The 57318-nt window shown below is 65.3% G+C and carries 50 protein-coding genes and 2 riboswitches (1 of these 52 only partly in view); of the genes, 24 read left to right on the top strand and 26 right to left on the bottom strand.

The annotated features are described in order from the left end of the window. The 5 genes from P3T18_RS33660 to P3T18_RS33640 all read left to right on the top strand — a co-directional run. A protein-coding gene (locus P3T18_RS33660; RefSeq protein WP_429304450.1) for a xanthine dehydrogenase family protein molybdopterin-binding subunit crosses the window boundary here: on the top strand, window positions 1-1775 show its 3' portion. 1054 nt of this gene lie to the left of the window's left edge; the window shows 1775 of its 2829 coding nt (coding positions 1055-2829); its start codon lies off the left edge, out of view; it ends in the stop codon at window positions 1773-1775. Then, window positions 1772-2491 (top strand): (2Fe-2S)-binding protein, encoded by a 720-nt coding sequence (locus tag P3T18_RS33655; protein WP_429304301.1) that lies wholly within the window; start codon window positions 1772-1774, stop codon window positions 2489-2491. The genes P3T18_RS33660 and P3T18_RS33655 overlap by 4 nt, the downstream gene beginning before the upstream one ends. Next, window positions 2488-3789, top strand: a complete 1302-nt coding sequence (locus P3T18_RS33650; RefSeq protein WP_429304300.1) for a c-type cytochrome — start codon at window positions 2488-2490, stop codon at window positions 3787-3789. Before P3T18_RS33655 ends, P3T18_RS33650 begins: the two co-directional genes overlap by 4 nt. 304 nt (window positions 3790-4093) lie before the next feature. Continuing rightward, window positions 4094-4510 (top strand): hypothetical protein, encoded by a 417-nt coding sequence (locus tag P3T18_RS33645; protein ID WP_429304299.1) that lies wholly within the window; start codon window positions 4094-4096, stop codon window positions 4508-4510. A gap of 494 nt (window positions 4511-5004) precedes the next feature. After that, window positions 5005-5991, top strand: a complete 987-nt coding sequence (locus tag P3T18_RS33640) for a peptidoglycan DD-metalloendopeptidase family protein (RefSeq protein WP_429304298.1) — start codon at window positions 5005-5007, stop codon at window positions 5989-5991. Between the two features lie 43 nt (window positions 5992-6034). Here P3T18_RS33640 and P3T18_RS33635 read toward each other — a convergent pair whose 3' ends face one another. Together P3T18_RS33635 and P3T18_RS33630 are read right to left on the bottom strand one after the other, a co-directional pair. Then, window positions 6035-6862 (bottom strand): alpha/beta fold hydrolase, encoded by an 828-nt coding sequence (locus P3T18_RS33635; protein ID WP_429304449.1) that lies wholly within the window; start codon window positions 6860-6862, stop codon window positions 6035-6037. A gap of 52 nt (window positions 6863-6914) precedes the next feature. Continuing rightward, the gene (locus tag P3T18_RS33630) at window positions 6915-7313 is read right to left on the bottom strand and encodes a hypothetical protein (RefSeq protein WP_429304297.1); all 399 of its coding nucleotides are present in this window, start codon (window positions 7311-7313) and stop codon (window positions 6915-6917) included. A gap of 425 nt (window positions 7314-7738) precedes the next feature. Between P3T18_RS33630 and P3T18_RS33625 the strand changes: the two genes are divergently transcribed. From P3T18_RS33625 to P3T18_RS33615, 3 genes are read left to right on the top strand one after another with little or no spacing between them, the layout of a single operon-like run. Further along, window positions 7739-8194 (top strand): (2Fe-2S)-binding protein, encoded by a 456-nt coding sequence (locus P3T18_RS33625; RefSeq protein ID WP_429304296.1) that lies wholly within the window; start codon window positions 7739-7741, stop codon window positions 8192-8194. A gap of 1 nt (window position 8195) precedes the next feature. After that, a complete protein-coding gene (locus P3T18_RS33620) occupies window positions 8196-10418 on the top strand; it encodes a molybdopterin cofactor-binding domain-containing protein (RefSeq protein ID WP_429304295.1) in 2223 nt (740 codons plus the stop codon). A gap of 12 nt (window positions 10419-10430) precedes the next feature. Then, on the top strand, window positions 10431-11711 hold the full coding sequence (locus tag P3T18_RS33615) for a c-type cytochrome (RefSeq protein WP_429304294.1): 1281 nt from the start codon (window positions 10431-10433) through the stop codon (window positions 11709-11711). Between the two features lie 213 nt (window positions 11712-11924). Here P3T18_RS33615 and P3T18_RS33610 read toward each other — a convergent pair whose 3' ends face one another. The 7 genes from P3T18_RS33610 to P3T18_RS33580 form a co-directional block, all read right to left on the bottom strand. Next, window positions 11925-12581: an amino acid ABC transporter permease gene (locus P3T18_RS33610; RefSeq protein WP_429304293.1), complete on the bottom strand. Its 657-nt coding sequence runs from the start codon at window positions 12579-12581 to the stop codon at window positions 11925-11927. A gap of 2 nt (window positions 12582-12583) precedes the next feature. Further along, on the bottom strand, window positions 12584-13330 hold the full coding sequence (locus P3T18_RS33605; RefSeq protein WP_429304292.1) for an amino acid ABC transporter permease: 747 nt from the start codon (window positions 13328-13330) through the stop codon (window positions 12584-12586). Between the two features lie 89 nt (window positions 13331-13419). Further along, window positions 13420-14271 carry a transporter substrate-binding domain-containing protein gene (locus P3T18_RS33600; RefSeq protein WP_429304291.1) on the bottom strand — a complete coding sequence of 284 codons (852 nt, stop codon included), beginning with the start codon at window positions 14269-14271 and terminating at the stop codon, window positions 13420-13422. Window positions 14272-14473: 202 nt separating this feature from the next. Then, the gene (locus tag P3T18_RS33595; RefSeq protein ID WP_429304290.1) at window positions 14474-15559 is read right to left on the bottom strand and encodes an ABC transporter ATP-binding protein; all 1086 of its coding nucleotides are present in this window, start codon (window positions 15557-15559) and stop codon (window positions 14474-14476) included. 73 nt (window positions 15560-15632) lie between these two features. Next, window positions 15633-16550 carry an ABC transporter permease gene (locus P3T18_RS33590; protein ID WP_429304289.1) on the bottom strand — a complete coding sequence of 306 codons (918 nt, stop codon included), beginning with the start codon at window positions 16548-16550 and terminating at the stop codon, window positions 15633-15635. Beyond that, entirely contained in the window at window positions 16547-17509 is a 963-nt protein-coding gene (locus tag P3T18_RS33585; RefSeq protein WP_429304288.1) for an ABC transporter permease, read from the bottom strand. Before P3T18_RS33585 ends, P3T18_RS33590 begins: the two co-directional genes overlap by 4 nt. Then, entirely contained in the window at window positions 17506-18600 is a 1095-nt protein-coding gene (locus P3T18_RS33580; protein WP_429304287.1) for an ABC transporter substrate-binding protein, read from the bottom strand. Before P3T18_RS33580 ends, P3T18_RS33585 begins: the two co-directional genes overlap by 4 nt. Before the next feature lie 537 nt (window positions 18601-19137). Between P3T18_RS33580 and P3T18_RS33575 the strand changes: the two genes are divergently transcribed. Next, window positions 19138-20031, top strand: coding sequence for a LysR substrate-binding domain-containing protein (locus tag P3T18_RS33575; protein ID WP_429304286.1), 894 nt, complete (start codon window positions 19138-19140; stop codon window positions 20029-20031). Window positions 20032-20055: 24 nt separating this feature from the next. On the opposite strand, the gene P3T18_RS33570 is transcribed toward P3T18_RS33575, so the two are convergent. Together P3T18_RS33570 and P3T18_RS33565 are read right to left on the bottom strand one after the other, a co-directional pair. Continuing rightward, the gene (locus P3T18_RS33570) at window positions 20056-21138 is read right to left on the bottom strand and encodes a calcium:proton antiporter (RefSeq protein WP_429304285.1); all 1083 of its coding nucleotides are present in this window, start codon (window positions 21136-21138) and stop codon (window positions 20056-20058) included. A gap of 411 nt (window positions 21139-21549) precedes the next feature. Next, window positions 21550-21906, bottom strand: coding sequence for a BON domain-containing protein (locus P3T18_RS33565; RefSeq protein WP_429304284.1), 357 nt, complete (start codon window positions 21904-21906; stop codon window positions 21550-21552). A gap of 340 nt (window positions 21907-22246) precedes the next feature. Between P3T18_RS33565 and P3T18_RS33560 the strand changes: the two genes are divergently transcribed. Both P3T18_RS33560 and P3T18_RS33555 read left to right on the top strand, forming a co-directional pair. Then, window positions 22247-22891 (top strand): DNA-3-methyladenine glycosylase, encoded by a 645-nt coding sequence (locus tag P3T18_RS33560; protein WP_429304283.1) that lies wholly within the window; start codon window positions 22247-22249, stop codon window positions 22889-22891. Between the two features lie 274 nt (window positions 22892-23165). Continuing rightward, on the top strand, window positions 23166-23513 hold the full coding sequence (locus tag P3T18_RS33555; protein ID WP_429304282.1) for a DUF4148 domain-containing protein: 348 nt from the start codon (window positions 23166-23168) through the stop codon (window positions 23511-23513). A gap of 334 nt (window positions 23514-23847) precedes the next feature. Here the strand turns inward: P3T18_RS33555 and P3T18_RS33550 are convergent, their stop codons facing one another. After that, window positions 23848-24291 (bottom strand): CBS domain-containing protein, encoded by a 444-nt coding sequence (locus P3T18_RS33550; RefSeq protein WP_429304281.1) that lies wholly within the window; start codon window positions 24289-24291, stop codon window positions 23848-23850. Between the two features lie 270 nt (window positions 24292-24561). On the opposite strand from P3T18_RS33550, the gene ribA reads away from it, so the two are divergent. Further along, complete coding sequence (gene ribA, locus P3T18_RS33545) at window positions 24562-25212, top strand: GTP cyclohydrolase II (protein WP_429304280.1); 651 nt, start codon at window positions 24562-24564, stop codon at window positions 25210-25212. A 259-nt stretch (window positions 25213-25471) separates the two neighbouring features. Here ribA and P3T18_RS33540 read toward each other — a convergent pair whose 3' ends face one another. After that, window positions 25472-26362 (bottom strand): NAD(P)H-binding protein, encoded by an 891-nt coding sequence (locus P3T18_RS33540; protein WP_429304279.1) that lies wholly within the window; start codon window positions 26360-26362, stop codon window positions 25472-25474. Between the two features lie 234 nt (window positions 26363-26596). Here P3T18_RS33540 and P3T18_RS33535 point away from each other — a divergent pair, with 234 nt between their 5' ends. Beyond that, window positions 26597-27493: a helix-turn-helix domain-containing protein gene (locus P3T18_RS33535; RefSeq protein ID WP_429304278.1), complete on the top strand. Its 897-nt coding sequence runs from the start codon at window positions 26597-26599 to the stop codon at window positions 27491-27493. 27 nt (window positions 27494-27520) lie between these two features. On the opposite strand, the gene P3T18_RS33530 is transcribed toward P3T18_RS33535, so the two are convergent. The 3 genes from P3T18_RS33530 to P3T18_RS33520 all read right to left on the bottom strand — a co-directional run bounded on the left by P3T18_RS33530 (window position 27521) and on the right by P3T18_RS33520 (window position 29843). After that, complete coding sequence (locus tag P3T18_RS33530) at window positions 27521-28354, bottom strand: anti-sigma factor family protein (RefSeq protein ID WP_429304277.1); 834 nt, start codon at window positions 28352-28354, stop codon at window positions 27521-27523. Next, window positions 28351-28869 carry a sigma-70 family RNA polymerase sigma factor gene (locus P3T18_RS33525; protein WP_429304276.1) on the bottom strand — a complete coding sequence of 173 codons (519 nt, stop codon included), beginning with the start codon at window positions 28867-28869 and terminating at the stop codon, window positions 28351-28353. Before P3T18_RS33525 ends, P3T18_RS33530 begins: the two co-directional genes overlap by 4 nt. 248 nt (window positions 28870-29117) lie before the next feature. Beyond that, window positions 29118-29843, bottom strand: coding sequence for an anti-sigma factor family protein (locus P3T18_RS33520; protein ID WP_429304275.1), 726 nt, complete (start codon window positions 29841-29843; stop codon window positions 29118-29120). 230 nt (window positions 29844-30073) lie between these two features. Here P3T18_RS33520 and P3T18_RS33515 point away from each other — a divergent pair, with 230 nt between their 5' ends. Continuing rightward, window positions 30074-30343 carry a DUF4148 domain-containing protein gene (locus P3T18_RS33515; protein ID WP_429304274.1) on the top strand — a complete coding sequence of 90 codons (270 nt, stop codon included), beginning with the start codon at window positions 30074-30076 and terminating at the stop codon, window positions 30341-30343. Between the two features lie 109 nt (window positions 30344-30452). Here the strand turns inward: P3T18_RS33515 and P3T18_RS33510 are convergent, their stop codons facing one another. Further along, window positions 30453-32960: a GcvT family protein gene (locus P3T18_RS33510; RefSeq protein ID WP_429304273.1), complete on the bottom strand. Its 2508-nt coding sequence runs from the start codon at window positions 32958-32960 to the stop codon at window positions 30453-30455. 187 nt (window positions 32961-33147) lie between these two features. Here P3T18_RS33510 and P3T18_RS33505 point away from each other — a divergent pair, with 187 nt between their 5' ends. Then, the gene (locus P3T18_RS33505) at window positions 33148-33936 is read left to right on the top strand and encodes a DeoR/GlpR family DNA-binding transcription regulator (RefSeq protein WP_429304272.1); all 789 of its coding nucleotides are present in this window, start codon (window positions 33148-33150) and stop codon (window positions 33934-33936) included. 114 nt (window positions 33937-34050) lie between these two features. Further along, window positions 34051-37554 carry an SNF2-related protein gene (locus P3T18_RS33500; protein WP_429304271.1) on the top strand — a complete coding sequence of 1168 codons (3504 nt, stop codon included), beginning with the start codon at window positions 34051-34053 and terminating at the stop codon, window positions 37552-37554. Window positions 37555-37572: 18 nt separating this feature from the next. On the opposite strand, the gene P3T18_RS33495 is transcribed toward P3T18_RS33500, so the two are convergent. Next, the gene (locus P3T18_RS33495) at window positions 37573-37908 is read right to left on the bottom strand and encodes a type II toxin-antitoxin system HicB family antitoxin (protein WP_429304270.1); all 336 of its coding nucleotides are present in this window, start codon (window positions 37906-37908) and stop codon (window positions 37573-37575) included. Continuing rightward, on the bottom strand, window positions 37908-38270 hold the full coding sequence (locus tag P3T18_RS33490) for a type II toxin-antitoxin system HicA family toxin (protein ID WP_429304269.1): 363 nt from the start codon (window positions 38268-38270) through the stop codon (window positions 37908-37910). Before P3T18_RS33490 ends, P3T18_RS33495 begins: the two co-directional genes overlap by 1 nt. A 691-nt stretch (window positions 38271-38961) precedes the next feature. Here P3T18_RS33490 and P3T18_RS33485 point away from each other — a divergent pair. From P3T18_RS33485 to P3T18_RS33470, 4 genes are all read left to right on the top strand, one after another. Next, on the top strand, window positions 38962-39699 hold the full coding sequence (locus P3T18_RS33485; protein ID WP_429304268.1) for a response regulator transcription factor: 738 nt from the start codon (window positions 38962-38964) through the stop codon (window positions 39697-39699). Then, window positions 39696-41165, top strand: a complete 1470-nt coding sequence (locus P3T18_RS33480; protein ID WP_429304267.1) for a FecR domain-containing protein — start codon at window positions 39696-39698, stop codon at window positions 41163-41165. The genes P3T18_RS33485 and P3T18_RS33480 overlap by 4 nt, the downstream gene beginning before the upstream one ends. 32 nt (window positions 41166-41197) lie before the next feature. Then, window positions 41198-43714, top strand: coding sequence for a CHASE2 domain-containing protein (locus P3T18_RS33475; RefSeq protein ID WP_429304266.1), 2517 nt, complete (start codon window positions 41198-41200; stop codon window positions 43712-43714). 64 nt (window positions 43715-43778) lie between these two features. Continuing rightward, window positions 43779-44381, top strand: coding sequence for a DUF4136 domain-containing protein (locus P3T18_RS33470; protein ID WP_429304265.1), 603 nt, complete (start codon window positions 43779-43781; stop codon window positions 44379-44381). Window positions 44382-44424: 43 nt separating this feature from the next. Here P3T18_RS33470 and bluB read toward each other — a convergent pair whose 3' ends face one another. From bluB to cobA, 5 genes are read right to left on the bottom strand one after another with little or no spacing between them, the layout of a single operon-like run. Continuing rightward, window positions 44425-45081: a 5,6-dimethylbenzimidazole synthase gene (gene bluB, locus P3T18_RS33465; RefSeq protein WP_429304264.1), complete on the bottom strand. Its 657-nt coding sequence runs from the start codon at window positions 45079-45081 to the stop codon at window positions 44425-44427. Continuing rightward, on the bottom strand, window positions 45065-46402 hold the full coding sequence (locus P3T18_RS33460; RefSeq protein ID WP_429304263.1) for a cobyrinate a,c-diamide synthase: 1338 nt from the start codon (window positions 46400-46402) through the stop codon (window positions 45065-45067). The genes bluB and P3T18_RS33460 overlap by 17 nt, the downstream gene beginning before the upstream one ends. A 3-nt stretch (window positions 46403-46405) precedes the next feature. After that, window positions 46406-47008, bottom strand: coding sequence for a cob(I)yrinic acid a,c-diamide adenosyltransferase (gene cobO / locus P3T18_RS33455; RefSeq protein ID WP_429304262.1), 603 nt, complete (start codon window positions 47006-47008; stop codon window positions 46406-46408). Continuing rightward, window positions 47005-47439, bottom strand: a complete 435-nt coding sequence (locus tag P3T18_RS33450) for a cobalamin biosynthesis protein (RefSeq protein ID WP_429304261.1) — start codon at window positions 47437-47439, stop codon at window positions 47005-47007. Before P3T18_RS33450 ends, cobO begins: the two co-directional genes overlap by 4 nt. Then, a complete protein-coding gene (gene cobA / locus P3T18_RS33445; protein ID WP_429304448.1) occupies window positions 47436-48191 on the bottom strand; it encodes a uroporphyrinogen-III C-methyltransferase in 756 nt (251 codons plus the stop codon). The genes P3T18_RS33450 and cobA overlap by 4 nt, the downstream gene beginning before the upstream one ends. A 241-nt stretch (window positions 48192-48432) precedes the next feature. Next, a riboswitch (cobalamin riboswitch) is annotated at window positions 48433-48674 on the bottom strand. A 91-nt stretch (window positions 48675-48765) separates the two neighbouring features. After that, a riboswitch (cobalamin riboswitch) is annotated at window positions 48766-49046 on the top strand. Window positions 49047-49249: 203 nt separating this feature from the next. On the opposite strand from cobA, the gene cobW reads away from it, so the two are divergent. Genes cobW through P3T18_RS33425 form a run of 4 tightly spaced genes read left to right on the top strand, consistent with a single transcriptional unit; the run spans window position 49250 to window position 55911 of the window. After that, window positions 49250-50362: a cobalamin biosynthesis protein CobW gene (gene cobW / locus P3T18_RS33440; RefSeq protein ID WP_429304260.1), complete on the top strand. Its 1113-nt coding sequence runs from the start codon at window positions 49250-49252 to the stop codon at window positions 50360-50362. Window positions 50363-50366: 4 nt separating this feature from the next. After that, a complete protein-coding gene (cobN, locus tag P3T18_RS33435; RefSeq protein WP_429304259.1) occupies window positions 50367-54167 on the top strand; it encodes a cobaltochelatase subunit CobN in 3801 nt (1266 codons plus the stop codon). Beyond that, window positions 54164-55234: an ATP-binding protein gene (locus P3T18_RS33430; RefSeq protein ID WP_429304258.1), complete on the top strand. Its 1071-nt coding sequence runs from the start codon at window positions 54164-54166 to the stop codon at window positions 55232-55234. Before cobN ends, P3T18_RS33430 begins: the two co-directional genes overlap by 4 nt. Further along, window positions 55231-55911 carry a vWA domain-containing protein gene (locus P3T18_RS33425; protein ID WP_429304447.1) on the top strand — a complete coding sequence of 227 codons (681 nt, stop codon included), beginning with the start codon at window positions 55231-55233 and terminating at the stop codon, window positions 55909-55911. Before P3T18_RS33430 ends, P3T18_RS33425 begins: the two co-directional genes overlap by 4 nt. 42 nt (window positions 55912-55953) lie before the next feature. On the opposite strand, the gene P3T18_RS33420 is transcribed toward P3T18_RS33425, so the two are convergent. Together P3T18_RS33420 and P3T18_RS33415 are read right to left on the bottom strand one after the other, a co-directional pair. Continuing rightward, the gene (locus P3T18_RS33420) at window positions 55954-56910 is read right to left on the bottom strand and encodes a flagellar brake protein (RefSeq protein WP_429304257.1); all 957 of its coding nucleotides are present in this window, start codon (window positions 56908-56910) and stop codon (window positions 55954-55956) included. A gap of 60 nt (window positions 56911-56970) precedes the next feature. Continuing rightward, window positions 56971-57318 (bottom strand): hypothetical protein (locus P3T18_RS33415; protein WP_429304256.1); only part of this gene is annotated, 348 nt, incomplete at its 5' end.

The raw sequence follows: 57318 nt of genomic DNA, 5'->3' as shown, positions 1-57318 counted from the left end.
TGTACTCGGACGGCCGTCCGGTGCGACTCGCCAACGATCGCTACGAGCAGTTCCAGACCTCGCTCAAGCGCCACGCGTTCAAGATGAATTACCGTATCGCCGTGGACAAAAACACGGGTCTGCTGCAGTCGTTCAAGGCGGAAATGGAAGCGAACGGCGGCGGCCGCTGCAACTTTTCGCCGTCGGTGGCGATGGTCGGCGCGACCGCGGCACAGTCGATCTACTACTTCCCGAAGAACGATCTGTCGGCGGTGGCGGTTGCGTCGCGCGCGATCGACGCAGGCTCGGCGCGCGGCTACGGCACGCTGCAAAGCATGGCCGCGACCGAGATGATGATCGACGAAATCGCCGCGCAACTGAAGATCGATCCGATCGACTTTCGCCTGAAAAACGCGCTGCGTTCGGGCATGAAGAACACGCAGGGTGCGGTGCCCGCCGGCGCGATTCGCGTCGACGATGTGCTGCAGAAAGCGAAGCGGCATCCGCTGTGGCTGAACCGCGCGAAACGCAAGGCCGAGTTCGAAGCCGCGCATCCGGGCAAGCGCTACGGCGTCGGTTTTGCATGCGTGCAGAAAGACTTCGGCACGGGCGCGGAAACCTCGTTCGCGAAGGTCGAGTTCACGGCCGACGGCAAGATCAGCTTGCAGCACACGGCCGCCGAAATCGGCACCGGCATGTCGACCTCGCAGGCCGTTGCCGTGGCGAAGTGGCTCGGCAAGCCCGCGACCGACGTCCACGTGGCGATCACCGACTGGCCCGATCTGCCGGTCGTGACGAGCGGCGATCCGTACATGATGTCGCAGGCCGACCAGGACAGGCTGGCCGCGAATCCGCGCTGGTCGCCGGGCTATGCGTCGCCGTCGAGCGCGACGAATTCGGCGTTCTATTTCACGCACAGCACGCGTGAAGCGGCGCGCGTGGTGTTCGCGCACGGTCTGTGGCCGGCGGCCATGTCGATCTGGAGCCAGGGCACGGGCGGCGGTCAGGCCGCGCCGCTGGTGGTGCGTATCGAAGACGCGCGCTGGGTCGACGGCAAGCTTTCCGCGGCCGGACTCGAAGCGCTGCCGTTCGAACAGCTCGCGAAGAAGGCGCACGAACTCGGTCTGGTGATCGGCGCGACCGTGCACGTCTTCAACCGCTGGCAATGGACGCAGGCCGACTTCGAGATCGACGGCAGTGTCGAGCGTTTGCCGCTCGACGGTCTGGCCGTGCGTTACGGCGACAACGCAGCCGCCGACAAAAAGAAGCTGCAGACCACGCCGAACCAGTACCGCGTGCTCGATCGCCAGCGCGTGTTCATTCCGCCGGTTCAGCGCAACAACGCGGCGGTCACGTATTACAGCGCGGTCGGCACGCTGGTCGAACTGTCGGTGCACGAGGCGAGCGGCAAGGTCGAATTGCTCACGCATCACTCCATCATGGAATGCGGCAACCAGATTTCGCCGCAACTCGTGTCCGGCCAGTTGCAGGGCGGCCTTGCCATGGGTATCGGCCACGCGTTGCACGAATATCTGCCGCTTTACGAAGACGGCCCCGGCAACGGCACCTGGAACTTCAACCGCTACCACCTGCCGCGCGCCACCGACGTCGCCGTCTGGACCCAGACCGGCGAAGTGCTGCCGCCGCTCACCGAAACCGACCCGCCCAAGGGCATTGCCGAAGTGGTGATGATCCCCGTGGTCGGCGCGATCGTGAACGGCATCGCGCACGCGACCGGCCATCGTTTCACGGATCTGCCGGTCACCCCGCAACGTATTCAGGAGGTGCTCGCATGACGCGCCCAAATCAGACTTCCGCCAACGCCGAAGCCGCGCTTGTTGCCAGCACGACCGCAAGCGCGACCGCTACGCAGGCCGCTTCCAGCACGAGCGCGGCGGCGGCCGCCGTCGAGCGTCCGTTGACGCACTTTCGCACCTTGCCGGTCACCATCAAGGTGAACGGCGAACTGGTCGGCCCGACCGAGGTGCCGGCCGGCATGATGATGATCGACTATCTGCACGAGTACCTGCATCTGACCGGTTCGCGGCTCGGCTGCGGTCAGGGCATCTGCCATGCGTGCGTGGTGATCGTCGACAAACCCGACGGCACCAGCGAAGAAGTGCGGACGTGCATTACCGGCGCGAACTTCTTCCACGGCAAAACCATTCGCACGATCGAAGGACATGCGCAACGCAACGAAGCGGGCGAGGTCGTGGCGCTGTCGCCGATCCAGCAGAAGTTTCTCGAGCACTTCAGCTTTCAGTGCGGCTACTGCACACCCGGCTTCGTCAACGCGGCCACGGTGCTGATCGAGCGCTTGCATCGTCAACCGGTTGCGTATGCGAAGGTCGAGGAAACGATCACCGAAGCGCTCAACGATCACATCTGCCGCTGCACGGGTTACGTGCGCTATTACGAGGCCGTGCGGGAAGTCGTTCTGAGCACGCCGGGTCTCGTCAAGGACGCGCCGAAAGACGCGCTGAAGAACGCTGCCGCGAGGAGCGCCGCATGACGGGCCGCTCGATGAACCTGCGACGCGTGCTACTGCTCGGCGCCGTCGCCGCGCTGGGTGCGCTCGGCGCGTGCAGCCGGCACGACGACACGGCCACCGCCATGGCGGCAGCAGCGGCGCTCGGGCCGCAGTCCACCGCGGCCGATCCGCTCGCGCGCGGCCGTTATCTCGTCAAGGCCGCCGACTGCGCCGCCTGTCACACCACCGCGGACGGCGCACCGTTCGCGGGCGGCGTGAAGCTCGCTTCGCCGTTCGGCACCTTCTACGGCACCAACATTACGCCGGACAAGCAGCACGGCATCGGCAACTGGAGCGCGGACGATCTCTACAAGGCGTTGCACGATGGCGTCACGCCGGAGAAAAACCTGTATCCGGCCATGCCGTACACGTCGTACCGTCAGCTGTCGCGCGCCGACAGCGATGCGATCTACGCGTATCTGATGGCACAGAAGCCGGCGGCGGTGGCGAATCGCGAGCCCGAGTTGTCGTTCCCGTTCAACATGCGTTTCAGCGTGCGCTTCTGGAACTGGATGTTCCTTCAGGATGCGTTGCCGGATGCGTCGAATGTGCAATCGCCGGCCACGGCGGCGCAATGGAATCGTGGCCGCTATCTGGTGAATGCGCTCGGCCACTGCGCGGAATGTCATACGCCGCGCGGCAAGTTCGGTCAGCTCGACGGCGCCAGGGCGTTGAACGGCTCGGCGCTCGGCCGCGTCGCGGCGCCGGACATCACGCCGCACGGACTCGCGTCGCGCGGCTGGAACGCCGCCGATCTGCAGACGTTCTTCGCAACCGGTATCGCGCCGCAAGGCTCGGCCTTCGGCGAAATGTATCCGGTGGTGCATCTGAGCAGCCAGTACATGAGCCGCGACGACCTCGCTGCGATGTCGACGTATCTGCTCGGCGATCCGCCGCCGCCATCTCAAGCGCAAGCGCAAAAGCCGGCGCTCGACACGGCCTCCGCCGATGCCGCGCAACTGGAAGCCGGGCGCAATCTGTATCTCGCGGTCTGCGCGGGTTGCCACAGTGCAGGCGGCGAGGGCAAGCCGCACGTCGCGGTGCCGATGAGCGGCAACTCGACCGTACGTCAGGGCGACCCGCACAACCTGATCGTGGCCATGCTCGACGGTATCGGCGCGCAGGATTTCCCTGGCCTCGAACGGATGCAGGAGATGCCCGGCTTCGCCTCGCAACTGAGCGACACCGAACTCGCGCAACTCGCCAACTATCTGCGCGCGACGTGGGGCGCTCAGCCGGCCGACGTGACGCCGGACACGGTGAAAGCGCTGCGGCAATGACAGCCAGGTGAACGAGGTACTGGCGCAAGTTGCTCGCCGTAGTTTGCTCGCCTCATCATGCAAAAAGCCGGCACCGTCGAGGTGCCGGTTTTTTTATGCGCGGACGCTCGATGCAGCTCGACGAGCGACGCTCACAGAGTCTCATGCACGCGCGCTTCGCATGCCGACGCACGATGTCCCCACGCTTCATGCACCCACTGAACTCTCGCGCAAAGGTCTGCTCAAACGGTCTCGCGACGCCGTCGCTGGCGACGAACGTCGTGTCTGCCAATAGACCCGATCGATTTCCCTCCAGGGAGCTTTCATGAGTAATCGCGCGACGCTAATTCTTCCGCATCACAGCTACGTTCACTCGCTGGGCGCGCCGCTGGCCTGCGTGCAAGGCACCATCAGCAAGGTATTTGCAAGCCCGGAAAATCACAACGGCGCCAATCATCAGCATCTCGTCGTCAAGATCGACAAGGTATTGAAATTCGAAGGCGGCACCGGCGATCTGACCGGCACGGAGGTGTTCATCGCCGTGCGTTTCGGCGACAACGAAGGTCTGGCCCACGAGATTCCCGGCCTGCAGGCAGGCCAGCCGATCGAAGCGCAAGGCGAGTACATCCCCGAAGCCAGCGCCTATCCGACCGAAGACAACCAGAACCCGGTTCTGCCCGTGCTCCATTTCACGCATCATCCGGTCGGCTACATCCGGTATCAGGGGCAGTACTACAGCTAGTTCCCAGCGGCGAGCCGGGTGACGTTCCGCCTGGTTCGCCTGTCATCGCGCATGGCGGCGCACCGCCGCGCATTCTTCCGCATCCTCCTGCGTCATCCCACATCTTCCTTGTCCATCGTCCGGCCGCGGATTCAAGTTCTGGCGGCGGCGTGCCGTTAAAGCAAACGTTGTCGTGGGCTCGGTGCGACCGGCGCCGCGGCGACGGACACGGTACGTAAGTCTTGTATCAGAGTGTGTGAAGCGCGGCGTTTTTTGTGAAGCGCACTTTACAATTCCGCACGAAATTTAATCCATGGTCTGCTTCATTTTTCGCGATGCCCGGCGCTTTGCATGGCTGGTTGGCTCCGGATGAACAGACTGAACGGCAGGGCACGGGTGAGCGCCGTAACGAGGCGGACTCGCCGTGCCGCCAGGACAGCAGCGCAGCAACGACTGCGCGCGTCCTTGCGGCGAAGCGGCACCCGGCTCGCCCAAGAACAAGGCAGGAGTCGAAGATGGCGGGAAAACGTTTCGACAGAACGATGATGGCCAGTCTGGCCGGCGCATGGGTTGCGCTGGCCGTCAGCGGTTGTGCGAATGTCGGGCAGCAGAATGCAGGCGCGGTCGGCGCGCCCGGTGGTCCGGTTGCCGCGTCGACGGGAGCGGTCGCTCCGTCGGCCACGGCGTCGATCGATATGGCGGGCGGCGCGCTGGTCAAGCCGGCCGCGAGCGCGAGTGCGCCGCTGAAGAAATCACCGCCGCTGGTGTACCGGGTCAAGCGCGGCGACTCGCTGGCGCGGATCGCTCAGCATCATCATTGCAGCGTCAAGCAGTTGCAGGCGTGGAACGGCCTGAAAAGCTCATCGCACCTGAAGTTGGGTCAGGTGTTGCACGTCGCCTCGCCGGAAACGGTGCGCGCGGTGAACGCCGCGAATGCGGCCGCAGCGGCTTCGGCAAAGACGGCTGCGGCGGCTGCGGCAACGCAAGCGTTCGCGCAGACAGCGACGCAATCCTCGACCCAAACATCAAACCCGGCATCGACCCAAACCTCGGCATCCGCGCCGCAATCCGCCGCGCCCGACCCCGCCGAAGCACGCGAAGTCGCGCAGCAAACCATGCGGCACGCCAACGGCGTCGCGCTGGCCTGGCCGGCCGGCGGCAGCGTCGTCGAGGCGTTCCAGCCCGGTGAAACGCGTGGTATCGAAATCGGCGGCAAGCCGGGCGATCCAGTGCGCGCCGCCGCCGACGGCAAGGTGATGTACGCCGGAACCGGTCTGAACGGCTACGGCAGTCTCATCATCGTGCAGCACAACAAAGACTTCCTGACCGCCTATTCGCACAACCGCAAGCTGCTCGTGAAGATCGGCGACATCGTGCGTCAGGGGCAGCAGATTGCCGAGATGGGAGACGCGAACAACTCGCGCGTGTCGGTGGGTTTCGAGCTTCGTCATGACGGCAAGCCGATCGATCCGATGCCGTATCTGCCGCAAGGGCGCGGCTAGTTTTCCGGGCACGGCGGCGCGTGATGCGCGGGCCGTGCCGCGCTCACGCAAGCCAGCGCAGCGCCGCCGCGACGATCGCCTCGGGCGCGTCTTCCTGCATCAGATGCCCGGCCTTCGGCACCATCTGAAGCTGCGCATCGGGGATGCACGCCGCCAGTTGCCGTCCGCGCGCGGGCGGAATCCAATGATCCTCTTCGCCCCACAGAATTTGCGTGGGGCAGCGTAGCTGCGCGTAGCGCGGCTCGACCTCGTCGGTATAACGCTGGTCCATCTGTGCGATCTGCCGGTAGAACGCGGCTTGTCCTGTGACGCCGAGCCATGGCGCCACGTAGGGCGCGAGTTCGTCGTCGGGAATCGCGCGGGCAATCGCACCGCGCACGTAGGCCTTCACCACGGCTTCATGAATATACGGCGGCAGTCCGGCGAAAGCGTCGCCGTGCTCGCGCACGTGCCGCACGAAAGGCGAGCCCCAGGGCGCAAGCGCGACCGGATCGATCAAGGTCAGCGTGCGATAGTCGCAGCCGTCGATCAGATGGGCGCGCAATGCCGTCGCGCCGCCGAAATCATGCGCGATCACATCCGGACTTTTCAGTTGCCAATGCGCGAGCAGTTCTGCCAGCAACGCGTTCTGCACGCCGAGCGACACATCCTGCTCGACGCCCGGCGCCGCCTGCGCGGACAGACCGTAGCCGAGCAGGTCGTAGTAATAGACAGTGCGAATGCGTGCGAGATGCGGCGCGATGCGATGCCACACGTACGACGAGAACGGCGTGCCGTGCACCAGCACGAGCGGCGGCCCGTCGCCGGTAACGTGAAAACGCACTGCCTGGCCGCGGAACGTGTGGCAATGGGGCAGCGGCCAGGTTGGCATCGACGTGGTGCTCATCGAAACAGATCCGAAAAGCCGGCGTGATGACGCGCGCCTACTTCGACTGACGCGACCGCAGCAACTGCGACACCTCGCCGTGGTGATGAAGAATCGCCGGGTCGGCTTGCAGCAGCGGCAGATAACGCGGCAGGAAGCTGTTGTTCTGCGCGTCGGCCGAAAAGAGCGCCGTCACGGCTTCGACAGCGGCGAGGCGGTCGGCGGCGTCGGCTTCCTTGTCGTCGAGAATCTCGTCGACGTTGGCGATCACGGTGGAGAGCGGCGTGAGCCAGCGGAATCCGGAACCGTTGATGAGCACCTGCAGAAACGCGGCCGGCGTCACCGGTCCGAATTCTTTTTCGTAAGCCGCGCGCTCGTGATCGAGAATCGCCTTATGCAGCGACAGAAGCGGTCGACGAACGTCCGAGAGAAATTGGATGCATTGCTGGTCGTTCATGTACGGCTCCTTTCGGGAAGTCGGCCCGGATAACGCCGGGCGATTGGGCTGACGTGCAGCGCCAGGCTCGACGCGCGACTATTCGTTCGCGGGAAGCGGGCGCGTCGTGTTCAGCTTCGGATATGAGGGCCGAACGGCCTGCTTCAAGCGAGCCCCATGCTAACAAAATCGCCGCGCTCCATCACGCAGCGTACCGCGAGCGAACTGCAACGCGCGAGCCGCGCGCCACATGCACGCCGCATGCAGGCCGCATGCGTGCCGGCCCCGCACCATGACGCCGCGCAAAAACTCCGGGCAGCGGCCAGGCGAATTTCTTTTCCTACGACTACACTCTGCAGAGTCTGCGGCGCGTTCACGCCGTCGCGATAGCTTTACCCAGGGCTTCATCCCCGCATGACTAAAAATAAACCCCACCTGGAGCAGCCATGACCACCCTTAATATCAACGGCCAGCCTCAAACCGTCGACGCCCCGCCCGACATGCCCCTGTTGTGGGTTCTGCGCGATATCGTCGGCCTGACCGGCACCAAATTCGGCTGCGGCATCGCCCAATGCGGCGCATGCACGGTGCATCTGGACGGCGTCGCGGTGCGCTCCTGCGTGCTGCCGGTCGCGGCCGTCGGCGACCGCAAGATCACCACCATCGAAGCCGTGGGCAGCACCCCCGCCGGACAGAAGGTGCAGCAGGCGTGGCGCCAGATCGACGTGGTGCAGTGCGGCTACTGCCAGTCCGGACAGGTGATGTCGGCGGCCTCGCTGCTCGCCAGCAATCCCGATCCAACCGACGCGGACATTGACGCCGCCATGGCCGGCAACATCTGCCGCTGTGGGACGTACAACCGCATCCGCGCGGCGATCAAGCACGCCGCGAAGGGAGCCTGACATGTCCCAGGGATTGCTCGACGCACAGAACGCTGTGCGGGGATTCACACGCCGTCACTTCCTGAAGTTCGGCGTCACGGTGGGCGCGGCGGCCGGCGGCGGCCTGCTGCTCGGCTTCAGTCTGCCGGCCGCCAGTCAGGATCAGAAGACCGGCAAGTCGGTGATCGGCGGCGACGCCGTGGAGACGCCGCAAAGCGGCGTGTTCGCGCCGAACGCTTTCATCCAGATCGACACGGCGGGTAAGGTCACGCTGGTGATGCCGAAGGTCGAGATGGGTCAGGGCGTCTACACCTCGATCCCGATGCTGATCGCCGAAGAACTCGAAGTGCCGCTCGACTCGGTCACCATCGACCACGCGCCGCCCAACGAAAAGCTCTTCATGGACCCGCTGCTCGGCGGCCAACTGACAGGCGGCTCCACCTCGATCCGCTATGCATGGGACCCGATGCGCAAGGCGGGCGCTACCGCGCGCACCGTGCTGATCGCCGCCGCAGCGCAGCAATGGCAGGTCGATCCGGCGACCTGCCACGCGCAGGGCGGACAGGTCATCCACGCGGCCAGCAACCGCAGCGTCGGCTACGGCCAACTGGTGAGCGTGGCGGCCGGGCTGCCCGCGCCGCAGAACGTCAAACTCAAGGACCCGAAAGATTTCAAGCTGATCGGCACATCGGTCAAGCGCCTCGATTCGCCCGAGAAAGTGGACGGCACCGCCGTATTCGGACTCGACGTGCGTCTGCCCGGCATGGTGTACGCGGCCATCGCCAACTGTCCGGTGTTCGGCGGCACGCTCGCGAGCGTCGACGACACGCACGCGAAGAAGATTCCCGGCGTGCGTCAGGTCATCAAGATCGACAACGCCGTCGCGGTGATCGGCGACCACACGTGGGCCGCCAAACGCGGCGTGCAGGCGCTCGTCATTCAGTGGAACGAGGGCGCGGGCGCGAACGTGTCGATGAAACAGATTGTCGACGACCTCGCTGCCGCGTCGCAACGCAACGGCGCGGTCGCGCGCAAGGAAGGCGACGTCGGCCAGGCGTTCTCCAACGCGAAGACGCGCGTGGACGCCGTGTATCAGCAGCCGTTCCTCGCGCACGCCACCATGGAGCCGATCAATTGCACGGTCCACGTGCGCCCGGACGGCTGCGACGTGTGGCTCGGCTCGCAGGTGCCTACCCGCGTGGTCGATGCGGCGGTGGCCGTCACCGGCCTGCCGGCGGACAAGATCATGGTGCACAACCATCTGATCGGCGGCGGCTTCGGTCGGCGGCTCGAATTCGATATGGTCACGCAGGCGGTCAAGGTCGGCAAACAGGTCGCGTCGCCGGTCAAGGTGGTCTGGACGCGCGAGGAAGACATCCAGCACGACATGTACCGGCCGTATTACTACGACCGCATCTCCGCCGGGCTCGACGCGAACGGCAAGCCGCTCGCGTGGCAGCACCGTATCTGCGGCTCGTCGGTGATCGCGCGTTTCGCGCCGCCCGCGTTCAAGAACGGCGTCGATCCGGACGCGGTCGAGGTGGCCGCCGATCTGCCGTACGACCTGCCGAACCAGCTGGTCGATTACGTGCGCCAGGAACCGCGCGCCATTCCCACCGCGTTCTGGCGCGGCGTAGGACCGACGCGTGGGACCTTCGTGGTGGAGAGTTTCATCGACGAACTCGCGGCGCAGGCCAAGATCGATCCGGTCAAATACCGGCAGGACCTGCTCGGCAAGTCGCCGCGCGCGCTGAACGTGCTCAATACCGCCGTCCAGGCCGCCAACTGGGGCAAGGCCGTGCCGAAGGGTCAAGGGCGTGGCGTCTCGGTGATGCACGCGTTCGGCAGCTTCTTCGCGATCGTGGTGGACGTGACGGTCGACAAGGGCGAGGTGGCGGTGAACCATGTCGTGTGCGCGGTGGATTGCGGCATGGTGGTCAATCCGAACACGATCGAAGCGCAGGTGCAGGGCGGCATCATCTTCGGCATCACGGCGGCGCTTTATAGCGAGATCACGATCAAGGACGGTCGCGTCGAGCAGAACAACTTCACCGATTACCGGATGCTGCGGATCGATCAGACGCCGCCGATCGACGTGCATATCGTGAAGAGCAGCGAAGCGCCGGGCGGCATCGGCGAACCGGGCACGGCGGCGCTCGCGCCCGCATTGACGAACGCGATTTACGCCGCCACCGGCACGCGCCTGCGGCAATTGCCCGTTGGCAGCCAGTTGCAAACCGCCTGACCGGAGCCCGACATGAAAAACACACTCAAGGGTATCGGCGCGGCTCTGTGCGCGGCGCTGCCGTTCTTCGCGGCCGGCGCGGCGCAGGCCGCCGATCCGGCTCTGGTGCAGCGCGGCGCCTATCTGGCGAAGGTGGGCGATTGCGTGGCCTGCCATACCGCGCCCAAAGGCAAGCCGTTCGCGGGCGGTCTGCCGATGACCACGCCGATGGGCCGCATCTACACCACCAATATCACGCCCGACCCGCGCACCGGTATCGGCGGCTATACCGAAGCGGATTTCGCGAGAGCGATGCGCGAGGGCGTCGCGAAAGACGGCCACAACCTGTATCCGGCGATGCCGTATCCGTCTTATGCGAAGGTCAACGACGACGACATGAAGGCGCTGTACGCGTACTTCATGGGCGGCGTCGCGCCGGTGCAGCAGGCGAACCGCGAGCCGGACATCAAGTGGCCGTTGAACATGCGCTGGCCGCTGATGTTCTGGAACATGGTGTTCCTGGATAAAGGCGTCTATCAGGACAAGACGGGCAAGGACGTCGCGTGGAATCGCGGCGCCTACCTGATCCAGGGACTGGGACACTGCGGCTCGTGTCACACGCCGCGCGGCATCGCGTTCCAGGAAAAGGCGCTCGACGAAACCGGCAGCGCGTTTCTCACCGGCGGCGTGCTCGACGGCTGGTTCGCCGCCAATCTGACCGGCGAGCACAACGTCGGTCTGGGGCGCTGGAACGATCAGGATCTGCAGGCGTTCCTGAAAACCGGCGCGAACCGTCACGCTTCGGCGTTCGGCTCGATGACGAGCGTGATCAACAACAGCACGCAGAATATGAGCGACACCGACATCGCCGCGATGAGCACGTATCTGAAGTCGCTGCCGCCTGCCGGCGGCAACGGCGCGCCGCCTTATACGTACGATCTGCAGGCTACGCGGGTATCGTTGAACCGTCCGGCGAACGATGCGGGCGCGCGGGTCTACACGGCGTATTGCATGCACTGTCACGGCGTCGACGGACGCGGCTTCGCGCCGATGCTGGCGCCGCTGGCCGGCAATCCGAACGTGCTGGAAAAGGACGCGTCGTCGCTCGTCAACGTCACGCTGAACGGCACCGAAGACCTGGTGATCGGGGGCGTGCCGGCGCCGTATCCGATGCCGAAGTACGCGCCGGTGCTCAACGACCAGCAGATCGCCGACGTGCTGACCTTCGTAAGGGCCGGCTGGCATAACGGCGCACCGGCGGTCACGGCCGACGAAGTCGCGAAGCTGCGCAAGTCGACGCAGGCGGCGAAGTAGGTGAGGGCCTGGGTTGGCGTGTGGCAGCGATGCGGGAGAGGGCGCGCGGCAACCCGGTCTGCCATGCTGGCGGCAATAATCCGACCGCGATAGCGGAGCGGCAACGGAGCAACAACGGAGCAGCAATAAAAAAAGCGGCAACCGCCACAACGGTTGCCGCTTTTTTTTCGAGCCCAGCGCCGATCGCGACGCCGTTCTACGACTTCCGACGCATCATCGATGCTGTCCGACCTTCGCCCGCTTTTCCAGCACGCGTGCATACCACGTCAACGGGAAACACATCGCGAAGTAGATCATCGCGACCATGCCGTAGATCGGGAACGGGCGGAACGCGGCGTTGGTGATCATCGTGCCGGTCTTGGTCAGTTCGGTGAAGCCGATGATCGAGGCGAGCGCGGTGCTTTTCACCACCTGCACGAGAAAACCGACCGTGGGCGCCACGGCGATCTTGCGCGCCTGCGGCCAGACGATATAGCGCAACTGCTGGCTGAAAGTCATGCCGAGGCTCGCGCCCGCCGCCCATTGTCCGCGCGGCACGGCTTCGACGCAGCCGCGCCAGATGTCCACCAGATACGCGCTCGTATAAAGCGTCAGCGTGACGGTGGCCGCGACCCACGGCGAAACGTCCACGCCGAGCAGCGGCAAACCGAAGAACGCCAGAAAGAGCTGCATCAGGAGCGGCGTGCCCTGAAACACTTCGACGTACACCACCACGATACGCCGCAGCCAAGGCAGCGGCGAGACGCGCATGGCGAGCAGAATCAGCCCGACCACGCCGCCGCCGACAAAAGCGATCAGCGACAGCAGCACGGTCCAGCGTGCCGCGAGCAGAAGGTTGCGGGCAATGTCCCACAGCGTGAATTCGACCATGATCAGCGCTCCGTGGGCAAAGTGCGGGCGCCGCGCCACATCAGGCGGTTGCGCCAGTTACGCGGCGCGCTTTCCGAGCCGCGCGCGACGCGCCCGGCGAACAGTCCGCGGCCGAGGCGGTTCATGAGTTGCCGCAGCACGATGGAGAGCACCAGATAGGTCGCGGTAATGATCACGTAGCTTTCGAACGAGCGGAAGTTGCGCGACTGGATGAAGTTCGCCGCGTAAGTGAGATCGGGCACGGAGATCTGCGACACCACGGCCGAGCCGAGCATCACGATCAGCACCTGGCTCAACAGCGCGGGGAACACGTTGGCGATGGCCTGCGGTAACACGACGTGGCGGAAAATCTGGCGTCCGTGCAGACCGAGCGCTTGCGCCGCCTGCACCTGGCCGCGCGGAATGGAGTCGATGCCCGCGCGCACGATCTCGATGGCGTAGGCGCCGAGATTGACCGTCATCGCGAAGATGGCGGCCTCGACTTCGTCGATGTGGATGCCGAGGCTGGGCAGCCCGAAGAAGATGAAAAAGAGCTGCACGATGAACGGCGTGTTGCGGATCAATTCCACATAAGTCGCGACCAGCCAGCGGGCCCATTTCGGCCCGGCCACCGCGACGCTCGCGCCCGCGATGCCGACCAGTCCGCCGAGCACCGTGGAGGCGGCCGTCAGCCCGAGCGTGACGGCGACGCCGCGCGTGAGCAGTCCCGCATAAAGGCCGAAGCCGCTGAAATCGAACGCATAAGTCATGACACGGCGCTCATCATGAGGTCAAACTCCGGCGCGCACGCCCGGCGGAATCATGCCCGAACCGCCCGGCCATGCGCGCAAAAAAAGGATCAGAGGTCGGCCGGCAGCGGCGCGCGCAGCCACTTCTGCGAAATCGCGTTCATGGTGCCGTCCTTGCGGGCCTTGGCAATCGTTTCGTCGACTTTCTGCTTCAGACGCGGCTCGTTCTTGTTCAGACCGACGTGATCCGGCGAGCTGAACAGCGAGAACTTCTGCTCCGGATCGTTGGCCGGATGCCGCGCGAGAATGGTCGCGCCGACGTCGTTGCCGACTACCATCAACTGTACCTGACCAGAAAGGAACGCCGATATTGCGCCGTTCGGATCGTCGAATCTTTTGATGTTGGCACTCGGCGGCGCGATTTTCGTGACGCTCAGGTCTTCCAGCGTGCCGCGAGCGACCGAAATCGACTTGCCGGCGAGGTCGGCGGCGTTTTTGACGGACAGCGACTTCGGTCCGAACACGGCGAGGTAGTAGGGCGCGTAGGGTTGCGAGAAGTCGATCACTTTCTCGCGCTCGGGCGTCTGTCCGACCGACAGCAGCATGTCGGCCTTGTGGTCGGCGAGATAGGCCATCCGGTTGTCGCCCGTCACCTGCACGAGTTCGACCTTGGCGTTCAGCGCCTTGCCGATCAGATTGGCGACGTCGATGTCGTAGCCCATCGGCTTCATGTCCGGACCGATCGAGCCGAACGGCGGGTAATCTTCAAACACGCCGATGCGCACCGTGCCCGACTTCGCGATGTTGTCGAGCGCGTCGGCGTGTGCGGCGGCGGGAAAGGCGCACAGTGCGCCGAGGCCGGTGAAGGCGACCGTCGCGGCGAGCGTGGCGAACACGCGGCGTGCGCTGAGCGGCTTGTGCGTCGCGCGTGTGCCGTGGCCGGGTTGCTGGGATTGATTCATGGTCTGTCCTCTGTCGAAAATGCCGAAGTTGAAATAAGTCTTGTCAGTATGCTTTGGCGCTGATTAAGGGGCCATTAAGGTTTTTTTCGAGGCGCCATCCGGCGCGTGGATCGGAGCGCGCGTTGCGCTGCGTTTTCAGACGCCCGGACTGTCGTTAAACCGCCAGACACGGCACGAAACACCGCGCGTTTCAAACTGCGAATCAAGCCGCCGTGCGTGCCGCAATCAGCTTGCATGCGTGCGGCGGCAGTTCCGCGAGCACCGGCATGCCGAGCGTGAGCCCCGGCGTTTCGCGCGGCGTGGTCGCGGCAGTCAGTGTGAAGCCGGCGCAGTCGATCGTCGCCTCGAGCGAGGCGCCGACGTCGCGAATGAACGTGATCGTGCCGGCGATCCGGTTGGGACCGGCCTGCCCGGCGCCCGGTTTGACGCACACGTCTTCCGGACGGATCAGCAGGCGGATGTCGCTGCTTCCCGCCGGCACGCGGGCGGGCGCCCGGCCCGTTTGAGCGACTTCGATACGCCGTCCGCCCGGCAACTGCACGCCACCCGCGCCGTCGTACGAGACCGGCAGAATATTGCCGAGCCCGATGAAGTCGGCGACGAATTCGCTTACCGGATTGCGATAGATATCGAGCGGTTTGCCGACCTGCGCAATGCGGCCCTTTTCCATCACGACGATTTCGTCGGCCATCGTCATCGCTTCGCGCTGGTCGTGCGTGACCATGATCGTGGTGATGCCGAGGCGTTGTTGCAACAGGCGGATCTCGACCTGCATCGCCTCGCGCAGCTTGGCGTCGAGCGCGGAAAGCGGCTCGTCGAGCAGCAGCAGTTTCGGTTGCGAAGCGATTGCGCGGGCGATCGCCACGCGCTGCCGCTGGCCGCCCGACAACTGCGTGACCGGGCGGTTCGCCATGTGCGGCAACTGGATCAGTTCGAGCAGTTCGGCGACACGGCGCGTTTGCGCGTCTTTCGCCGTCTTGCGCAGCTTCAGCGGATACGCCACGTTCTGCGCGACCGTCATGTGCGGAAACAGCGCGAGCGATTGAAACACCATGCCGAAGTCGCGCTGGTTCGCCGGGACGTGGGTGATGTCGCGTCCGGCGAAATCGATGCTGCCGGAAGTCGGCGTTTCGAGTCCGGCGATCATGCGCAGCAGCGTGGTCTTGCCGCAGCCGGACGGTCCGAGAAAACACACGAGCTTGCCGTCGGGCACGCTCAGATCGACATGGTCGACGGCGTGGACCGCGTTGAAGCGTTTGGTCACGGCCTGCAGGTTCAGATGGGTCATCGGATGCTCCAGCACGAAGGCGTCATGGCGGCGCGCTGCCGTGGGTTGTTCAACATGCTGTCGAAGGCCGCCATCACAACGCAACGCCTTCGTCGCCGATCAGCTTTTCCAGCAGCCAGATCAGCGCGAAGTCGATCGCGACGATGAACACGGCGAAACAGAACACAGTCGGGTCGAGCGACGACACCGTGCGGCTGTAAAGCCAGACCGGCAGCGTCATGGTGTCGATGCCGTACAGAAAAAACGTCACCGTGAATTCGTTGAACGAGACGATGAACGCGAACAGCATGCCCGCGAGAATGCCCGGACGCATGAGCGGCAGGATCACGTCGATCAGCGCGCGGCTGGGGCTGGCGCCCATCACGCAGGCGGCTTCCTCGAACTCGGGGCCGATCGCGGCGACGGACGCCGCACAGTTTTTCACGGTGAACGGCAGCGCGAGAATCACGTGCGCGATGATGAGCCGGAACACGCCCAGTTCGACCGGCAGCACGTTGAACACCAGCAGCAGCGACAGGCCGAGCATGACGAGCGGATAGACGAGCGGCAGCGCGACCAGTTGCTCGACCGCCGGCTTGCCGCGAAAGCGATAGCGGCTCAGCGCGTACGCCGCGGGCACCGACACCAGCGTGGCGATGAGCATGGTGGACACGGCCACGATCAGACTCGTGCTGAGCGCCGCGCCCATTGAAAGCGTATCGCTCGCGTCGGGAGAAACGAAGCTGTGCCACGCCGCGCGATACCAGTGCAGGCCGTAAGCGTGCGGCGGGAATTCGAGCGTGTCGGCGGCGCTGAACGACATCGTGATCATCGTCAGGATCGGCAGCGCGGCGAGAAACAGCACGATCGCGGCGAGCAGGGCGGCGGCCTTGCCGAGCTGTCCGGGCATGGTCGCGGGCAGACGCAGCGCGGGCGTGCCGCGTGGTGGACGTGGTGAGCGCGGCGGAACGGGCGAGGGCGTCAGGTCTGCGGAGTCGATGTGCGCGCTCATGCGTGGGGCTCCTCGGCGAGACGTTGTGTGCGACGCACGAGGCGTTGCGAGATCGCCATGACGGAGAGTGTCGCGATCATCAGCACCACACCGGACGCGGACGCCGCCGGCCAGTTGAGCAGCGGCGCCACCTGATCGTGGACGAGCACGGCCAGCATCGGCACGCGTCGGCCGCCGAGCAGCAGGGGCACGGCGAACGCGCTGGCGTTATAGGCGAACACCAGCAGCGCGCCCGACACGAGGCCGGGCATCGCCAGCGGCAAGAGCACGTGACGCAGCGTTTGCAGGCGCGTCGCGCCGAGCGTCGCGGCGGCTTCTTCATAGGAGCGCGAGACGGCGCGCATCGCGCTCGACAGCGGCAGCACCGCCAGCGGAAACGCCGTCTGGATCAGGCCGAGCAGCACGCCATGTTCGCGATACAGCCACATCACCGGCCGGGTCACGAGACCGCTGCCGAGCAGCGCGTGATTGAGCAGTCCGGCCGGACCGAGAATGATCAGCCAGCCATAACCTTGCAGCAGCAGATTGACGAGCAAGGGCAGCAGAACGCCCGCGAGCAGCAACCGGCGCGCGAGACGCGATTGCGTGCGTGCCATGGCCAGCGCGACCGGAATGGCGAGCAGCACCGCGCAGATCATGCTCTGGAAGGCGAGCTTCAGCGTCAGCCACAAGGACTTCATGAAGTAGCCGTCGAGCAGGTCGGCGTAGTTTTGCAGCGTGAAGCCATGCCACTCGTTGCCCGAGGTGCCGAAGCTCATGCGCACGACGACGAGCGCCGCCGCGCCGAGTATGGCGAGGAACACGAGGATCGGCGCGAGCAGCAGCCACGGCCGCGCTCTGGCGAGCGCGCCGGCGGCGGGTTCGTCGGGCACCGTGGGCGGGCTTTGCGGCGCAGCGCCACGCGCGGCGTGGTCCGCCGCCGTGGCACGACGCGAAAAGCGCGCGGGCATCACGCTCATGCCGAGAAGATTTCGGTGTAGCGCTTGATCCAGGCGGGCTGCACGACGGCGAGCGCCTTGTCGTCGTGCAACACGGCTTTCTCGGCAATCTGCTTCGGACTCGGCACGAACGCGCGGCTCTCGGCGGGAATCACCGCCTTCGAATTCACCGGACCGTTGAGCACGTCGGCGGCCATGCGGCCCTGCACGCCGGCATCGAGCGAATGGTTGATGAAGGCGTGGATCAGATCGCTGTCGCCCGGATGCGATTTCGGAATGACGGTGAACATCAGTTGCGTGGCGAAGCCTTCCTTCATGCCGTAGGTCACGCCCATCTTGTACTCGGGCTTGCGGATCTGGTCGGGGAAGAAGGCCGGCGAATAGATGCCGCCGATGTCGAGCGAACCCGTGCGGAACAGGTCTGCCACCTGATTCGGATTTTCGCCGAGCGTCATGACGCGGTCTTTCAGTTCCATCAGCTTCTTGAAGCCCGGCTCGATGTTCTGTTGCGAGCCGCCGTTCATTTTCGCGGCGATGATCGCGAGGTCGACGGCTTCGGCCCATTCCGGCGGCGGCAGGAACAGCCGTCCGCTGTATTTCGGGTCCCACAGCGCTTCGTACGAAGACGGCGCGCTCTTGACGGTGGACGTGTTGTAGATCAGCCCGTCCGACCACAGCAGATAACCCACGCCGAAGCCGTTCGCGCCCGTGCGATATTGCGGCGCGACGTCTTTCAGGTTCGGCAGTTTGTCGAGATCGGGCTTCATCAACAGGCCCGCGTCGCCGAGGCCCGACGCGCCCACGCCGGCCAGGGTGATGACGTCGTAGGTCGGACGATCGCCGGCCGCCTTCACTTTGGCGACCATGCCGGAGGTGCCGTCGGCGCGGTCGGCGACGACTTTCGCGCCGGTCTTCGCGGTGAACGTGGCGGCGATATTGCGCAGCGCGGCCGCGCCGGTGTCGTCCGACCAGGTGAGAAGCCGCAGCGTCTTGCCCGAAAAATTGTGTTCCTGCGCTCTGAGATTGATGAACGGCATCGGCAGCGTGGACGCAGCGAGCGCCGCGCCGAGCGTTTTGATGGCCTGCCTTCTACCCCGTTTGATCTCTTGCATGGCGGTCTCCCGTGTTGAACGCCTGTTGCCTGGTGATATTCGCTGTGACCGCTCGCGCCGCTCACGCAGCCGCCGATGCGTTGCGTGTTGAAGCACTCTAGGTTTGCCAAAATCTTGCGCCAAACGAAATATGTGCATGGACGGCATGAGCTAATCTCATGCGGCGCCGGGCTCCGGCGCGTTCCTCGCGCAGAGCCACGGTAGCGCGAAAGGCAGGGAGCAGTGGATCATGCGGGTTAACGTTCACGCTCTGCTCACTTTCGGATCGGCGGCGAGGTATGAGGAAAGCTCGGTTCTGGTGCGGTTGCGCGCGGTTCCTGCCCTGCCATGGTGCGAAGGCTGCGGTCGTTTGCGTGGCGCCGCTGGCGAGCCGCGCCGCGACATGGCGTGCCATGCGTCGCGCGCATGCCGCCGAGAGGCGCGCAACGCCCGGCGTTTCGCTGGAATCGCGTATCCTGCTGGCATTCGGGATGAACGCGCGCACTCCGGCGTTCACCGCCTCAATGACTTTTGCTGATTCCGCACGGGAAATTGTCGATGCGTCGCCTTCCGCCGCTCAATGCTTTGCAGATTTTCGAAACCGTCGCGCGTCACCGCAGCTTTACGCGCGCCGCCGACCACCTGTGTCTGACGCAAGGCGCGGTCAGCCGGCAAATCATCGCGCTCGAAGACTATTACAAGTTTCCGCTTTTCAAGCGTCATGCGAAAGGTTTGACGCTGACCGCCGAGGGCGAATTGTTGCTGCCGGCCGTGAAGGAAAGTTTCGCGCGCATCGAGGAGATTTCGACGCGGCTCACGCGCCAGCGTACCGATCTCGCGCTCAAGGTGCCGACCTGCGTGATGCGCTGGATGCTGCCGAAAATCATGCGCTTTCAGGCCGAGTATCCCGAACTGCACGTGCAGATCACCACGACCTGGCAGCACGACGTCGATTTCCAGTCCGAGCCGTTCGACGCCGCGATTATTTACGGCTCGTCGCCGGGCGCGGGTGTGCAGGCAGTGCCGCTGTTCGAGGAGCGTCTCACGCCGGTGTGCGCACCCGACCTGCTGAACGACAAACCGCTTGGCGAGATCGCCGATCTGACGCGGCACACGCTGCTGCATCCCACGCGGGATCATCGTGACTGGAAAATGTGGCTCGCGCGCGTGGCCGAGATGGGCGACGCCCGCGCGCAGACGATCGACGCCGAGCACGGCCCGAGCTTCGACACGCTCGACATGGCGACCAACGCGGCCTTGCAGGGATTCGGCGTGGCGATCAGCGACCTCGCGTTGATCGACGAAGACGTGGCGGCCCGCCGTCTGGTGCGGCCGTTCGACACGGTGCTCAAAACCGGATGGCGCTATTACTTCGTCTATCCGGATTCAGTCGCACATCAGCAGAAGCTCAATCTGTTTCGCGACTGGATCGCAGCGCATTGGGAAGAGTAGGCCGGGCCTCGTCGCGCGCCGCCTTTACGGCGCGAACGACAGAAACAGATACGCCGCGAACAGCGAAAGATGCACCGCGCCTTGCAGGATCGTGGTGCGGCCGCTGCTGAGCGTGAGCGTGGCCACCACGAGCGTGAGCATCAGCAGAACGGTTTCCTTGCCGTCGATGCCGAGCACGAGCGGCTGGCCGGTCCACAAAAAGACGCCCGCCACGGTGGGAATGGTCAGGCCGATGCTGGCGAGCGCCGAGCCAAGCGCCAGATTCATGCTGTTCTGCAAACGGTCGGCACGCGCCGCGCGCACGGCGGCGAGCCCTTCCGGCAGCAACACCAGCGCCGCGATGACGATGCCGACCACCGCCGGCGGCGCGCCCGCGTTTTGCACGGCGACTTCCACGACCGGCGAGAGCACTTTCGCGAGCAGCACCACGGCGACGAGGCACACCAGCAGCAGCGCGCCGCTCACCAGCGCGAGGCCGGTGGTGGGCGGCTCGGCGTGCACGTCTTCGTCGGGCACGTTGGCAAGAAAGTAATCGCGATGACGCACGGTTTGCACGAACACGAAGACGCCGTACAGCACCAGCGACGACACCCCAGCAAACGCCAGTTGGGAACTGGAGAGAAGCGGCCCGGCGCTGGTGGTGGTGTAGTTCGGCATGACCAGCGTCAGCACGGAGAGCGAGGCGAGCACCGCGAGCGCGGCCGACGCGCCGCGGCTCTGGAAATCCTGCTCGCGATGGCGGATGCCGCCCACCAGCAAACAGATGCCCATGATGCCGTTACACACGATCATGACCGCCGCGAACACCGTGTCGCGGGCGAGACCGGCTTTCTCCGGGCCGGAAGTCAGCATGACGGAGACGATCAGCGCGACTTCGATCACCGTGACGGCGATGGCGAGCACCAGCGTGCCGAACGGCTCGCCGACGCGATGCGCGACCACTTCGGCGTGGTGCACGGCGGTAAACACCGCAGCACACAGCGCGATGCCGACCAGCGCCAGCAGCAGGCCGTTGCCCGGCATGGCGTAGGCCACGCCCAGAACGATCCATGCAATGAACGGCGCGGCGATGGTCCAGCGGGGCAAGGCAGTCGCGGGTGTGGTCATTCGGGCTTCCTTGTCGTACCTGTTATGTGAAAAACGCGGCGGCCAATAGCGGAGAAAATGGCGCCGGCGCCGGATTCAGAAGTTAATGCGATTTCTCGGAAACGAAAGGTAATGCTTTAAATTATAACGATTTTTTTGCGCGGCCTAGTGTTCTTCGGAGAGCCACAAACGTCAGGCTGACTCGTGCCGCGACGCGCCATGGCAAATAGACGCTGTGTTGCATCTTAAGGGGAAGTCGCGACGAAATGCGTGACACGCGACGCGCAAACGGTCAGCGGAAGGACGGCTAGGCAGGGAAGCAGATGGGCGGGGGAACTAAACGGGAGAGACGGGGAAAGTCAGAAAGGCGGGTCCGGACACGCGCGCGCCGATGGCGGCGCGTGGTCCGGCGGTACAACTACAGCAGAACGCTTATTGACCGACCGGGCGGATCGTCAGAGCGTTTTTCACCGACGTCACGCCAGCGACGCCTTGGGCAGCCTGGGTAGCCAGATCGACTTGCGGCTGTTCCGGCACCGAACCTGCCAGCGTCACTGCGCCTCCGCGTGCGCGCACCGTGATGTTCGCCACGCTCAGACCCTTCGTCTTCGACAGTGCAGAACGTACCTTGCGTCCCAGAGCGCGGTTTGCAGCCTTGGTCGCCTTGGTGCTGGTTGCCGACGAAGCGGCTGCCGGAGCGGCCGCATCGCTGCTTTGCGCATACGCATTGAGGGATGCCAGAACGATCAGCGCGCCGCCGACCACCTTGATTGCCTGGAATGCTTTCATTCAACTTCTCCTGTTGTCATGAATACGACGGCCGCCGGATGGGGCCGGTGTGATGCACCAGCAAGTACTTCGGGATCAAATCTGGATGGAACGATGCTGCGGATGATGCGGGTTGCTGCAAAACTGCTCGGGACCAGGCGGGCTGGAGCACTCGCGAGCCGGCAAAGGCTGTGCTGCAGGCCGGAAACACACGATACTCCAATTAGTGCCATGGTGAACGCCAAGTGTCCGCGAGTGAGGTTATGGCACAACGAAATAAAGGACGGAAGCCCGTCGCTGTCTCCGAAACGCTGTCTTTAAAACATTAACGCCCGACCTACCCACTCTGGTTGACACGTAAATGGCGAATCAGCCGCTCCCCATCATCCCATTGCATCGTGACGGTTTGCCGCTCGATACGACCGCGCTGGCTCGCTTCATGGTCGGCAAATATCTGGTGCACGATGTGCCGCACGGGCGCATGAGCGGACGGATCGTCGAGACCGAGGCCTATCCGCTCGGCGACTCGACCAGCCATGCTTTCATAGGACGCCGCCCGTACAACGGCTCGATGTTTCTGGCGCCGGGTCATGCTTATGTGCGGCTGACGTACGGCATCTCCTACATGCTCAACATGTCGGCCGAAGCGGAAGAGGTCGGCGCGGGAATCCTGATTCGCGCCATCGAGCCGCTCGAAGGTCTGGCGCTGATGGAAGCACGCCGCCCCGGCGTGCCGTTACGCGATCTCGCGCGTGGACCCGGCCGGCTGACGATCGCCCTCGGCATCGATCAATCTTTCGACGGACGCGATCTTTGCACCGGAAAGGATCTGTGGATCGGCGTGATCGAGAAGAGCGTGCCGATCGGCGTGACGACGAGAATCGGCCTGTCGCGCGAAATGCATCGGCCGCTGAGATTTTTTGAACCCGGCAGCGTATTCGTTAGCGGGCCGCGCAAACTGCTCGCCGCGCCATTCGCCACGCTCGAAACGGGCGCGCAAGTTTGACCGGTTGGCTTGTTAATTCGGCAAGTTTCCGCCGGCTTGGCGCATTTTTTGAAACGTCAGACACAAAGCGTTACGAAGCCGACAATTATTACTGTAAAGCTGGCACTCCAATAGTATTCGCCAGTAAAAATCGCACTATTCTTGCGAAAAAAACAATTATGTATCTCGCAATTAAGGGTTTTCCCTTTGCGATTCGAGGCCTAGACTGGAATCACTCGCTCCCCACATGGTGTGGCAAGCGAAGCAAAAAAAACCAAGTCTGGAGGTCAATATCATGAAATCGATTATCAAGGCAGTTGCCATTGCAGCCATCCTCGCCGCCCCGGTCGCTTCGTTTGCGCAATCGAGCCAGCAACCCGTGACCCGCGCCGACGTGCGCAATCAGCTGATCCAGCTGGAACAGGCCGGCTATAACCCGGCGACGTCGAGCGATCCGACCTACCCGCAGGACGTGCAAGCCGCCGAGCGCCGTGTCGATGCGCAAAATCCGGCGGCCGTAGCGCAGACGCAGGAACCGACGGCTGACACGAGCGGTTACGGTTCGGCGACCAACGGTTCGTCGCAGTCGGGTGGTGTGGTTCAGCCGATGAGCGGCCCGAAGTCGGTGTATTTCGGTAACTAAATCGGATAGTTAGCGATTGCGTGGATGATGCCGGCGGAATTAAACCGCAGCATCATCACGCATCAATCAGTATTTTGTACGAATGCGATGTTGAGTACGCGATGTTCAGTACGAATAACCGGATTTAGCCCGATCGAATTGCGTTAATCGGGCCGATTGACTGCACTTCAGCAATAGATCAGGCATCGATTAAGCACGCTTTACCCAATATTCACGATTTTCAGCCGCCCGAAGTGCGGCTCTCCTGAATTCAGGAACCTCCGCTGCCGAAAGGTAGCTTCGCCCAACCTTTTCAAGGATTGGGCTTTTTTTGCGCGCGCGTTTCGGACGGCCTTCAGGGATGTTCGCCGTGAATATAGGATTCGAGTTGCTGGATGGTGAACTGCTGCTCGGCAATGATGTTCTTGACCAGATCGCCGATCGACACCATGCCCACCAGACGGTCGTTTTCGATCACCGGCAAGTGACGCATGCGGCGCTCGGTCATCAGCGCCATGCAGTCGTCGGTGGTCTGGTCGGGACGCACGAAGCGCACAGCCTTGCTCATGATGTCGCGCACCGGCGTGGCTTTCGACGAGCGGTCCATCAGCACGACCTTGCGCGCGTAGTCGCGCTCGGTGACGATTCCCGCGATGCTGTCGCCGTCGGTCACGACCAGCGCGCCGATTCCTTTCTCGGCCATCAGTTTGATCGCGTCGTACACGGAATCGTCGGCCCCGACGGTAAAGACGGTCGTATTGTTCGGTTTCGTTTTAAGAAGCTGTGCAACGCTTGTCATGAACGGCTCCGTTTCGCAGTGCAGCACGCCGGGCGCGGCATGCTGTCGTGAGGGACAGGCCATTCCAGTATAGGCGTGACGCAAAAGCGCGCTACCTCGGGAATACCTGTGGCGCGCGCTGCGTTTATTCGCTGAACGGCGTGCTACGGCGGTCCATTGGCGTGCAGTGATCGCCAACCCGGTGCATTGCGCCGATTAGCGGTAAACTCACCGTCTCTGTACCTTATCCCCGGTTCGCCCGGGTTCCTGTCAGCACCATTGCCCAACGCCATGCTCACGTCTCACGATCCGTCGCAAGCTACAGACGGCGCAGTCAACGGCGAGTGCGTCATCCTCGACGCTACCGCCACGCTTCCCACGCGCTACGGCACGTTCACTTCCTACGTGTTTCGCGTGTGCGAGAGCGGTGCGGAACACCTCGCGCTCGTCATGGGCGATGTCGCCAATCAGTCGTCGGTCCTCACGCGTCTGCATTCGGAGTGTCTGACCGGCGACGTGCTCGGCTCCTACCGCTGCGATTGCGGCGAACAGCTGGACCTCGCGCTGCGCTACGTCGCCGCCGAAGGCTGCGGCGTGCTGCTTTATCTGCGCGGCCACGAAGGGCGGGGAATCGGCTTGTCCAACAAGATTCGCGCGTACGCGCTGCAGGAACAGGGACGCGACACGGTCGAGGCCAATCTCGATCTCGGCCTGCCGGACGACTCACGCGAATACGATTCGGCAGCCGGCATTCTGCGCACGCTCAAGGTGACGTCGGTGCGTCTGATGAGCAACAACCCGGAAAAATTCGACACCTTGTCGAAGCACGGCATTCCGGTGTGCGAGCGGGTGGCGCTGGCCATTCCGATGCGCGAGGAAAACGAGCGCTATATTCGCACCAAGCAGGTGAAGTTCGGTCATTACTTCGACGAGAACGAGTAAGGCTCGAAGCGAAGTTTTGTCGCGCGGCGGAGTGATTCGCCGTCGCTCAGAAGAGCCCGAAATCGTCGTTGCTGTCGGGAATCGCATTCAGCAAACCGCGCATGGCGCGCCATCCCGTCCAGACCGACAGTTTCACAGACAACGCCCGCCACCCGCGGGCGTTGTCATGTGTGCGCGAGCGTGATTGTCTGCGTGGCGAAACTTGCGCACGCAAAAGAGGGCAGGTCGACATGGCGTGTCTCCTTCGCGTCGTCGGGGTTTAACGGGCGCCGATGCGCGGCAGAATCGGCGCAAGCGCTTCGGCAAGTGTGGTCGCGCCGAAGCGTCGTTCGCTGACGCCGTCTTCCACGTCGATACGTCCGGCGTTGTGCGCGTCGTAGAGATCGGTGATGAGATGCGCGTGGCCTTCGCCGAGTCCCGCGTGCCGCAGCGTGACGGCCCATTGATCGCGCGGCACCGCCTGCGCGGCAATCTCGCGATGCGCCAGTTCGCCGAGCGTGCGCGCCACGTCGATCACGCTCACGCGCTGCTGCGCTTCGATACTGACCACTCGCGGCGTCCGCTTCAGTGGCGGTTCATCGAGCAGTAGTTGGGCGGCGAGCAGGCCGACGTCGTGCGCAGCGACCGTCGGAAAACGCTTGTCCAATGGATGATGAAAGCTCGGCAGCACGCCCTGGGTCAGCGCGAGCGGCAGGACGCGCGCCCAGTTGTGCATGTGTTCGGCGGCGCGCAGAAACGTCGTGGGCGCTGCGACCTCGGCGAGTTGCTTTTCGAGCGCGTGAAACAGCGTGGTGATGCCCGTGCCGCTCGGCTGCTCCGCGCCGTAGTCGGAGAGCGCGAGCAGGTGTTGCGGCGGCTCGGCGCGCAGCGCTTCGGCGGCGGCCTCGATCATGGCGCGCATGGCGTTGGCGGGATCGGGGTCGCCGTTCGGCAGAGGGCAGAGCATCTGCACCGCGTACGCGCCGCGAATCGCGCGGCTTACCGACGCCGCATCGAGCAGATCAGCGACCGCGATCTCACATCCCATGTCGGCGAGCGCACCGGCCTGCTTCGCGTCGCGCACGACCGCGCGCACCGGATGCCCCGCGCGGCGCAAAGTTGCCGCGCTGACGCCGCCGACTCTGCCTGCTGCTCCGAAGATCACGAACACGTTGTACTCCTTGAGGAATGGGTTGACCTCATGGTAGTGAGTCGCGCCGCGGTAATCGCGCGGGCAAAGATGACGTTGCGCAGATTCGGATGATCGATTGCGCGGAATGCGCGATGTTGTGTCCGGTAGTCGGTAGTCGGTGGTCGGTGGTCGATAGTCAGCGGCGCGCCGAGCGCAGCCGCGAAAAACGCCGCACAATGGACGTCTATCGATTGCCGTCGACGAGGCTCGCCCATGAATGCCGTGAATCCGTCCGAAGAGCTGGTCCTCAAGCCGCCCACCGCTTCCCGCATCGCGTTGCGCACGAGCAAGGCGTTGGGCTGGCGTGGTTTCGGCGCGGAGCTTCTGAACGTGTCGGCCGGAACGCATCGGCTTCCCGCGCTGCCGCATCACCGCGTCGGGGTTCACGTCGGCGCGCCGGTGCGGGCGCGCTGCGCCTGCAACGAGCAGCGCTATTCGCGCATCCAGGCGCACGGCGATGCCGACGTGATTCCCGCCGGCGTGGACGGACAATGGACCGACGATGCCGCCTGCACGATTTTCAGCGTGTGGATTGCCGACGACTTCGCGCAGCGGACCATCGAGCAACTCGAACTGAAGACCGACGACGCACGGCTTCGTCCGCAGTTCCAGATGCGCGACGCGCGTTTTCAGCATCTGGCGTGGGCACTGCGCGCCGAACTCGAAGCCGACGACGCGTCCGACCCGCTTTACGCGGAAAGTCTCTGTACGGCGATGATCGTGCGGCTGATCGGCCGCGCGCCTGCGCTGGAGCGGCTCGCCGCCAAGCGCCGCGTGCTCGCGCCGGCCACGGCCGCGCGCACCATCGACTTTATCGAAGCCCATCTCGACCAGCCTCTCACGCTGACCGAACTCGCCGCGCAGGCGGCATTGAGCGTGCCGCACTTCAAGGCGCTGTTTCGCGAAACGCTAGGCATGCCGGTGCATCAATACGTGCTGCGGCGACGTGTGGAGCGCGCCCGCGCGCTGCTGCTCGAAGGGCGGTCGAGCGCGAGTCAGATCGCGCTCGATACCGGCTTTGCGCACCAGAGTCATATGGCGCACTGGATGGGCCGTCTGCTCGGCGTCACGCCGCGCGAACTCGTCAAGGCGGCCGCGCGCAAAGCCTGACGCTGGCGGCGGCCGCGCCGTGCCGCGTCAGCCGGGCGCGGCGCCCGTCAGTTGCGCATAGACGTCGTGCGAGAGCTGCAGCAACTCCTTGCGATCGATGCCGCCCGACACGGCATAACCGAAGTCGCCATCCACCCAGTAAAACACGTTCACCGGACCGTCCTGATAGAGCTTGAACGCGGTCGTGTTCGAGCTTGCCTGACGGTGCGAAATGCACAGCGTCACGCGCTCGCCGTTCGGGCCGCGATACATGAACTGCGCGGTGGGGCCGTCCGCGCCGGGCAGCAGACGCCCACCCGAAAGCATGAAGCCGCTCTTCGCGAGCATCGGCGGATGCACGTTGGTGCCGAGCCGGTTGGCGAGCCATTGCACGAAATCCTGCTCGTGGTCCGCGGTCATGTCGACCGGACGGTCGATGGCGGGCATATACACGACATGCGCGATCGCGGCCTGGCGAGCGAACGTTTCGGAGCCGTCCGCGCTGACCGGACGGGTCGCCGAATGGCTCATGCCCGCGGGCGCGACGACGTCCTGGCCCATATGCGTGCCCACGCCGATGCCGATACCCATCACCAGCGCCGCCGCCATGCCCGCGAACTGCGGCCAGTTGGCGGCGCTGAGCCAGCGACGCGGCGCCACGGCCGGCGGCGCCTGCAGCCGCTTGGGCACGGGTTCGTTCAACACGCGGTCGTAGCGCTCGTGGAACATGCTGTTGAGCGAGAAATAGTCGCTGATGCGCGCTGCCAGTTCGGGGTTCAATTCGAGCGCGCGTTCCACCTCGGCGCGTCGTTCCTCGGACAGCGTGCCGTCCACGTATGCGTGCAGTTCTTCTTCGCCGATCGGCGTCTGTTGGTCGCTCATCGCACCACCTTTAATTTCGCACCGGGCTGCGTGCCCGCCATCAATGCCCGAAGGCGCTCGCGTCCGCGCGATAAACGCGACATCACCGTGCCGATCGGTATTTCCAGCGCCAGCGCCACATCGGAATAACTCATTTCTTCGAGCCCGACCAGCAGCACGACTTCGCGCTGCTCCATCGGCAGACGCTGCAACGCGTAGTCGAGATCGCGCATTTCCAGCGAACGTCCCTGTTCGGACGGCACCGCATATTCGCTTTCGTGGACGCTCTCGTCGTCGACCGCCACGTGGACGGCGCGCGCCGACGCCTTGCGCGCCTGATTGGCGAAGACGTTGTGCATGATCGTAAAGAGCCAGGCGCGCAGATCGGTGCCTGGCTGGAACTGGCCCGTGCGGCCGAGCGCGCGTTCGAGCGTGTCCTGTACGAGATCGTCGGCGAGATCGCGATTGTTGATCAGGGCTCGCGCATAGCGCCGCAAACGCGGCACATGCTCCATCAACTCGTCACGGACATCCATTTTGCTTTCCCATCGTGATGCTGCTCGTGGTGCTTCGGGTGTTACGTCCGACGAGCGTCGCAGTGAAAAACGCGGGCGTGGCGCGCGCGCCTGTCCGGGCCGGTTCGCGAACGACGCGTATCTGGAGTCCAAACACGAACGAATTCATTTTATTCCGCCCATTTTTCTTGCCGCGGGTTTCTTTTTTCGCCGGACCGTTGCGCCTTGCCGTTCGGCCGGCGCGCAGGCCGCGCTTGCCCGGCATGCGATCAGTGCAGCGTCATGGCGTCGGCGGCGCGCATCAGGCCGTGGGTACGGGCGTCGCCCGCGACCACGAAACGCTGGCGCTGCGCCACCCAGCCGAGCAGACGGATATCGCCGATACGCCGCGCCGACCATTGCGGCTGGGTCCGCGCGAGCAGCGCGAGCGTGGACACCAGCACCACCGGCTGGTTGGCGCCGTTCAGGTAGATGAATTCGCTGGCCCGCTGGAACACGCCCAGCGAAATCACCCGGCGTTCGACCAGCCGCAGCCCGATCGTCGACAGATCCGGCGCGCCGGCGTCCGCGTAGGTGGGGGTTTGCGCCGAAAACGGCTCGGCCGAGCTTTCCGCCAACGCCATGACGGCCGCGTTGTCGAGCGCGCGCGCCGAAGTCTGGGTCGCGGCGAGCCAGCCGCTCGCGGCCGTCAGCACGAACAGCGCGGCGAGCAGTGTGCGCGTCGTTTTGCTGCGGCGCGCGGCGTCGCGCAGTCGGGCAAGCGCGGCTCGCCATCCGCCGACGGGGCGTGCGAGCGGTTCGTCGGTGGTCTGGAAGGCGTCCTGGATCTGCGCGTTCAGGCGGCCGTAGAACGCCACGCGGCGCGCTTCGGTCGGCTGCTTGCCGAGATAGTCGCGCAGGAAGGCGGCGCGTTCCGGGCTCAGGCTGCCGTCGGCGTAGGCCTGAATATCCGCCTCGGAAAGAGGCGAGTCGGGAGGGACGTCGGATGAATTCATGGTGTGCACTCGCATGGGCCGGAACCCGGCTATCGATGAGGCAAACACCGGCGAAGGCGGGTTTATTCCGCCGGGGAGAATTCCGGTTTCGCGCGCGAGCTAACCCGTGCGCAAGCCAGTTTATTCCCACTTCGAACTATGTTTTTCAGTGCGCGGATAAAGCGGAATAAAAGCCGCCGGCACGTGGTTCTCCCTGATGCAAACCTGCACAACACTCTCTGGAGTTCATCATGAAGAAGATCGCTATCGCCGCTTTGTCTTTCGCTGTTCTGGCCGTGTCGTCGAGCGCTTTCGCCGAAGGCAAGACGCGCGCGCAGGTCTATCAGGAACTGATCGAAGCGCAGCAGAACGGCCTCGACTACGTGACCGACGCGTCCTATCCGGACGTGAGCCCGGTGTTCGCGCAGCAGGTCGCGCAGCACAAGCAGGCGCTCGCCGCCGAAGCCGCCGCCGCGAGCCGCGTGGCGAGCAGCAACACGTCGGCGGCCGGTGTCAATTGAAGCCTCGATTGAAGCTTCGATTGATGCGCCGATGCGCGATATCCGGCGTGTACGGTCACGCCGGATATCGCGGACGGCATGGCTCGCACAACCGACGCCGTTTCCTCACTCAGCTTTTCACGCGTTGCGACGCCGGATCGTACGGCGCTTTCAGATGCAGACTGGCCGGCAGCAACTCGCCGGCGACATCGATCGCATAGCTGCCGCTGTTCAGATACGCGCTATCTGCCGCGCCGTCCGGGTTGTGCACATAAGCCATCGCCACCGGACAGCCGAGCGTATGGCCGAACGCCGCCGAGCTGACGAAGCCGACCGGCTTGCCGTCGCGCAGGACGGCTTCGCCGCCCCACAGCATGCGATCGGCTGCGCTGTCGGCGGTCAGCACGACCATGCGGCGGCGCGGCGCTTCGGCGCGCAATCGCAGTAGCGCGTCGCGTCCGCGAAACGGAATGTCCTTGTCGAGCTTGCAGGCGAACGACAAGCCGGCTTCGAACGGGTTCGTGTCCGGCGTGAGTTCGCGTCCCCATGCACGGTAGCCTTTCTCGATCCGCAGCGAATCGATTGCGTAATAGCCCGCGTTGACGAGGCCGAACGCGCGGCCCGCCGCGTGCAGCGTCTCGTACACGCCGACGGCGAATTCCACCGGCACGTACAGTTCCCAGCCAAGTTCGCCGACGTAGGTGAGACGCGTGGCGCGCACGGTCGCATAGCCGAGATCGACCTCGCGGCTCTGGCCGAACGCGAAGGCTTCGTTGCTCCAGTCCGCTTTCGAGACGCTTTGCAGCAGTTCGCGCGAGCGGGGTCCCATGACGGCGAGCACGGCGTACTGGCCGGTCACGTCCACGAGGGTGCAGTGTTTGTCGTGGGGAATGGCTTTTTCGATCACGTCGAAATCGCGCGTGGTCTGCGCGGTGCCGGTGACGAGCAGGTATTGGTCGTCGGCGAGGCGTGTGAGCGTGAAGTCCGATTCGTAGGTGCCGCGGTCGTTGAGCATGCCGGTGTAGACGGTGGTGCCGGGCGGCACGGCCACGTCGTTGGTCACCAGACCTTGCAGCACCGTTTCCGCGTCGCGTCCCTTGACGAGAAATTTGGAGAACGAGGTCATGTCGAACAGCGCGACGCCTTCGCGGCAGGCGCGATGCTCGGCGCCGCTCCACGGCAGCCAGTTCTGCTGGCCGAACGCGTAGTCGATCTTCGCTTCGGCGGGTGTGGGCGCGAAAAAGTTGGCGCGTTCCCAGCCCATCTTGCTGCCGAAACAGGCGCCGTTATCGCGCAACAGCGAATACAGCGGCGAGCGGCGAAACGGGCGCGCGCTGTCGAGTTCGCGATTCGGCCACGGCATCGCGTAGTGCAGGCCGAGCGTTTCTTTCACACGGTCGTGCAGCCACGTGTCGTTGCCGTTGAAGCGCGCAAACCGGCGAATGTCGACCGGCCACAGGTCCATGGTCGGCTCGCCGGCCACGATCCATTCGGCGAGCGCCATGCCGGCGCCGCCCGCGGACGCGATGCCCATCGAGTTGAAGCCCGCGCCGACGAAAAAGCGCCGCAATTCCGGCGCTTCGCCGAGCATGAAGTTGTTGTCCGGCGTGAACGACTCGGGGCCGTTGTAGAACTGCTTCACCTGCGCCGTTTCGAGTGCCGGCACGCGTTGCAAGGCGTTTTCCATCAGGATTTCGAACTGATCCCAGTCGTCGGGCAGCAACTGGAATTCGAAGTTCTCGGGAATGCCGTTCATGCCCCACGGTTTCGCGTCGGGTTCGAAGCCGCCCATGACGAGGCCGCCCACTTCTTCCTTGAAGTAGATGAAGCCGTCCGGATCGCGCATGACCGGCAGGTCGGGATGCACGCCGGCAATACGTTCGGTGACGATGTAGTAATGCTCGGCCGAATGCAGCGGCACAGTGACGCCGCACAGACGGCCGACCGCCTTGGCCCATTGCCCCGCGCAATTCACGACGATTTCCGCGTCGATCGTGCCTTCCTCGCCATCCTTGTTGCGCCACGTCAGGCCGCTGACCTCGCGCGCGCCGTGGGCGCGGCCGCCATCCGCCGGGCGCGAGTGGATCGCCGTCACCCGCGTGTTTTCGACGATGCGCGCGCCGCGTGTGCGGGCGCCGCGCGCCAGCGCCTGGGTGAGGTCGGTCGGATTCGCCTTGCCGTCGCCGGGCAGCCAGACGGCGCCGAGCAGGTCGTCCGTGCGCATGACGGGCCACAGATCGCCGGCTTCCTGCGGACCGATCACTTCGCAGGCTACGCCGTACGCGCGCGCCACGGCGGCGGTGCGCTTGAGTTGCGTCATGCGTTCGGCAGTGCGCGCCACCGACAGCGAGCCGCATTGCTTCCAGCCGGTGCCGAGTCCGGTCTCCGCTTCGAGTTCGGCGTACAGCGCGGTCGAGTAGCGGATCAGCTTCGTCATGCTTTCCTGCGCGCGCAACTGGCCGACCAGACCCGCTGCGTGCCAGGTCGTGCCGCACGACAGTTGGCCCTGTTCGAGCAGCACCACGTCGGTCCAGCCCAGCTTCGTAAGGTGATAGGCAACCGAGCAGCCGATGATGCCGCCACCGATGATGACGACGCGGGCGTGGGCGGGAATACGAGCCGAGGTGGATGTGGACATATGTGGATATGAGTTGATTTAGCCTGTGTAGATTGCTACAAAAACTGAGAAAAAGCAACGTCTGGCAGGTTTTAGCCGGCTTGGACGACGCACGTCGGTGTGGTTTTTAGTGGAATTGAGTTGACATTGTTTGGCCGGAAACGTGGGTTTTGCTAAACTCCCTGTCACTTTCCGACTCCCGCCGCCCATGTTTTCCAACCAACGCCAAGCCGAAATCCTGCGTCTCGTGCGCGAACATCGCACCTGCTCGATCACCGATCTGGCGGCGCGCTTCGAGGTGTCGGACGAAACGATCCGCCGCAACATCAAGGCGCTGATCGCCGACGGCCATCTCGTCAAGGTGCATGGCGGCGTCATGCTGCCCGAGCGTCTGGACGAACCGCCGTTCCAGCGGCGCATGGTGGCGAGCCGCGCGGCCAAGCAGGCGATCGCCGCGCGAATCGGCGAACGGGTGCGCGACGGCGACTCGCTGATCCTCGAAGGCGGCACGACCTGCGTGCATATCGCTCAGGCGCTGGCGGCGCGCGCGCGGCTCACGGTCGTCACCAATTCCATCGAAGTGGCGCGGGTGTTGGCTCCGCGTAACGGCAACCGGGTGTTTATTGCGGGCGGCGAGTTGCGTCCCGACGACACTGCCGCCGTCGGCGATAGCGTGCTGGCCTTCTTGCGACAGTTTCACGTGCGCTACGCGATCGTCTCCGTGACCGCGATCGACCTGCAAGGCCGTTTCATGGACGCGCTGCCCGCCGACGTGGCGTTCTCGCTCGCCGCTTTCGCGCAGGCCGAACGGCGCGTCGTCGCCGCGGATCACGCGAAATTCGGCCATAGCGCGCTGGTCCACGCGTTCGGCGCCGACTCGGTCGATCTGCTCGTCACCGACGAGGCGCCGCCGTCCGCGCTCGCCGGGGCGCTCGCGGCGGCCGGGGTCGAGGTCGAAGTGGGCGCTGCAGGCCTTTCCGATCCGCGCGTAAAATGACCGGTTACCACGGGTAAACGGCGCCTGGCGGAAGCGGGGCGGCAGTCGCGCCGGTTCGCCGCAGGAACGTTCGAGCACGTCCGCCGTTGCCGGCTAGAAAAGGAATGCAGCCTGATGTCGTCAGTTTTCTTTGATCGGGAGAGGATTGCGGAGTGGCTCGGTGATCACACCGTGGCCAAGGCGCGCTCGGTCGGCGCGGTCAGCAAGCTGAAATGGCATGGCGCCACGTTGAGCGGCGACGTGCAAGGCTCGCGCGAGGAGCCGTATCACACGCGCGTGCGGTTTCGCACCGATGGCGGCCAGCCGTGGGCGCAGGGCGACTGCACCTGCCCGGTCGGGCGCAACTGCAAGCACGTCGCGGCGCTGCTGCTGGCCGAACTCGACTATCACGACGAGATGGACCATCTCACCGCCTTCACCCCTGAAGACGAGCCGGAAGCCGGCAACTACCGGCAGGATGCCGCCCTCGACGCCATCGAACCGGCGCCCGCCGTGCGTCCCGAACTGGTGAGCTGGCTCGAACGTTTCCGCGCGCGCGCCGAGGCCGCCGACGCCGGCGTCCAGCAGGCAAGTGCGGCGCCCACCCAGACGCTCGCGTATCGGCTGAACTGGTCTGACTTCCACATGCGTCACGAAGTGGTGCTGTACCGGGCGCGTTGCGACGCGCAGGGCACCGTCACCGAGGTCGACGAGCCGTGGAGCAACGTGGAATCCGCTCTCGTCAAACAGCCCCGGTTCGTCTCCGACGAAGACCTGTCGATCCTGCGCGGCCTGTGGCTCGGCCGCTCGCGCGAAGACTTCGGGCAGTTCATCCTGCGCGGCACGAGCGGCGCGGAAATGCTGCAAAAATTGATGGCGACCGGCCGCCTGTTCTGCGACCTCACACCCGCGCCCGGCCACGACCGGCCGACGCCGCTCTCGCGTGGCGCCGACCGGCCGGGCCGCATCGAATGGGAGCCGCTCGCCGACAAGCGGCTGCGCCCCGTGCTGCGCACCGAACCGCGCGCCACCATGGTGCTGCCGACCGAGCCGGTCTGGTACGTGGACGGCGTGGCCAACGAGGCTGGTGTCGTCGAATCGTCGCTGCCGTTCCAGCAGTTGCCCGATTACCTCGCCATGCCGCCTATCTCGCTCGCCGAAGCGCCGCTGGTGGCGTCCGTGCTGCGCGAGATTTCGCCCGAGCTGCCGTTACCGCCCACGCACGATTCGTCCGCGATCCGCGTGATCGATGTCGAGCCGGTGCCGGTGCTCACGCTCAACAGTCATGCGCTGCCCGCGTCCGGCAAGAGCGCGATGCGCAAGACCGAGGCGGTCGAACTCGCGGGCGTGAGTTTCGATTACGACGGCGTCAGCATCAACGTGGACAGCAGCGTCACGCTGGTGCCGATGCCCGGCGGCGACGTCATGCATATCCGGCGGCGCTACGAGGTCGAGAAGAAGCGGCTGCTCGAACTGCGCAAGACCGGTTTGCAAAAGGTGCCGACCAGCCGCGTGTACGCGGCGCGTCTGTTGCCCGACACCATGCTCGGTTTGCCCGACGCCGACGCGTGGTCCGCGTTCGTCAACGACGCCGTGCCGGAACTCGTCGCCAAAGGCTGGCGCGTGAGCATGGCGCCGGAGTTCCGCTACAACGTCATCGAGATCGACGCGATCGACGGCACCGCGCATCAGGCCGGCGACGGCTGGTTCGACCTGGAGATGGGTATTCGCATCGGCGAGCGCAACGTGCGGCTCGAACCGCTGCTCGCCGATCTGTTCCAGCGCGACCGGCGGTGGCTGAACGGCTCGCTCGAAGCGATCGCCGACGCCGAGCCGATCGAGCTGAAGACCGAAGAGAACAAACGTCTGCGGCTGCGCGCCGATCGCCTGAAGCCGGTGGTGCGCGTGCTGGTCGATCTCTTCGACGCGCTTGGCAGCTCGCTTGCCGAAGGTGCGCCGCTGCGCGTGCCGTCCGTCGACGCCGGTCGTCTCGAAGCGCTCGACAGCACCGGGCGCTGGCAATTCAAGGGCGAGGATTCGATCCGCCAGCTGGCGCGCCGTCTGCAAGCCGGACCGGGACTGCGCGAGGTGCCGGTGCCGCAGGGTTTGCGCGCGGAATTGCGCACGTATCAGCATCAAGGGCTGAACTGGATGCAGTTTTTGCGCGAACACGACCTCGCCGGCGTGCTCGCGGACGACATGGGTCTGGGCAAGACCGTGCAGACGCTGGCGCACATTCTCGCGGAAAAGGAAGCCGGGCGGCTGACGCGTCCCGCGCTGATCGTCGTGCCCACCACGCTCGTGCACAACTGGCGCGAGGAAGCGCGCCGCTTCGCGCCCGAGTTGCGCGTGCTCGTTCTGAACGGACCGCAGCGCAAGGAGCGCTTCGAGCAGATCGGCGAGCACGAGCTGATTCTCACCACGTACGCGTTGCTGTGGCGCGATCAGAAAGTGCTGGCCGAGCATGCCTATCACCTGCTGATTCTCGACGAAGCGCAGTACGTCAAGAACGCCACGACCAAAGCCGCGCAGGCCATTCGCGGATTGCAGGCGCGGCATCGGCTGTGCCTCACCGGCACGCCGCTGGAAAATCACCTCGGCGAATTGTGGTCGCAGTTCGATTTTCTGTTGCCCGGTTTTCTCGGGACCCAGAAAGACTTCACGCGGCGCTGGCGCAATCCGATCGAAAAGAACGGCGACGGTGTGCGCCGCGCCTTGCTCGCGCGCCGCATCCGGCCGTTCATGCTGCGACGCCGGAAAGACGAGGTGGCGAAGGAGTTGCCGGCCAAAACCACCATCTTGTGTTCGGTCGATCTGGAAGGTGCGCAACGCGATCTCTACGAAACCGTGCGGACCGCGATGCAGGAAAAGGTGCGAGCCGCGGTCAGTGCGCAAGGGCTCGCGCGCAGTCACATCATCGTGCTCGACGCGTTGCTGAAGTTGCGGCAGGTGTGCTGCGATCCGCGTCTCGTGAAAACGCACGTCGCGACGCAAGCGTCGGACGAAGGGAATGAGGCGCACGGGGAAAACGCGCGAGCCGGAAAAGACTCGACGCTTGAGAAGGGCGGGAAGCCGGAAAAAGTGGAGAAGGGCGCCCGCGTGCTGGGTTCCGCCAAGCTCGATTTACTGCTTTCGATGCTGCCCGAACTGATCGACGAGGGACGGCGCGTGCTGTTGTTCTCGCAGTTTACTGGCATGCTCGCGCTGATCGGCGAGGCGCTCGACGAAGCTGCGATTCCCTACGTGATTCTGACCGGCGACACCACCGACCGCATTACGCCGGTCGAGCGTTTTCAGCAGGGCGAAGTGCCGCTGTTCCTGATCAGCCTGAAAGCGGGCGGCGTGGGTTTGAACCTGACCGCCGCGGACACGGTGATTCACTACGATCCGTGGTGGAATCCCGCCGCGGAGAATCAGGCCACCGATCGCGCGCATCGGCTCGGGCAGGACAAGCCGGTGTTCGTCTACAAGCTGATCGCGGCGGGCAGCATCGAAGAAAAGATCGTGGAATTGCAGGAAGAGAAAGCCGGACTCGCCGACAGCATTCTGTCGGAAGACGCGGCGGGCGCCGCCAAATTCTCGGACGACGACCTCGACGCACTGTTCGCGCCGATACCGGAGATCGAGAGCGGACGCTGACGCGTGGCGCTCGCGTTTTCAGTGGACGCGAGTTGCCTGCTCCAGTATCTCGTCGACCCACTGGTTGATGCTTTTGCCCGCGGCGGCCGCCGCGATGCCCACGGCGGCATGCACTTCAGGGCGGATGCGCAGCATCAGGTTGCCGGACGCGGGTTTTTGCGGCGTGCGGCCGGTTTTGGCGCAGTCTTCCAGGTAGTGATCGACCGCCTCCTGAAATTGCCCGGTCAACTCGCTCACGCTCTCGCCGTGGAAAATGATCCGGTCGACTACGCCCAGCACCTGTCCCACGAAAATGTTGTCACGCGGATCGAATTCGATTCGCGCCTGATAACCCTTGTATGTCATTGCGTTCATCACAGCAGTATTCCCAAGCCAAGTTCGCTCAACCATTCGCGCAGTGCTTCGACCTGATACCGGCGCGCTTCCTTGCCGGGATGCGGACGATGCATGAAGCAGCGCGTGTCGCGCAGTTCGAGCGCCACGCGCGAGCCGGAACCCTCGCGCACCTCGCCGCCGAGCGCGACGATCAGCGCCTCGATGTCAGAGAACACGATGCCGCTCGGGGTTGGCTTTCTGAAGACCGCGCACAGCACGCCGAAATGCTTCGATTTCATATTTATGATAGCAATAAGTGATATCAGTTTCAAGAGTGCTCTGCTGGCGACGAGGTAATGACGCGGCCGTACTGCCGCATGCAAAAAGCCTCGTTCCACCATTCGACGCACTCCAACGGATTCACTCTGACGCGCTGTACAAAGTCGCGGGTTCCTCCTTCCTCCCATTCGGCCAGGTTTGCTTCGGACGATTTGACGATCCGATTTGACAATCTTTAAACGACTTATTTTGAGACTGTTTCTATACTGAGTCGCAATTGTCAAATCCGCGTTTCCACAAACAGAAGCCGGGAGCTAAACGACAAAGGTAGGCGGGGCCAATTACCGGGGCGAGCGAGACCACCCGAGCCGAACGTGACCCGAAAGCGACCCGAACGAGGTCGAGCGATCTGTTTTGACGGGGCGAAACGCCTTACGCGACGGCGTACGCAAACGGCATGCGCATTGAACTCAAAGCGCGCGCAATGCGATACATGACCGACACGCCGTTTAACCGAGGTCAGTAAAACGAACGGCCGTTTTCGATTATGATGAATCGCCCCCTCGATAATCCGCGCGGTGAAAGCAATAGCGCTATGCAACAAAAGCGCATATATCCGCTAATTTCGAGACAGGCGCGGCGACGAATCTGAACGGGGCGCGAGGCAAAGGACCAGAAGTCGAAAAAGAAAGCAGCCGGAGGTGAAATCGGCAAGCCGGATCGTCGGTGTCAGTGCCGGCATCCCGGCAGGAGTCCGGCGCTCGCCGGCTACCGGCCACCAGTTACGAAGAAGATGTCGCGTTGCGGGGTTTTATGAGAATTGCAGTCCTGGATGACGATTCGGCCCAGGCCGACCTGGTTTGCCAAACGCTGTCGGCCGCGGGCCACATCTGCCACGCCTACGGCGCGGGCCGCGAACTGGTTCGACAACTGCGCCGCCAGACGTTCGATCTGCTGGTGCTCGACTGGAACGTGCCCGACATGTCGGGCGAAGAGGTGCTGCGCTGGGTTCGCGAGAGTCTGTCCGAGCGTTTGCCGGTGCTCTTCATGACGAGCCGCGGGCGCGAAACCGACATTACCTCGATCCTCAATACCGGCGCCGACGACTACGTCGTGAAGCCGGTTTCCGCCGCGGTGCTGCTGGCGCGCGTCGGCTCCTTGCTGCGACGTGCCTATCATCTGAAGCCGGCCGCGGCGAAGGAAGTTTTCGGCGAGTTCGAGTTCGACCTCGGCGCGAAGCACGTGACGGTGCGCGGCACGGCCGTTGCCGTCACGCAGAAAGAGTTCGAACTCGCGTTGCTGCTGTTCCAGCACCTGAGCCGACCGCTCTCGCGCGCGCACATCCTCGACGTCATCTGGAAACAGGCCACCGACATTCCGTCGCGCACGATGGACACGCACGTCTCGATGCTGCGCAGCAAGCTCGGCTTGCGGCCCGAACAGGGCTACCGTCTGATGCCGATCTACGGTTACGGCTACCGGCTCGAGCGCATCGAAGACGGCGCGCCGTCGCGCGCGGCCGATGAGCGTCCCGCTGCGGGGGACGCGTGACGGTTCGCGTCGATGCGGCGGCGCACGGCGACGTGCGCGTGTCCGCGAAAGGCCGCGGTGCGGTGCGCGCAGCCGCGCGTCTGCTCGCCATCGCGTGTCTCGCGCCGGGCCTGTCCGGCTCGTTGCAGGCCGGGCAGACGCAGGCCTCTGCGGCAATGCCTGCTTCCGGTGCGCGCAACGTCGGCAGCTATGTCACCTACATCACCCGCAACGGCGACACGCTGTACGACATCGCGGGCCGCTATCTGCGCGATCCGCGCGACTGGGCCGTGCTGAGCCGGCTGAATCACGTGAGCGCGCCGCGTCGCATGCCGGCGGGCATCGCGTTGCGCCTGCCGGCCGACAGGCTGCGGCAGAATCCGGAGTCGGCACGCGTGATCGCGACCAGCGGACCTGCCGATCATGCGTTCGGCAACGGTCCCTACGTACCGCTCGTGCAGGGCGCGACCCTCGGCGAAGGCGACCACATTCGCACCGGGCACGACGGCTTCGTCACGCTGGAATTGCCGGACGGTTCACACGTCACGCTGACGCAGGACGGCATGCTCGACGTCGGCTCGTTGCGTCGCACGGTGTTGACGGGCTCGGCGGACCGCATCCTGCAACTGCATCGCGGCGAAGTGCAAAGCGAGGTCACGCACGCCACGAAGAAAGACGACCGCTTCCAGATCCGTTCGCCGTCGGTGGTGGCGGGCGTGCGCGGAACGCGCTTCAAGGTCGCGTACGACGGCGACACGCGCATCACCTCGGTCGAAGTGCTGGACGGCGCGGTCGGCGTCGATCCGGCCGCGCGACACGATGCGCCCGCCATCCGGCCGGGCATGCCGCTGCAGGCGTCGGCGCAACTGGTGAAGGCGCGTTTCGGCAGCGTGACGCGTACCGGCGACACGGTCGGCGCGCCGCTCGCGCTGCTGCCCGCGCCCGCGCTCATCGCGCCGGCCAAAGTGCAGGACGGCAAAACCGTCGCCTTCGATCTCGTGCCGACCGAAGGCGCGCAGGCCTATCGCGTGCAGATCGCGCGCGACGCCGATCAGCTCGATCTGATTCGCGATCTGCGCGTGAGCGCGCCGCAAGCGGACTTCGACGATCTCGCCGACGGCACGTATTTCGTGCGGATCGCCGCGATCGACGCTCACGGGCTCGAAGGTCTGCCGCAGGTCTACGCGTTCGAGCGGCGTCAGGTCGGACTGGCCGCGTCGGGGGCGCCGCGCGCGGGCAGTCGCGACTACGAATTCCGCTGGTTCGTCAGCCGGTCGACGGGCGAGACGCGGTTCCGCTTCGTGCTGGCCGCCACGGCGGACCTGCGTCAGCCGATCGTCGATCGGACCGATCTGAGCGGCGGCGAACTGGTGGTGAGCGATCTGCCCGCCGGCGTCTATTACTGGACGATCGTCGCCGAGCAGTTCGACAATGGCCGCTTCTACGAGACGAGCAGCGCGGTGCGCTCTTTCACGCTGGCGCAGTGACGCCGCCGATCATCCAGAGATGACGTAACGCCTTGCCCAACACCTATTCGCGTCTGAGCCTCGATCCGCGCGCCCGTTTCGGACGGCGCGCCGGGCGGCGTTTTCTGATCGAATGGCTGGGCATCGGCTGTCTCGGGCTCGTGGTGATCCTGCTCGCGTCGCTCGGCCGGTTGAGCGCGAGCGTCGACCATCTGGTCTACGACGGCTTTCTCAGCCTGCGCGCGCAGCCGCTGCTGCCCGGCATCGTGGTGCTCGAAATCGACAACGCCAGCGTCGCGCAACTCGGCCGCTGGCCGTGGCCGCGCAGCGTCCACGCGAGCTTGCTCGAACAGATCGCGAAAGCGAAACCCGCGGCCGTCGTCTACGACGTACTGTTCACCGAAAGCAATCCCGAAGACGCCGAACTCGCGCGCGCGATGGCGCTGAGTCCCACCTATCTGCCGATCCTGCTGACGCCGCCCGACAGCAGCGGCCGCCGCGTCGCCGTGGAACCGGTCGCGCCGCTCGCGCGGGCGGCCGCGGGGCTCGGCCATATCAATCTCGAAGTGGATAGCGACGGCATCGTGCGCAGCGTGGCGCGCTTCGAAGGCGACGCGCAGTCGAGCTGGCCGCAGTTGATGGTGCCGGTTGCGGAATCGATCCAGGGCGGCGCGCTGCCGCTCGACGGTTTGCCGGCGCATCGGCCTTTCGCCAAACGCGAGCCGCCACCTGCACTGACCGCGGTCAGCGCCACACTCCGGACGAGTGCCACCGGCGCTGATGCGCGCGGCACCACGGACGAAAACCGTTTCCTGATTCCGTTCGGCACCAACGCGCAGAACTATCCGAAGCTCAGCTTTGCGAGCGTGCTGGCCGGCCAGGTGCCGGCCAGCGAATTGCGCGGACGCATCGTGCTGATCGGCGTGACCGCGTCCGGCCTGTACGACCGCTTCGCCACGCCCGTCTCGGGCGAGCTGGGTCCGCTGCCGGGCATCTACATTCATGCAAACGTGCTCGACACGCTGCTGACCGGCCGCGAAGTCGAGCCGGCCGAGCCCTGGGTTCTGGCCGTCGCCTCGCTTTTGCCGCTGGCCGCGTTGCTGGCCGGTTTCCTGGTGTTGTCGCCGCGTCGCTCGCTGCTTCTGACCGGCGCGCTGTGCATGCTGGCGGCCGCCGGCAGCGCAGCGCTGCTTTACAGCGCGCGGACGTGGATGTCGCCGGTGCCGGCGATCGTCGGCATGATCGTGGTGTATCCGATCTGGAACTGGCGCCGGCTCGAAATGACGGTGGCCTACCTGCGCGTGGAATTGCAGCGCCTCGCCGACGAACCGCATCTCCTGCCGCAGACGCCGCAGCGCAGCCGCGAGTTCGGCGGCGACGTGCTCGAACAGCACATGGCGCTGATGGCGCAAGCCGCGCAGCGCGTGCAGGACATGAAGCGTTTTGTCTGGGACAGTCTGGACAGCGTGCCCGAGCCGATTCTCGTCAGCGACATACGAGGCGTGGTGCTGATCGCGAACCACGCGGCGCGGGCGCACTTCGCGCGGGTCGAGGCGATGCTGCCGGAAGGCCGCCCGATGCAGGCGGTGCTCGGCGGTCTGACGCTGGTCAAGACGATCGATCGCGGCGCGCCGTCCGACGCCGACGACAACCGGCTCGCCCACGCGCACTGGCCCGCGCTGCTCGACCCCGCGCGCCACGAATTCGCCGCGCTGATGACGCAAGGCGTCGAGGTGCGCGACGCCGACGGGCGCGACCATCTGCTGCGCTATGCGAACTGCACCAACGCCGAGGGCGAAACCACCGGCTGGATCGCCGGCCTCGTCGACGTGTCGGCGCTGCATGCGGCCGAGCGTCAGCGGGAAGACGCGCTGCGGCTGCTGTCGCACGACATGCGCTCGCCGCAGGCATCGATCATCGCGCTGGTGGAACTCGAACGCGCGCGTGCCGAACCGGCGCTCGCGCCCGGCTTGCTGGAGCGGATCGAACGTTATGCGCAGCGCGCGCTGACGCTCGCCGACGACTTCGTGCAACTGGCGCGCGCCGAGTCGCAGGCGTACGTACTGGAGCCGGTGAGCCTGACCGAGCTGACCATCGACGCCTGTGACGAAGTCTGGCCGCAGGCGCACGCCAAACGCATCACGCTGCACACAGAAGGCGGAGACGCGGCGCACTGGATCTGCGCCGATCGTTCGCTGATGACGCGCGCGCTCGTCAACATCCTGAACAACGCGGTCAAATACAGTCCGCCCGACACGCGCATCACGTGCAGCGTCGGCAGTACGCCGGACACATCGAACGCCCGTGTGTCCTGCACGATCCGCGATGAAGGTTATGGCATTCCGGAGGCCTTGCAGGCCGGACTGTTCGAGCGCTTCCGGCGGTTTCACGAAAAGGACCGGCCCGACGTGGGCGGCGCCGGACTCGGCATGGCCTTCGTGAAAACCGTGGTGACGCGTCATGGCGGTGACGTTCACGTCGTCAGCGCGACGGGCAAGGGCACCGCCTTCACCATCGATCTGCCCGCGTGGGACGAGGCGCAAGCCGAGCCACCCGCACAACTGCTTTGAAGAGCGTACCGACATGCACACGCCATATTCCGACCGACCCGCCAGACCTCGTCCACAGCTAACCATGCTGATCTGTGCCGCGCTGGCCGCGCTCGGTCTCGCGGGCTGCGCCGGCTTGAGCGCCGATGTTCACACGACGCCCGCGCCGGTGGCGCTGCAGGGCGAGCGCAGTTATTCGATCGCTCGCATGCCGTCGCAGGATGCGAGCGCGGATCACCCGCAATTCGAAGCCTTGCTGCGCGACGAACTGGCGAACAACGGCTTCGTCGAGTCGGCGGCGCCGTCCGCGCGCTATCTGCTTTCCATCGCGTACGACACGCGTCCGTTGACGGTGAGCGTGGGCGCGGCCGACATGGCGAAGACGGCGGATTGCGCGTATGCATGCGAGCGGCCGCCGCAGCCCACGTTTTCGCTGTTCGGCGGACGCGCGTACCAGCACGCGCTGACCCTGCGGTTTTTCGAGCGCGCCAGCGGCCGCGAGGTCTACAAGGTCAGTGCAACGAGCAGCGATCGCGACGGCGATCCGTTGCACGCCATGCCGGCGCTCGTGAAAAGCGCGCTGGCGAAGTTTCCTTTCGATGCGCCGCCGGACTGGCGCGTCAAACTGCGGGTGACGGAAACGGGCCGCGCGCCGGAGGTGGTGTCGGTGACGCCGCTGCCGCGCTGAACGCGCGGCGTTGCAACGCCGACCAGCCTCGCGCGACGAAGCGTCAGCCGGGCGGCGCGTCTTCGGGCCAGAGGTTGTCGAACACGCAGTCTTCGAGCGGCAGGCGGCTTGCCCAACGCTCGGTTTCCAGCATCGGCTGATCGTAGAACCGGTCTACGTGACCAAGGCACAAAATCGCCACGGGACGCGCGCCCGGCGGCATCCGCAAGAGCGTTCGCACGGCGTCGACGTCGAACAGCGACACCCAGCCCATGCCGAGACCTTCGGCGCGCGCCGCGAGCCACATGTTCTGGATCGCGCACGCGACCGATGCCAGGTCCATTTCCGGCAAGGTGCGACGTCCGAAGATATGCCGCTCGCGGCCGTCCATGAGCGCCATCACCAGCAGTTCGGCGCACTCGCGCATGCCTTCCACTTTCAGCTTCATGAACTCTTCGCGGCGCTTGCCGAGCGCATCGGCCGTGGCGAGCCGTTCCGTTTCGACGGCGGCGTGCAGGCTCTCGCGCAATGTGGGATCGGTGATGCGCGCGATGCGCCACGGCTGCATGTAGCCGACGCTCGGCGCGTGATGCGCGGCGTCGAGCAGGCGGCGCAGCACGGCCGGATCGACCGGATCGGGCACGAAATGACGCATGTCGCGCCGTTCGTGGATCGCGCGGTAGACGGCGTCGCGTTCGGAGTCGTTAAAAGGCTTCGCCATGGAACAGGGCGGCCGTGAAGGCCGGGTTGGAGGGCCAATAGGCATGCATGTACGTCGCCACGATGGCGCCGACGCGGTACACCGCTTCGCCGGGCAAGTCTCCCGGCGCATTGCCGGGCGGCCGGCTCGCGTGACGCAGCGGCGCGAGCGGGGTGCTCAGCTTCGAATAGTGGAAGGTGTGGCCGGTCATCGGACCGTGCAGTCCGTCGATCTGCTGCATGCCGAGCGCGCTGAAGCGCTTCTGCAAGGTAGCGTCGCCAGGCAACAGGCCGAGCATGGACGTGGTGACGCCGTTTGCGTCCGTGAGACGATCGAGCAGATAGAGCATGCCGCCGCATTCGGCCACGAGCGGTTTGCCGGCCTCGGCGTGCGCGTGGATGGACGCCGCGCTCCGCGTGTTGCGCGCGAGTCGGCCCGCATGCAATTCCGGATAGCCGCCCGGCAGGTAGAGCGCATCGGCCGTGTCCGGCACAGGCTCGTCGGCGAGCGGCGAGAAATAGCTGAGCTCTGCGCCGAGCGCGTGGAGCAGCGCGATATTCGCCGGATAGATGAACGAAAACGCCGCGTCGCGCGCAATCGCGATCCGCTTGCCGGCGAGCAAGGGCGGCGGCACGTCGGCGCACGGCGCGCCGAACTCGACGGGCGGCGGCAGCTCCGCCAGCGCGGTGTGCGCGAGCGCGTCGGCGGCGCGTTCGAGACGCGCCTCCAGATCGTCGATTTCAGCGGCCTGATGCAGTCCGAGATGACGATCGGGCAACTCGATTCCGGCGTCGGCGGGAAGATGGCCGCACCAGCGCAAGTCGGACGGCAGCGCTTGCGCCAGCATCTGCGCATGACGCGGCGAGCCGACGCGATTGGCGAGCACGCCGAAGAACGGCACCTGTTCACGGAAATGCGCGAGGCCGAAGGCCACCGCGCCGAACGTCTGCGCCATCGCCTTGGCGGAAATCACGGCGAGCACCGGTACGCCGAACACGGTGGCGAGATCGGCGCTGCTCGGGGTGCCGTCGAACAGACCCATCACGCCTTCGATCAGGATCAGATCGGCTTCGGCGGCGGCCTGCGCGAGCAACGCGCGGCACGCGGATTCGCCCACCATCCACAGATCGAGCGACAGCACCGGCGCCCCGCTGGCGCGCGCAAGAATCATCGGGTCGAGAAAGTCCGGGCCGGTCTTGAACACGCGCACGCGCAGACCGCGGCGCCGGTGATAGCGCGCGAGTCCCGCCGTGATCGTGGTCTTGCCCTGACCGGAGGCCGGCGCGCTGATGAACAGCGCGGGACATGCACCGGCAGCGTTACCCGACGAGGCCGCGGCCATCTGTCAGAACTCCACGCCGGCTTGCGCTTTCACGCCTTGCTCGCGATACGGATGCTTGACGATGCGCATTTCGGTGACGAGATCGGCGGCCTCGATCAGCGCGTCGGGCGCGTGACGGCCGGTCACGACCACGTGCAGCATGGCCGGGCGCGCGTTGAGCACGCCGAGCACTTCGTCGAGCGGCAGGTATTCGTACTTCAGGACGGTGTTCAGTTCGTCGAGAATCACCATCTGGTACTCGCCGCTTTCGATCATGCGGCGCGCTTCGTCCCAGCCTTTGCGGGCGGTGGCGATGTCGGCGTCGCGATTCTGCGTGTTCCAGGTGTAGCCGTCGCCCATCGTGACGAAATCGCATTGCGCGATGGCGCCGAGGAAGTCGCGCTCCGACGTGTGCAGCGCGCCCTTGATGAACTGCACGACGCCAAGACGCATGCCGTGTCCCAGCACGCGCACGGCCATGCCGAAGGCGGCCGTAGTCTTGCCTTTGCCCGTGCCCGTGTTGACGATCAGCAGGCCTTTTTCATGCGTGGCGGCGGCCTGCTTTTTCTCGTGGCCTTCGCGCCGGCGCTCGGTCATGCGTTGATGGGATTCGGGATCGGTCTTCATGGACGGTCCTGTGAAAGATCGGGTTGGAGTTGAGTCGTGGCAATCGCAACCGTGACGTTGCCGAAAGCGGTTTTAGGCAGCGCGAGCGCGACTGTGGCGCCGCACATCTGCGTGGCCGCGAGCACCGCGCAGGGCTCGCAGACGCCGTCCACGCCGAGATGCGTGCGGGCGGCGCAGGACGCCAAGCCCGGCGCGCCGAGGTTCGCCGCGGCGGCAATCTCGGCCCGGCCGAACAGGGTCAACGGCAGCGCGTGACGGGTGCAGAATTCGCGCAGGCCGGCTTCGTCCGATTTCAGATCGACTGTTGCGACGACGCCGACGCCCGCCATGTCGTGCACGCCGAGCGAGCCGAGTGCCGCCTGCACGGCCGCTTCGATCTGCGCGGCACTCGCGCCGCGGCGACAACCGATCCCGACGGTGAGCGTTTTCATTGCGGCTCGCGGCCAAGGTCGTCCACGCGCTGTGTGCGCGGCAAGGCCAGCGACGCCACGCCGCCGATCACGACGATGGCCGGCGAGCCGAGTCCGGCGTGCGCCACGGTGCCGGCGAAATCGCGCAGCGGCGCGAGCGCGTGCCGTTGCTCGGGACGGGTGGCGGATTCGATCGCTGCGCATGGCGTGTCGGCGCTCATGCCGGCCGCGAGCAGCGCGGCGGCGATATCGTCGAGCCGGCGCATGCCCATGTAGATCACGAGCGTCATGCGCGTCGCGACGAGCGCCTGCCAGTCGGGCTCGGCGCTGCCCGCGCCGTGACCGGTCACGAATACCACGCCCTGCGCGTGATCGCGATGCGTAACGGGAATGCCGATCGCGGCGGGTGCCGCGATGCCGGCCGTAATGCCGTTGATCACTTCGACCTCGACGCCGGCCTCGTGCAGCGCCTGCTGTTCCTCGCCGCCACGGCCGAACACGAACGGATCGCCGCCTTTCAGACGCGCCACGCTGCGCCCGGCCTGCACATGCGCCAGCATCATCGCGACGATGCCCGCTTGCGGCGTCGACGGATGACCGCCGCGCTTGCCGACGTAGACCACCTGCGCGTCGGCGCGCGCGAATTGCAGCACGTCGGGATTCACCAGATCGTCGACCAGCACCACGTCGGCTTCGCCGAGCGCGCGGCATGCCTTGAGCGTCATCAGTTCGACGTCGCCGGGACCGGCGCCGATCAGCCAGGCGCGGCTCATCGCGGCGCGCATGGCACGCGCCATGTCGTGACAAGGGGAAGAGGTCGGACCGTGAAGACGGCCCAGCGGAAATAAGAGGTCATGCAGCACGACAGATTGCACACGCCGGCGCCGCCATTCGCCGCGAAGTCGTCGAACACTCATCGAACTGAGCATTTCGCGGGCGAACGGGTGTGCCGCAACGTGTTCCAGCGCCTTCGCATCCGTCCCTCGCGGATTCCGGCGTCCGGCAGCGTGGGGTTCGCCGCCTCCGCGTCTGGCCGGTATCCGGGCTGGCGGCCTCATGCGCTTTGCCTTCCCGTCCGGTTCGCCGGACAGTGGCATTGCTGAAAACGCATGCGCGTGGCCAGACTGTCGAGCCTGGCGACGCAGGTCGCTTACCGTTGCGGGGACAGCACAGGTTGAGCGCGCAGCGCGCTGCCTGTTTCCCGTTTAACTGCGCATGCGAACGCATGCGCGGGCACCAAACGCGCGCATACGATAGCACACGGGATGCCTTTGAAGTACCCCGCGCGGCACGCTCCCGCCGACGTCCGGACGCCCGTGTTTCCTTGACGTGGCGGGGTGGCGAGCCTAAACTCGCACGCACTTTGGTGCTCGTGTGCGCGCTTTGCGCGTACGCAGTTAAACGGGAAACAGGGTGCCTGTCGCGCGAGCGGCCGGCTCGACCTGTGCTGCCCCCGCAACGGTAAGCGAAATGCGGTGCTGCTGGATTTTTCAGCGCCGCGGAGCCGGCTTCGATGTCCACGCGCAAGGCCGCGTCGGCATATCACCACTGGACGAGAAATCACTCGTCCGGGAAGGGGAAGCGGCGCTTTCGCCAGCCCGGATACCGGCCAGAGAAGCAATGACGAACGCCGCGGGGATGCGGCGTCGCGCTCATGATCTCATTCCTGTTTTTCGTTGCTCCGGCAACGCCGTTTTTCGTCCCCGTGCGTGAATATGCGTTGGCACATTTGTGTAGGCGCATTCGAGCTGCCGCAGGGCGAAAGCCGTGTATGCCGACCGATGCCTCGCACGCGGACGCGAACGTGCCACTCCTACGGATGGACACTACGATGCAAACTCAACTGCGCAAGATTCCCGTCACCATCGTCACGGGCTTTCTCGGCAGCGGCAAGACCACGCTGCTGCGCCACATTCTTCAGCATGCGCAAGGCAAGCGCATCGCGGTGATCGTCAACGAGTTCGGCGAACTCGGCATCGACGGAGAAATCCTCAAGGGCTGCGGCATCGGCTGCGACGAGAACGGCGTCGAGACGGAAGGCCAATTGTATGAACTGGCGAACGGCTGCCTGTGCTGCACCGTGCAGGAAGAGTTTTTCCCGGTGATGGAAAAGCTCGTCGAGCGACGTGGCGAAATCGATCACGTGCTGATCGAAACCTCGGGTCTTGCCTTGCCCAAGCCGCTGGTGCAGGCATTCAACTGGCCGCAGATCAAGAACAGTTTCACCGTGGACGCGGTGGTGACGGTAGTGGACGGTCCGGCTGCAGCGAGCGGCCAGTTCGCCGACAACCCGGTCGCCGTGGACGCGCAACGCAAGGCCGACCCGAATCTCGATCACGAATCGCCGCTGCACGAATTGTTCGAAGACCAGCTGTCCGCCGCCGATCTGGTGATCCTGAACAAGACCGATCTGCTCGACGAAGCGCAGCAGGGCGCGGTGGAAACGCTGATTCGCGAAGAGATTCCGTCGCAGGTGAAGATCGTGCGCGCGCATCTGGGCCAGCTCGACCTGCACACGCTGCTCGGTCTCGAAGCGGCGTCGGAGGAAACGATCCATCTGCGCCACGATCACCACGGTTCCGCCGAGGACGCCGATCATCACCACGACGAGTTCGATTCGGTGGTGGTGCAGGCGAACGCGAGTTCGCGCGAAGCGGTCATCGCGGCGTTGCAGTCGCTGGTGGAAAGCAACACGATCTATCGCGTGAAGGGTTTCGCCGCCTTGCCGGGCGCGCCGATGCGCCTCGTGATTCAAGGCGTGGGCCGCCGTTTCGACAGCTATTTCGATCGACGCTGGCAAGCCGGCGAACTGGAGCGCATCCAGCATTCGAGCCGCTTCGTGCTGATCGGCGAAGACCTCGACCAGGCCGCGCTGCAACGCGCGTTCGACGCTGCGCTGGCCGCCGCGCTCGCCGTGCCGTCGAACGAAGCGCAACAGGCCTGACGCCATGCATCTGCTGCGCACGACGCCGGGCGGTTTCGTCGACGACACGCAAGGCGTCATCCGCATCGATCAGCGGCCTGCCGAGATCGTCGTGCTCAGTTCCGCCGACACCACGCTGTCGCTGCTCGCGAGCGTGGTGCCGCGACTCGGCGACGGTTTTCCGAGCGTGCGTCTGGCGAACGTCACGTATCTGCGGCAACCGGCGTCCGTCGACTTTTACGTCGACGACGTGTTGCAGCATGCGCGCGTCGTGGTGGTGGATCACCTCGGCGGCGAGGCTTACTGGCCGTACGGCATCGAGCAGGTGGTGGCGCTCGCCGAACGTAACAAGCAGACGCTCGCCATGTTCTCCGGCGATCTGCAGGAAGATCCCAATCTGCTCGCGCGCAGCACGGCCGACGCGGCGCTGTGTCATCAACTGTGGCGTTATCTGCGCGAGGGCGGTCCGCAAAACGCGGAGGCATTCCTGCGCTGTATCGCGTTCCTCGAATTCGGTCACGGCCGCGAACCGGCGCCGCCGCGCGTGCTGCCCGCTGCCACGCTCTACCACCCGCAACTCGACACGCCCACGATTGCCGACTGGCAGGCGCGCTGGCGCGAGGGCGCGCCGGTCGCGGCGATTCTGTTCTACAAGGCGCATCTGCAGGCGGCCAACACGGCCGTGTTCGACGCGCTGATCGACGCGCTCGACGCGCAGGGCCTCAACCCGCTGCCGATCGCGATCACCTCGCTAAAAGACGCCATGAGCCGCGACGTGGTGCAGCAGTTGTGCGCGCAGCACGAGGTCGCGCTGGTGCTCAATACCACGGCCTTCGCCGCCTCGGCGATCGACGATCCCGAGCCGCTCGCGCTGGCCGGCGACGCGCCGGTCCTGCAGGTGATCCTGAGCGGCGGCAATCGCGAAGACTGGCTCAAGGACAATCACGGCCTGAATTCGCGCGATATCGCCATGCATGTCGCGCTGCCGGAAGTGGACGGACGCATCATCACGCGCGCCATCAGCTTCAAGGGGCTCGCCTATCGCTGCCCGCACACCGAAGTGGACGTGGTGCGCTATCAGCCGGATCAGGAACGGATCGGTTTTCTGGCCGAGCTGAGCCGCCGCTGGTGCCGCCTGCGCACGCTCGACAATGCGGAGAAAAAGCTCGCGCTGATTCTCGCCAACTATCCGATGAGCGAAGGACGCATCGGCAATGGCGTCGGTCTGGATACGCCTGCTTCGGTGGTCGGCATTCTGTCGGCCTTGCGCGATGACGGCTATCGCCTCGCCGGGCTTCCCGCGGACGGCGACGCGCTGCTGAAAAAACTGACCGAAGGCGTGACGAACGATCCGGTCGTGCGCGATCTGCGTCCCGCCTTGCAAAGTCTCGCGCTCGACGATTATCTGACGCACTTCGCGCGGCTTCCGGCCGACGCGCGCAACGCGCTGAACGCGCGCTGGGGTCCGCCCGAACAGGACCCGACCTTGCGGCGCGGACGCTTCATGATCGCGGGCTGGCGCTGCGGCCAGGTGTTCGTGGGAATTCAGCCTTCGCGTTCGCGCGAACAGGGCGACTACGCGAGCTATCACGACGCCGAGCTGGTGCCGCCGCATGCGTACCTGGCGTTCTATTTCTGGCTGCGTCATCAGTTCGGCATCGACGCGGTGGTCCACGTCGGCAAGCACGGCAATCTGGAATGGCTGCCGGGCAAGAGCGTCGCCTTGAGCAACGCGTGCTGGCCCGATCTGATTCTCGGGCCGATGCCGCATCTGTATCCGTTCATCGTCAACGATCCCGGCGAGGGCAGCCAGGCGAAGCGCCGCGCGCAGGCGGTGATTATCGATCACCTGATGCCGCCGCTGACGCGCGCCGAGAGCTATGGTCCGCTGCAGGATCTGGAGCGGCAGGTGGACGAATACTACGAAGCGCTGATGGTCGATCCGCGCCGCGCGAAGCTGCTGCGGCGCACGATACTCGCGACCATCGTCGAACACCGTCTGCATGAGGAGCTGAGTCTCGCGCAACCGTCCGGTGAAGACGACGAAGACGTGCTGCTGACGCGGGTCGACGCCTGGCTGTGCGAGTTGAAGGAAGCGCAGATTCGCGATGGCCTGCACACGTTCGGACAGTCGCCGCAAGGTGTGCAGCGGCGCGACACCTTGCTCGCGCTCGGGCGCTTTCCCGTCGGCGACGGACAGAACGGCAAGGCGGGTTTGATCGACGCGTTGGCGCGCGACCTGCACATGGATCATTTCTTCGATCCGCTCACGGTGGACTGGAGCGCGGCATGGACGGGGCCGCGACCCGCCATGCTGGCGCGCGTGAGCGATGCGCCGTGGCGTCATTGCGGCGATACGCGCGAGCGCCTGGAGTTGCTCGCCGCGCAGCTGTTGCGTGACGTGTGCGGCGATTCGCAGTCGGAAGCCGGCGACGAGTTCGCGGCATTGCCGCACACCGAACGCGTGATCGAGCGCTTGCGCGACGATATCCTGCCGCGGCTCGACGCCTGCGGCCGCGAGGAAATGCGCAATCTGAAGCGCGGCCTCGAAGGACGTTTCGTGCCGCCCGGACCGAGCGGTTCGCCGTCACGCGGACGTCCCGACGTCTTGCCCACCGGTCGCAACTTCTATTCGGTCGACACGCGTGCGGTGCCGACTCAGGCAGCGTGGTCGCTCGGATTGAAGTCGGCGCAGCAACTGATCGAACGGCATCTGCAGGAGAAGGGCGATTATCCGCGCGCCATCGGTTTGTCCGTGTGGGGCACGGCCACCATGCGCACCGGCGGCGACGACATCGCGCAGGCGCTGGCCCTGCTCGGCGTGCGGCCGAAATGGGCGCCGGGCAGCCATCGCGTGACCGACTTCGAGATCATGCCGATCGAGGCGTTCGATCGTCCGCGTATCGACGTAACCTTGCGCGTATCCGGATTCTTTCGCGACGCCTTCGCCAACGTCATGCATCTGTTCGATGCGGCCGTGCAGGCCGTGGCCGAACTCGACGAACCCGACGATCTGAATCCGATCCGCGCGCGCGTGCGGCGCGAGCGCGATGCGTTGATCGCGCGCGGCATGGACGCGACCGAAGCCCGTACGTGCGCCGGCTGGCGTGTTTTCAGTGCGCGGCCCGGCGCTTACGGCGCCGGCTTGCAAGACATGATCGACTCGCAGCAGTGGGACGGCGACGCCGATCTCGCCGGCGCCTATCAGGCGTGGGGCGGCTTTGCGTACACGCAGAAAAGCGCCGGCGTGGAAGCGCGCGACGCCTTCGGCACACGACTCGCCGCGATGGACGTGGTGCTGCAGAATCAGGACAACCGCGAACACGATCTGCTCGATTCGAACGACTACTACCAGTTTCAGGGCGGCATGGTCGCGGCCGTGCGGCATCTCGCGGGCAGCCAGCCGAGCGTGTATCACGCCGACCACAGCAATCCCGCCGCGCCGCGCGTTCGCACGCTGCACGAGGAAATCGCGCGGGTGATCCGCTCGCGCGTGGTCAATCCGAAGTGGCTCGACGGCGTGAAGCGTCACGGCTACAAGGGCGCGGCTGAAATTGCCGCCACGGTGGATTATCTGTACGGCTACGACGCGACGGCGCGCGTGGTGGCGGATCATCAATATGCGCTCGTCGTCGATGCCTATCTGAACGACGCGGACACCCGCGAGTTCATGCAGCGGCACAATCCGCATGCGTTGCATTCGGTGTGCGAGCGATTGCTCGAAGCCATGCAGCGCGGTTTGTGGCAGGCGCCGGGCGACTATCGCGCGCAGGTCGAACAGCATCTGCTCGCGAGCGAGCAGCAGATCGAAGGAATGCAAACATGAACGCAGCCACCCAGCGGCCCGCTTTTCCCTTCGCCGCGCTGATCGGTCAGGCGTCGTTGCAACAGGCGCTTTTGCTCGCGGCGATCGATCCGGGACTCGGCGGTGTGCTCGTCAGCGGACCGCGCGGCACGGCGAAATCGACGGCCGCGCGCGCGCTCGCCGAACTGTTGCCCGAGGGTCAACTGGTGAATCTGCCGCTCGGCGCGAGCGAGGAGCGGCTGATCGGCACGCTCGATATCGAAACCGTGCTACGCGACGGCTCCGTGCGCTTTTCGCCGGGGTTGCTCGCGAAGGCGCATCGCGGCGTGTTGTACGTCGACGAAGTGAATCTGCTGCCGGACGCGCTCGTCGATGCCTTGCTCGATGCGGCGGCCAGCGGCGTCAACACGGTCGAGCGCGACGGCGTTTCGCACAGCCACGAAGCGAGCTTCGTGCTGATCGGCACGATGAATCCGGAAGAGGGCGAACTGCGTCCGCAACTGATCGATCGCTTCGGTCTGATGGTGGAATTGCAGAACTGCTTCGACGCGCCGGTGCGTCAGCAGATCGTCAAGACACGGCTCGCCTTCGATCTCGATCCCGCGAGTTTTCGCGCGGACTATGCCGGGCGGCAGGCCGATTACGTGGCGCGTATTCGCGCCGCACGCGAAGCACTGCCGCGGCTCGCGCTCGACGATCGCGTGCATGCGCGTGTCAGCGAGTTATGTATCGAGGCCGCCGTGGACGGCTTGCGTGCCGATCTGGTGATGCTGCGTGCGGCGCGGGCGCTGGCCGCGCTGGAACAGGCGGCGGAAGTCACGACGGCGCACGTCGAGCGCGTGGCCGACGCGGTGCTGGCGCATCGGCGGCACGAGCACGGCGCGCAGCAGGATCAGCCGGCGCGCGCCGACGACGGGCATCAGCCGCCGGCGGCGGCGCAGGAAGCCGGGCAGGAAGCCGCGCAGGCCGGCGATCCTCGCGAAGTCCCCCGACCCGATGCCGAAGGCGATTGGGGCTATATGCCGCCGCAGCCCGCCGGTGTCACTCAGGTTAAAGGCGTTGTCGCGCTGCGCGCAAAAAAACGCTGAGCCATCGGAAGGGCGCCGCCGCTGACTCGCGCAGCGGTTTTCGATGGCGGCAAGGTGCCGGTGCGGGCTCGCGCGGCCGCACCAGGGGCGGGCCGGGCAGACGCATCGACTGGCTGGGCACGCTTGCCGCGACGCGCGGTGAACCGTTGCGCGGCGAGCATCTGCGATACGTACCTGAGATGCCGCGTGGCGGCGTGTTGCACTGCTTCGTGCTCGACTGCTCGGGTTCCATGCTGGCAGGGCAGCGTCTCGCGCTTGCCAAGGGTCTGCTGGTCGCGTTGTTCGATCGCGCCAGTGCCGCGCGTGCCGAGGCCGCGCTCGTGTGTTTTGGCGGAGCGGGCGCCGATCTGCGTTTTGGTCCGGCCGTGCCGCGCTGGTGGAACGAGCGCTGGCTGCGGCCAGTGGGCGGCGGTGGCGGCACGCCGTTCGCGTCGGGTGTGCGGCGCGCGGCGCAACTGCTGGAGCAAAGCGCCCGCCGCAAGCCTGCCCAGCAGCGCTGGTTGTGGATCCTCACGGACGGGCGCAGCAGCGATCGGCCTGTGCGCCCGTCGGCGGCGGACGAAATCGTATTCGTCGACTTCGAGCGGGAGGCGGTGCGTCTGGGGCGTTGCGAGGCGCTCGCCGACGCCTGGGGCGCGACGTACGTGACGCCGCAGACGCTGGCTGGCCAAGATTGACGGGCTGAGCGGCTGCGTGGTGCTCAGCCCGGGCACATGCGCTTATTTCACGCCGTTCGACCAGTACAGCACGTCGTCCTGGCGATCGAACACGAAAACTTTCATTGCCATCTGTTGAGCCGCGTCGAGCTGGTCGAGTTCCAGACCGTGGGTGGTCGGCTCGCCCGGCTCGTTGGGCTTCTGCACATTGCGGATCACCGCCGTGGTTTCGATTTCGGTGTCCAGATCCGACGACTTGAGGCGATACGCCACGCGCAGACGGTCGCCGACCGCGCCGAGCGTCCACGAGGCATTCAGCGACATGCCGACTGCGCTGATGCCCTTGGCCAGACCCAGACCTTCATACGACTCGCCCGTTGCGCCGATGCCGAAACGCACGGCGAGATGCGAGCGCACGCGGATCGACTTACGCTCGCGCAGACGACGGATCACACCGGGTTTCGACAGCACGACGTAATCGAACGGCGAGCGGCAAACCGCCTCGACGGTGCATACGAAGCGGAATACCGCCTGGCTCGCAATGGCGACGACCTCGATGTTCTCGTTCAGACCGAGCTGGAGCATGCGCCCTTCGTGCATCGGCGGCGTGATGAAGAGCGCCTGATTCGGAGCGAATCCGATGATGCGGCATGGATGCATCGGCGCGCCGCTGCCCAGTTGCGCGCGGATGCCGATCAGTGCGCCGATGGCGAGATGCATATCCTTGAGCGACAACTCGCCGGTGTGCTCGGCGGCCGGCGGCGCGGCGGGTTCCTGCGGCGGGACGGTCTCGAGCAGGTCGCCGCGCTGCGGGGCGAAGTGTTCGAACAGGAATTTGCGTTCGTCGGTCGTCGCAAGAATGGCGCCTTGCGCGAACAGCAGCGTGCCGTCGGCGTCCGCGATCGGCCATTCCAGCGCCGTGCCGACCGGCACGGCGGCGAGTTCGAGGACCGGCGACTGCGCGGTCGACGGCGCGGCTGTCGTTGCTTCCACGGCTACACTTTCTGCCTGATTTTCCATAATTTGGTGATTGGATAAGTGGCGGGATAACCCAGTTTACGGCCGTTGCGGCTTTGGACTTTAATTTTTGTCCAAGCTTTCGAAATCTTTTCGCGGAGTCGCGATGGCGCGGCCGGTTGCGGTTGTTCTGGCAGAGCTTTTGTCATTGTCGGACGAGGTACCCGGCGATCGGTTTTGAAGAGTCCTTGCGTCGCTTCGCGGCACGCGAATATTTGCTTCGGATGCCGAACTAAATTGAGTGTGCTGAAGTTCTCTGCATTTTTCAGTGCTCGAACTTTTTGAAAATAATTTCGCGAATAGGGTTGACGGGGTGCGGAGGCGCATCGCATAATTCGCCTCCCGTTTGATGACGGACGCGAAGAAAGCAGAGCTTCTGAGCGAATGATCTTTAAAAATTAACAGCCGATA

The sequence above is a fragment of the Paraburkholderia sp. GAS199 genome, from assembly GCF_050436585.1.
Lineage (GTDB): Bacteria > Pseudomonadota > Gammaproteobacteria > Burkholderiales > Burkholderiaceae > Paraburkholderia.
This window is presented reverse-complemented; position numbering and strand designations above follow the sequence as displayed.

Coding starts and splice junctions, on each gene's coding strand:
- P3T18_RS33655 (WP_429304301.1), top strand. CDS start 1,772: ATGACGCGCCCAAATCAGACTTCCGCCAACGCCGAAGCCGCGCTTGTT.
- P3T18_RS33650 (WP_429304300.1), top strand. CDS start 2,488: ATGACGGGCCGCTCGATGAACCTGCGACGCGTGCTACTGCTCGGCGCC.
- P3T18_RS33645 (WP_429304299.1), top strand. CDS start 4,094: ATGAGTAATCGCGCGACGCTAATTCTTCCGCATCACAGCTACGTTCAC.
- P3T18_RS33640 (WP_429304298.1), top strand. CDS start 5,005: ATGGCGGGAAAACGTTTCGACAGAACGATGATGGCCAGTCTGGCCGGC.
- P3T18_RS33635 (WP_429304449.1), bottom strand. CDS start 6,862: ATGCCAACCTGGCCGCTGCCCCATTGCCACACGTTCCGCGGCCAGGCA.
- P3T18_RS33630 (WP_429304297.1), bottom strand. CDS start 7,313: ATGAACGACCAGCAATGCATCCAATTTCTCTCGGACGTTCGTCGACCG.
- P3T18_RS33625 (WP_429304296.1), top strand. CDS start 7,739: ATGACCACCCTTAATATCAACGGCCAGCCTCAAACCGTCGACGCCCCG.
- P3T18_RS33620 (WP_429304295.1), top strand. CDS start 8,196: ATGTCCCAGGGATTGCTCGACGCACAGAACGCTGTGCGGGGATTCACA.
- P3T18_RS33615 (WP_429304294.1), top strand. CDS start 10,431: ATGAAAAACACACTCAAGGGTATCGGCGCGGCTCTGTGCGCGGCGCTG.
- P3T18_RS33610 (WP_429304293.1), bottom strand. CDS start 12,581: ATGGTCGAATTCACGCTGTGGGACATTGCCCGCAACCTTCTGCTCGCG.
- P3T18_RS33605 (WP_429304292.1), bottom strand. CDS start 13,330: ATGACTTATGCGTTCGATTTCAGCGGCTTCGGCCTTTATGCGGGACTG.
- P3T18_RS33600 (WP_429304291.1), bottom strand. CDS start 14,271: ATGAATCAATCCCAGCAACCCGGCCACGGCACACGCGCGACGCACAAG.
- P3T18_RS33595 (WP_429304290.1), bottom strand. CDS start 15,559: ATGACCCATCTGAACCTGCAGGCCGTGACCAAACGCTTCAACGCGGTC.
- P3T18_RS33590 (WP_429304289.1), bottom strand. CDS start 16,550: ATGAGCGCGCACATCGACTCCGCAGACCTGACGCCCTCGCCCGTTCCG.
- P3T18_RS33585 (WP_429304288.1), bottom strand. CDS start 17,509: ATGAGCGTGATGCCCGCGCGCTTTTCGCGTCGTGCCACGGCGGCGGAC.
- P3T18_RS33580 (WP_429304287.1), bottom strand. CDS start 18,600: ATGCAAGAGATCAAACGGGGTAGAAGGCAGGCCATCAAAACGCTCGGC.
- P3T18_RS33575 (WP_429304286.1), top strand. CDS start 19,138: ATGCGTCGCCTTCCGCCGCTCAATGCTTTGCAGATTTTCGAAACCGTC.
- P3T18_RS33570 (WP_429304285.1), bottom strand. CDS start 21,138: ATGACCACACCCGCGACTGCCTTGCCCCGCTGGACCATCGCCGCGCCG.
- P3T18_RS33565 (WP_429304284.1), bottom strand. CDS start 21,906: ATGAAAGCATTCCAGGCAATCAAGGTGGTCGGCGGCGCGCTGATCGTT.
- P3T18_RS33560 (WP_429304283.1), top strand. CDS start 22,247: ATGGCGAATCAGCCGCTCCCCATCATCCCATTGCATCGTGACGGTTTG.
- P3T18_RS33555 (WP_429304282.1), top strand. CDS start 23,166: ATGAAATCGATTATCAAGGCAGTTGCCATTGCAGCCATCCTCGCCGCC.
- P3T18_RS33550 (WP_429304281.1), bottom strand. CDS start 24,291: ATGACAAGCGTTGCACAGCTTCTTAAAACGAAACCGAACAATACGACC.
- ribA (WP_429304280.1), top strand. CDS start 24,562: ATGCTCACGTCTCACGATCCGTCGCAAGCTACAGACGGCGCAGTCAAC.
- P3T18_RS33535 (WP_429304278.1), top strand. CDS start 26,597: ATGAATGCCGTGAATCCGTCCGAAGAGCTGGTCCTCAAGCCGCCCACC.
- P3T18_RS33530 (WP_429304277.1), bottom strand. CDS start 28,354: ATGAGCGACCAACAGACGCCGATCGGCGAAGAAGAACTGCACGCATAC.
- P3T18_RS33525 (WP_429304276.1), bottom strand. CDS start 28,869: ATGGATGTCCGTGACGAGTTGATGGAGCATGTGCCGCGTTTGCGGCGC.
- P3T18_RS33520 (WP_429304275.1), bottom strand. CDS start 29,843: ATGAATTCATCCGACGTCCCTCCCGACTCGCCTCTTTCCGAGGCGGAT.
- P3T18_RS33515 (WP_429304274.1), top strand. CDS start 30,074: ATGAAGAAGATCGCTATCGCCGCTTTGTCTTTCGCTGTTCTGGCCGTG.
- P3T18_RS33510 (WP_429304273.1), bottom strand. CDS start 32,960: ATGTCCACATCCACCTCGGCTCGTATTCCCGCCCACGCCCGCGTCGTC.
- P3T18_RS33505 (WP_429304272.1), top strand. CDS start 33,148: ATGTTTTCCAACCAACGCCAAGCCGAAATCCTGCGTCTCGTGCGCGAA.
- P3T18_RS33500 (WP_429304271.1), top strand. CDS start 34,051: ATGTCGTCAGTTTTCTTTGATCGGGAGAGGATTGCGGAGTGGCTCGGT.
- P3T18_RS33495 (WP_429304270.1), bottom strand. CDS start 37,908: ATGAACGCAATGACATACAAGGGTTATCAGGCGCGAATCGAATTCGAT.
- P3T18_RS33490 (WP_429304269.1), bottom strand. CDS start 38,270: ATGGTGGAACGAGGCTTTTTGCATGCGGCAGTACGGCCGCGTCATTAC.
- P3T18_RS33485 (WP_429304268.1), top strand. CDS start 38,962: ATGAGAATTGCAGTCCTGGATGACGATTCGGCCCAGGCCGACCTGGTT.
- P3T18_RS33470 (WP_429304265.1), top strand. CDS start 43,779: ATGCTGATCTGTGCCGCGCTGGCCGCGCTCGGTCTCGCGGGCTGCGCC.
- bluB (WP_429304264.1), bottom strand. CDS start 45,081: ATGGCGAAGCCTTTTAACGACTCCGAACGCGACGCCGTCTACCGCGCG.
- P3T18_RS33460 (WP_429304263.1), bottom strand. CDS start 46,402: ATGGCCGCGGCCTCGTCGGGTAACGCTGCCGGTGCATGTCCCGCGCTG.
- cobO (WP_429304262.1), bottom strand. CDS start 47,008: ATGAAGACCGATCCCGAATCCCATCAACGCATGACCGAGCGCCGGCGC.
- P3T18_RS33450 (WP_429304261.1), bottom strand. CDS start 47,439: ATGAAAACGCTCACCGTCGGGATCGGTTGTCGCCGCGGCGCGAGTGCC.
- cobA (WP_429304448.1), bottom strand. CDS start 48,191: ATGAGCCGCGCCTGGCTGATCGGCGCCGGTCCCGGCGACGTCGAACTG.
- cobW (WP_429304260.1), top strand. CDS start 49,250: ATGCAAACTCAACTGCGCAAGATTCCCGTCACCATCGTCACGGGCTTT.
- cobN (WP_429304259.1), top strand. CDS start 50,367: ATGCATCTGCTGCGCACGACGCCGGGCGGTTTCGTCGACGACACGCAA.
- P3T18_RS33430 (WP_429304258.1), top strand. CDS start 54,164: ATGAACGCAGCCACCCAGCGGCCCGCTTTTCCCTTCGCCGCGCTGATC.
- P3T18_RS33420 (WP_429304257.1), bottom strand. CDS start 56,910: ATGGAAAATCAGGCAGAAAGTGTAGCCGTGGAAGCAACGACAGCCGCG.